This is a genomic window from Massilia sp. GER05 (genome assembly GCF_052056005.1).
GTDB lineage: Bacteria > Pseudomonadota > Gammaproteobacteria > Burkholderiales > Burkholderiaceae_D > Telluria > Telluria orientalis.
Map to the genome: position 1 here is coordinate 3,720,183 of NZ_CP178858.1, position 55,470 is coordinate 3,775,652.

At 65.4% G+C, this 55,470-nt stretch carries 55 protein-coding genes and 2 pseudogenes (2 of these 57 running past the window's edge); 43 read left to right on the forward strand and 14 right to left on the reverse strand.

Going from position 1 to position 55,470, the window contains the following annotated elements:
- A protein-coding gene (locus ACL58G_RS16710; RefSeq protein ID WP_413339911.1) for a hypothetical protein crosses the window boundary here: on the forward strand, nucleotides 1-174 show its 3' portion. It extends 147 nt beyond the left edge of the window; only the last 174 of its 321 coding nucleotides appear in the window; its start codon lies beyond the left edge, outside the window; it ends in the stop codon at nucleotides 172-174.
- Nucleotides 175-270: 96 nt separating this feature from the next.
- Here ACL58G_RS16710 and ACL58G_RS16715 read toward each other — a convergent pair whose 3' ends face one another.
- From ACL58G_RS16715 to map, 3 genes are all read right to left on the reverse strand, one after another.
- A complete protein-coding gene (locus tag ACL58G_RS16715; protein WP_440962507.1) occupies nucleotides 271-1,017 on the reverse strand; it encodes a pseudouridine synthase in 747 nt (248 codons plus the stop codon).
- Between the two features lie 168 nt (nucleotides 1,018-1,185).
- Entirely contained in the window at nucleotides 1,186-3,780 is a 2,595-nt protein-coding gene (locus ACL58G_RS16720) for a [protein-PII] uridylyltransferase (RefSeq protein ID WP_440962508.1), read from the reverse strand.
- A 9-nt stretch (nucleotides 3,781-3,789) separates the two neighbouring features.
- A complete protein-coding gene (map, locus tag ACL58G_RS16725) occupies nucleotides 3,790-4,614 on the reverse strand; it encodes a type I methionyl aminopeptidase (RefSeq protein WP_413339906.1) in 825 nt (274 codons plus the stop codon).
- Between the two features lie 254 nt (nucleotides 4,615-4,868).
- Here map and rpsB point away from each other — a divergent pair, with 254 nt between their 5' ends.
- The 17 genes from rpsB to ACL58G_RS16810 all read left to right on the forward strand — a co-directional run bounded on the left by rpsB (nucleotide 4,869) and on the right by ACL58G_RS16810 (nucleotide 21,906).
- The gene (gene rpsB / locus ACL58G_RS16730) at nucleotides 4,869-5,615 is read left to right on the forward strand and encodes a 30S ribosomal protein S2 (RefSeq protein ID WP_036228556.1); all 747 of its coding nucleotides are present in this window, start codon (nucleotides 4,869-4,871) and stop codon (nucleotides 5,613-5,615) included.
- A 146-nt stretch (nucleotides 5,616-5,761) separates the two neighbouring features.
- Complete coding sequence (gene tsf / locus ACL58G_RS16735) at nucleotides 5,762-6,670, forward strand: translation elongation factor Ts (RefSeq protein ID WP_371762385.1); 909 nt, start codon at nucleotides 5,762-5,764, stop codon at nucleotides 6,668-6,670.
- A 245-nt stretch (nucleotides 6,671-6,915) separates the two neighbouring features.
- Complete coding sequence (gene pyrH / locus ACL58G_RS16740) at nucleotides 6,916-7,632, forward strand: UMP kinase (RefSeq protein WP_036228558.1); 717 nt, start codon at nucleotides 6,916-6,918, stop codon at nucleotides 7,630-7,632.
- Nucleotides 7,633-7,660: 28 nt separating this feature from the next.
- On the forward strand, nucleotides 7,661-8,221 hold the full coding sequence (frr, locus tag ACL58G_RS16745) for a ribosome recycling factor (protein WP_036228560.1): 561 nt from the start codon (nucleotides 7,661-7,663) through the stop codon (nucleotides 8,219-8,221).
- A 108-nt stretch (nucleotides 8,222-8,329) separates the two neighbouring features.
- Nucleotides 8,330-9,088 (forward strand): polyprenyl diphosphate synthase, encoded by a 759-nt coding sequence (uppS, locus tag ACL58G_RS16750; protein ID WP_413339903.1) that lies wholly within the window; start codon nucleotides 8,330-8,332, stop codon nucleotides 9,086-9,088.
- A 6-nt stretch (nucleotides 9,089-9,094) separates the two neighbouring features.
- Entirely contained in the window at nucleotides 9,095-9,922 is an 828-nt protein-coding gene (locus ACL58G_RS16755) for a phosphatidate cytidylyltransferase (protein ID WP_440962509.1), read from the forward strand.
- A 127-nt stretch (nucleotides 9,923-10,049) separates the two neighbouring features.
- The gene (ispC, locus tag ACL58G_RS16760; protein ID WP_413385333.1) at nucleotides 10,050-11,225 is read left to right on the forward strand and encodes a 1-deoxy-D-xylulose-5-phosphate reductoisomerase; all 1,176 of its coding nucleotides are present in this window, start codon (nucleotides 10,050-10,052) and stop codon (nucleotides 11,223-11,225) included.
- A gap of 28 nt (nucleotides 11,226-11,253) precedes the next feature.
- Nucleotides 11,254-12,600: an RIP metalloprotease RseP gene (gene rseP, locus ACL58G_RS16765; RefSeq protein WP_440962510.1), complete on the forward strand. Its 1,347-nt coding sequence runs from the start codon at nucleotides 11,254-11,256 to the stop codon at nucleotides 12,598-12,600.
- A gap of 123 nt (nucleotides 12,601-12,723) precedes the next feature.
- Nucleotides 12,724-15,084, forward strand: coding sequence for an outer membrane protein assembly factor BamA (gene bamA, locus ACL58G_RS16770; protein WP_440962511.1), 2,361 nt, complete (start codon nucleotides 12,724-12,726; stop codon nucleotides 15,082-15,084).
- 35 nt (nucleotides 15,085-15,119) lie between these two features.
- Nucleotides 15,120-15,641: an OmpH family outer membrane protein gene (locus ACL58G_RS16775; protein WP_082577389.1), complete on the forward strand. Its 522-nt coding sequence runs from the start codon at nucleotides 15,120-15,122 to the stop codon at nucleotides 15,639-15,641.
- A 91-nt stretch (nucleotides 15,642-15,732) separates the two neighbouring features.
- Nucleotides 15,733-16,791: a UDP-3-O-(3-hydroxymyristoyl)glucosamine N-acyltransferase gene (lpxD, locus tag ACL58G_RS16780; protein WP_440962512.1), complete on the forward strand. Its 1,059-nt coding sequence runs from the start codon at nucleotides 15,733-15,735 to the stop codon at nucleotides 16,789-16,791.
- Nucleotides 16,788-17,273, forward strand: coding sequence for a 3-hydroxyacyl-ACP dehydratase FabZ (gene fabZ, locus ACL58G_RS16785; RefSeq protein WP_371760538.1), 486 nt, complete (start codon nucleotides 16,788-16,790; stop codon nucleotides 17,271-17,273). Before lpxD ends, fabZ begins: the two co-directional genes overlap by 4 nt.
- Nucleotides 17,273-18,061 carry an acyl-ACP--UDP-N-acetylglucosamine O-acyltransferase gene (lpxA, locus tag ACL58G_RS16790; protein ID WP_056135241.1) on the forward strand — a complete coding sequence of 263 codons (789 nt, stop codon included), beginning with the start codon at nucleotides 17,273-17,275 and terminating at the stop codon, nucleotides 18,059-18,061. Before fabZ ends, lpxA begins: the two co-directional genes overlap by 1 nt.
- The gene (gene lpxB / locus ACL58G_RS16795; protein ID WP_440962513.1) at nucleotides 18,045-19,205 is read left to right on the forward strand and encodes a lipid-A-disaccharide synthase; all 1,161 of its coding nucleotides are present in this window, start codon (nucleotides 18,045-18,047) and stop codon (nucleotides 19,203-19,205) included. The genes lpxA and lpxB overlap by 17 nt, the downstream gene beginning before the upstream one ends.
- Entirely contained in the window at nucleotides 19,202-19,867 is a 666-nt protein-coding gene (gene rnhB / locus ACL58G_RS16800) for a ribonuclease HII (RefSeq protein WP_440962514.1), read from the forward strand. Before lpxB ends, rnhB begins: the two co-directional genes overlap by 4 nt.
- Nucleotides 19,864-20,643, forward strand: a complete 780-nt coding sequence (locus ACL58G_RS16805; RefSeq protein ID WP_440962515.1) for a TrmH family RNA methyltransferase — start codon at nucleotides 19,864-19,866, stop codon at nucleotides 20,641-20,643. Before rnhB ends, ACL58G_RS16805 begins: the two co-directional genes overlap by 4 nt.
- A gap of 51 nt (nucleotides 20,644-20,694) precedes the next feature.
- Entirely contained in the window at nucleotides 20,695-21,906 is a 1,212-nt protein-coding gene (locus ACL58G_RS16810; RefSeq protein ID WP_440962516.1) for an EAL domain-containing response regulator, read from the forward strand.
- A gap of 108 nt (nucleotides 21,907-22,014) precedes the next feature.
- Here ACL58G_RS16810 and ppsR read toward each other — a convergent pair whose 3' ends face one another.
- Nucleotides 22,015-22,863, reverse strand: coding sequence for a posphoenolpyruvate synthetase regulatory kinase/phosphorylase PpsR (ppsR, locus tag ACL58G_RS16815; protein WP_056135226.1), 849 nt, complete (start codon nucleotides 22,861-22,863; stop codon nucleotides 22,015-22,017).
- Between the two features lie 370 nt (nucleotides 22,864-23,233).
- Between ppsR and ppsA the strand changes: the two genes are divergently transcribed.
- A complete protein-coding gene (gene ppsA, locus ACL58G_RS16820; protein ID WP_440968050.1) occupies nucleotides 23,234-25,591 on the forward strand; it encodes a phosphoenolpyruvate synthase in 2,358 nt (785 codons plus the stop codon).
- Nucleotides 25,592-25,751: 160 nt separating this feature from the next.
- Here ppsA and ACL58G_RS16825 read toward each other — a convergent pair whose 3' ends face one another.
- The gene (locus ACL58G_RS16825; protein ID WP_440962517.1) at nucleotides 25,752-26,705 is read right to left on the reverse strand and encodes a tetratricopeptide repeat protein; all 954 of its coding nucleotides are present in this window, start codon (nucleotides 26,703-26,705) and stop codon (nucleotides 25,752-25,754) included.
- On the opposite strand from ACL58G_RS16825, the gene ACL58G_RS16830 reads away from it, so the two are divergent.
- From ACL58G_RS16830 to ACL58G_RS16855, 6 genes are all read left to right on the forward strand, one after another.
- A complete protein-coding gene (locus ACL58G_RS16830; protein WP_440962518.1) occupies nucleotides 26,704-26,895 on the forward strand; it encodes a hypothetical protein in 192 nt (63 codons plus the stop codon). The genes ACL58G_RS16825 and ACL58G_RS16830 overlap by 2 nt on opposite strands.
- Nucleotides 26,896-26,922: 27 nt before the next feature.
- Complete coding sequence (locus ACL58G_RS16835; RefSeq protein ID WP_413385351.1) at nucleotides 26,923-27,258, forward strand: hypothetical protein; 336 nt, start codon at nucleotides 26,923-26,925, stop codon at nucleotides 27,256-27,258.
- Between the two features lie 142 nt (nucleotides 27,259-27,400).
- On the forward strand, nucleotides 27,401-27,823 hold the full coding sequence (locus tag ACL58G_RS16840; RefSeq protein ID WP_413385353.1) for an NfeD family protein: 423 nt from the start codon (nucleotides 27,401-27,403) through the stop codon (nucleotides 27,821-27,823).
- Nucleotides 27,820-28,179 (forward strand): hypothetical protein, encoded by a 360-nt coding sequence (locus ACL58G_RS16845; protein ID WP_413385355.1) that lies wholly within the window; start codon nucleotides 27,820-27,822, stop codon nucleotides 28,177-28,179. Before ACL58G_RS16840 ends, ACL58G_RS16845 begins: the two co-directional genes overlap by 4 nt.
- 28 nt (nucleotides 28,180-28,207) lie before the next feature.
- Complete coding sequence (locus tag ACL58G_RS16850) at nucleotides 28,208-29,131, forward strand: SPFH domain-containing protein (protein ID WP_440962519.1); 924 nt, start codon at nucleotides 28,208-28,210, stop codon at nucleotides 29,129-29,131.
- Nucleotides 29,132-29,221: 90 nt separating this feature from the next.
- Nucleotides 29,222-29,572 carry a hypothetical protein gene (locus tag ACL58G_RS16855; protein WP_440962520.1) on the forward strand — a complete coding sequence of 117 codons (351 nt, stop codon included), beginning with the start codon at nucleotides 29,222-29,224 and terminating at the stop codon, nucleotides 29,570-29,572.
- 82 nt (nucleotides 29,573-29,654) lie between these two features.
- On the opposite strand, the gene ACL58G_RS16860 is transcribed toward ACL58G_RS16855, so the two are convergent.
- Nucleotides 29,655-31,829 (reverse strand): TonB-dependent receptor, encoded by a 2,175-nt coding sequence (locus tag ACL58G_RS16860; protein ID WP_440962521.1) that lies wholly within the window; start codon nucleotides 31,827-31,829, stop codon nucleotides 29,655-29,657.
- Nucleotides 31,830-31,946: 117 nt separating this feature from the next.
- Here ACL58G_RS16860 and ACL58G_RS16865 point away from each other — a divergent pair, with 117 nt between their 5' ends.
- From ACL58G_RS16865 to ACL58G_RS16890, 6 genes and pseudogenes are all read left to right on the forward strand, one after another.
- Nucleotides 31,947-33,104, forward strand: a complete 1,158-nt coding sequence (locus ACL58G_RS16865) for a PepSY-associated TM helix domain-containing protein (RefSeq protein ID WP_440962522.1) — start codon at nucleotides 31,947-31,949, stop codon at nucleotides 33,102-33,104.
- Nucleotides 33,101-33,304: a hypothetical protein gene (locus ACL58G_RS16870; protein ID WP_440962523.1), complete on the forward strand. Its 204-nt coding sequence runs from the start codon at nucleotides 33,101-33,103 to the stop codon at nucleotides 33,302-33,304. The genes ACL58G_RS16865 and ACL58G_RS16870 overlap by 4 nt, the downstream gene beginning before the upstream one ends.
- A 216-nt stretch (nucleotides 33,305-33,520) precedes the next feature.
- Entirely contained in the window at nucleotides 33,521-34,207 is a 687-nt protein-coding gene (gene lepB / locus ACL58G_RS16875; RefSeq protein WP_413385367.1) for a signal peptidase I, read from the forward strand.
- 164 nt (nucleotides 34,208-34,371) lie between these two features.
- Entirely contained in the window at nucleotides 34,372-35,568 is a 1,197-nt protein-coding gene (locus ACL58G_RS16880) for a multidrug effflux MFS transporter (RefSeq protein ID WP_440962524.1), read from the forward strand.
- An 82-nt stretch (nucleotides 35,569-35,650) separates the two neighbouring features.
- Entirely contained in the window at nucleotides 35,651-36,388 is a 738-nt protein-coding gene (locus ACL58G_RS16885) for a hypothetical protein (protein ID WP_440962525.1), read from the forward strand.
- A gap of 184 nt (nucleotides 36,389-36,572) precedes the next feature.
- Nucleotides 36,573-36,737, forward strand: a pseudogene (locus ACL58G_RS16890) (DUF4440 domain-containing protein); the annotation flags it as partial.
- 6 nt (nucleotides 36,738-36,743) lie between these two features.
- Here ACL58G_RS16890 and smpB read toward each other — a convergent pair.
- Nucleotides 36,744-37,193, reverse strand: coding sequence for an SsrA-binding protein SmpB (gene smpB, locus ACL58G_RS16895; RefSeq protein ID WP_056435493.1), 450 nt, complete (start codon nucleotides 37,191-37,193; stop codon nucleotides 36,744-36,746).
- Nucleotides 37,194-37,294: 101 nt separating this feature from the next.
- Here smpB and ACL58G_RS16900 point away from each other — a divergent pair, with 101 nt between their 5' ends.
- The 5 genes and pseudogenes from ACL58G_RS16900 (at nucleotide 37,295) to ACL58G_RS16920 (ending at nucleotide 38,552) form a co-directional block, all read left to right on the forward strand.
- Entirely contained in the window at nucleotides 37,295-37,726 is a 432-nt protein-coding gene (locus tag ACL58G_RS16900) for a type II toxin-antitoxin system RatA family toxin (RefSeq protein WP_413344034.1), read from the forward strand.
- Nucleotides 37,719-38,018: an RnfH family protein gene (locus ACL58G_RS16905; RefSeq protein WP_440962526.1), complete on the forward strand. Its 300-nt coding sequence runs from the start codon at nucleotides 37,719-37,721 to the stop codon at nucleotides 38,016-38,018. Before ACL58G_RS16900 ends, ACL58G_RS16905 begins: the two co-directional genes overlap by 8 nt.
- 54 nt (nucleotides 38,019-38,072) lie before the next feature.
- Nucleotides 38,073-38,198: pseudogene (locus tag ACL58G_RS16910) on the forward strand (RnfH family protein); the annotation flags it as partial.
- Between the two features lie 60 nt (nucleotides 38,199-38,258).
- Complete coding sequence (locus tag ACL58G_RS16915) at nucleotides 38,259-38,378, forward strand: RnfH family protein (RefSeq protein WP_440962527.1); 120 nt, start codon at nucleotides 38,259-38,261, stop codon at nucleotides 38,376-38,378.
- Between the two features lie 60 nt (nucleotides 38,379-38,438).
- A complete protein-coding gene (locus tag ACL58G_RS16920; protein ID WP_440962528.1) occupies nucleotides 38,439-38,552 on the forward strand; it encodes an RnfH family protein in 114 nt (37 codons plus the stop codon).
- 15 nt (nucleotides 38,553-38,567) lie between these two features.
- Here ACL58G_RS16920 and ACL58G_RS16925 read toward each other — a convergent pair whose 3' ends face one another.
- The gene (locus tag ACL58G_RS16925) at nucleotides 38,568-39,533 is read right to left on the reverse strand and encodes an IS110 family transposase (protein ID WP_413381204.1); all 966 of its coding nucleotides are present in this window, start codon (nucleotides 39,531-39,533) and stop codon (nucleotides 38,568-38,570) included.
- Between the two features lie 262 nt (nucleotides 39,534-39,795).
- Here ACL58G_RS16925 and ACL58G_RS16930 point away from each other — a divergent pair, with 262 nt between their 5' ends.
- Entirely contained in the window at nucleotides 39,796-39,909 is a 114-nt protein-coding gene (locus ACL58G_RS16930; RefSeq protein WP_440962529.1) for an RnfH family protein, read from the forward strand.
- 72 nt (nucleotides 39,910-39,981) lie between these two features.
- Here ACL58G_RS16930 and ACL58G_RS16935 read toward each other — a convergent pair whose 3' ends face one another.
- Nucleotides 39,982-40,455 (reverse strand): DUF4124 domain-containing protein, encoded by a 474-nt coding sequence (locus ACL58G_RS16935; protein WP_440962530.1) that lies wholly within the window; start codon nucleotides 40,453-40,455, stop codon nucleotides 39,982-39,984.
- A 133-nt stretch (nucleotides 40,456-40,588) separates the two neighbouring features.
- Between ACL58G_RS16935 and guaB the strand changes: the two genes are divergently transcribed.
- The gene (gene guaB, locus ACL58G_RS16940) at nucleotides 40,589-42,049 is read left to right on the forward strand and encodes an IMP dehydrogenase (protein ID WP_413385378.1); all 1,461 of its coding nucleotides are present in this window, start codon (nucleotides 40,589-40,591) and stop codon (nucleotides 42,047-42,049) included.
- A gap of 96 nt (nucleotides 42,050-42,145) precedes the next feature.
- Nucleotides 42,146-43,756 (forward strand): glutamine-hydrolyzing GMP synthase, encoded by a 1,611-nt coding sequence (gene guaA / locus ACL58G_RS16945; RefSeq protein ID WP_440962531.1) that lies wholly within the window; start codon nucleotides 42,146-42,148, stop codon nucleotides 43,754-43,756.
- A gap of 306 nt (nucleotides 43,757-44,062) precedes the next feature.
- Here guaA and ACL58G_RS16950 read toward each other — a convergent pair whose 3' ends face one another.
- The 4 genes from ACL58G_RS16950 to ACL58G_RS16965 are packed head-to-tail and all read right to left on the reverse strand — an operon-like array spanning nucleotide 44,063 to nucleotide 50,462.
- The gene (locus ACL58G_RS16950) at nucleotides 44,063-45,538 is read right to left on the reverse strand and encodes a heavy metal sensor histidine kinase (RefSeq protein WP_413385589.1); all 1,476 of its coding nucleotides are present in this window, start codon (nucleotides 45,536-45,538) and stop codon (nucleotides 44,063-44,065) included.
- On the reverse strand, nucleotides 45,516-46,223 hold the full coding sequence (locus tag ACL58G_RS16955) for a heavy metal response regulator transcription factor (protein ID WP_440962532.1): 708 nt from the start codon (nucleotides 46,221-46,223) through the stop codon (nucleotides 45,516-45,518). Before ACL58G_RS16955 ends, ACL58G_RS16950 begins: the two co-directional genes overlap by 23 nt.
- Before the next feature lie 25 nt (nucleotides 46,224-46,248).
- Nucleotides 46,249-49,341, reverse strand: a complete 3,093-nt coding sequence (locus ACL58G_RS16960; protein ID WP_440962533.1) for an efflux RND transporter permease subunit — start codon at nucleotides 49,339-49,341, stop codon at nucleotides 46,249-46,251.
- Nucleotides 49,338-50,462, reverse strand: a complete 1,125-nt coding sequence (locus ACL58G_RS16965; RefSeq protein WP_413385592.1) for an efflux RND transporter periplasmic adaptor subunit — start codon at nucleotides 50,460-50,462, stop codon at nucleotides 49,338-49,340. The genes ACL58G_RS16960 and ACL58G_RS16965 overlap by 4 nt, the downstream gene beginning before the upstream one ends.
- Nucleotides 50,463-50,607: 145 nt before the next feature.
- Between ACL58G_RS16965 and ACL58G_RS16970 the strand changes: the two genes are divergently transcribed.
- From ACL58G_RS16970 to ACL58G_RS16985, 4 genes are all read left to right on the forward strand, one after another.
- Entirely contained in the window at nucleotides 50,608-51,258 is a 651-nt protein-coding gene (locus ACL58G_RS16970; protein WP_440962534.1) for a VTT domain-containing protein, read from the forward strand.
- 66 nt (nucleotides 51,259-51,324) lie between these two features.
- The gene (locus ACL58G_RS16975; RefSeq protein ID WP_440962535.1) at nucleotides 51,325-52,083 is read left to right on the forward strand and encodes a COG4705 family protein; all 759 of its coding nucleotides are present in this window, start codon (nucleotides 51,325-51,327) and stop codon (nucleotides 52,081-52,083) included.
- Between the two features lie 187 nt (nucleotides 52,084-52,270).
- On the forward strand, nucleotides 52,271-53,872 hold the full coding sequence (gene eptA / locus ACL58G_RS16980) for a phosphoethanolamine--lipid A transferase EptA (protein WP_440962536.1): 1,602 nt from the start codon (nucleotides 52,271-52,273) through the stop codon (nucleotides 53,870-53,872).
- On the forward strand, nucleotides 53,869-54,444 hold the full coding sequence (locus tag ACL58G_RS16985; RefSeq protein ID WP_413385596.1) for a phosphatase PAP2 family protein: 576 nt from the start codon (nucleotides 53,869-53,871) through the stop codon (nucleotides 54,442-54,444). The genes eptA and ACL58G_RS16985 overlap by 4 nt, the downstream gene beginning before the upstream one ends.
- A 500-nt stretch (nucleotides 54,445-54,944) precedes the next feature.
- Here ACL58G_RS16985 and ACL58G_RS16990 read toward each other — a convergent pair whose 3' ends face one another.
- A protein-coding gene (locus ACL58G_RS16990) for a LysR family transcriptional regulator (protein WP_413385597.1) crosses the window boundary here: on the reverse strand, nucleotides 54,945-55,470 show its 3' portion. The gene runs 362 nt beyond the window's last position; 526 of the gene's 888 nt are visible here — the last part of the coding sequence; the start codon falls outside the window, past its right edge — the gene reads right to left on this strand; its stop codon occupies nucleotides 54,945-54,947.

Below are 55,470 nucleotides of genomic sequence, written 5' to 3' on the forward strand. Positions count from 1 at the left end.
TACGATGCCGAGGATGCGTGGGTCGATTACGCCCGCGTGGACTTGCGCCGGGGCCGGTCGAAGCTGAGGCTGGAGTGGGACCAGGACAGCGGCGGCACCGTCGAGGCGCCGCGGGCCGTGCTCGCTGAACTGCGCGTGCTCGATCCGTGGATGCAGATGCGGCACGCGCATTGATGTTCGAGGAATGCTGCGTGGGCACGGGGGGCCCACCCTACGGCATCGACGGATCGTAGGGAGGGCTCCCCGAGCCCGCCAAATCGCACCGTTGACTCAAAACCTCTCGTCCGCGCCCAGATAGCGCCACTGCCCGGGCGGCAGTTCGCCGAGCTTCACGCGCCCGATGCGCACGCGCTTGAGGCCGATGACTTTCAGGCCGACCATGTCGCACATGCGGCGGATCTGGCGCTTGCGGCCTTCCCTCAGTGTGAAGCTGAGCTGGTCGTCGTTTTGCCAGCGCACCTTCGCGGGCAGCAGCGGTTTGCCGTCCATCCACAGGCCGTGGTTCAGCTTCTTGAGGTCGGCGTCCGGCAGGCGTCCCGGCTTCGTGTACTGCACGCGTACGAGGTATTCTTTTTCGATGGACGTGTCTTCGCCGATCAATTGTTTGGCGATGCGGCCGTCCTGCGTGAGCACGAGCAGGCCGACGGAATCGATGTCCAGTCGTCCGGCCGGCACGAGGGATTTCAGCTGCGAGGGGTGGAACTGCTCGGGCGACGGATCGTCCGCCCAGCGGTTTTCCGGCTTCACGAGCACGACGGCCGGCTTGTAGCCGTCTTCGGCCTGGCCGCTGACGTAGCCGACCGGCTTGTTCAGCAGCACGGTGACGCGCTTCGCCTGCTGGGCGGCGGCCTGGCGCTCGACGGTGATCTTCTGGTGCGGCAGCACTTTGCTGCCGAGCTCGGAGATCACCTGGCCGTCGACTCTCACCCATCCTTTTGCGATCCACTCGTCGGCCTCGCGGCGGGAGGAGAGGCCAAGTTCGGACATGCGTTTGGAGAGGCGTACGGGTTCGGTCATGGTGACTTCAGATAAATACGAAAACAAAAAAGCACCGTCGTTCCCGCAGAGGCGGGAACCCATGCTGAAGCGCCGAAGTCACTCCGGTGACAGGCTGCAGTCGTTTCCGAATGACAGAATTCTGTGGCTCAGTATGGATTCCCGCTTTCGCGGGAATGACGCTTTAACTTAGATTTTTACGGCATCCAGCAACTCGGTCTCGAGTTGCACCTGCACCCGCTGGTTATTGAGCGCCTGCCCATCGATGAGGAACACGTCCTCGACGCGCTCGCCCAGGGTCATGATCTTGGCGGTGTGCAGGTTGATGCGATAACGCGCCAGCACGCTCGCGATCGCGTACAGCAGCCCGTTGCGGTCGTTGGCACCGATGGACAGCACCCAGAACTGGCCGCGCTCGTCCGGGCGCATGTCCACGGTCGGCGTGATGGGGAAGTTGCGCGACATGCGCGACAGCCGGCCCCGCAGCGGCGGGCACAAGGGTTCCTGGTGCACGAGTACCTCGCACAACTCGTGCTCGATCAGGTTGATGATGTCGCGGTAGCTGTTGGCGAAATGCTCGTCCGTGATAAGGAACGTGTCGAGCGCGTAGCCATCCTTCGTCGTGTGGATCTTGGCGTCGAGGATGGAGAAATTCTTGCGGTCGAAATAGCTGCAGATGCGCGCGAACAGGTCGGGCTGGTCCTGCACGTACACCGTCACCTGCAGGCCTTCGCCGATCGGCGCCAGGCGCGATTTCACGACGGGCTTGTCGCGGCCCAGCTTGTCGATCAGGCAGCGCGTCTGCCAGGCGATGTCGGACGCGTCGTGGCGCAGGAAATACGCCATGTCGAGCTGCTTCCACAGCGCCTCGTGCGCATCGGACGGCAGGCCGAACAGGCGCAGCGTCGCCAGCGCTTCCTGCTGGCGCGCGCGCAGTTCGCGGTCGGCCGACGGCGGCTCGCCGCCCAGCACGCGCAGCGTCATCTTGTACAGGTCTTCCAGCAGCTTCGCCTTCCACGCATTCCACACCTTCGGGCTCGTGCCGCGGATGTCGGCCACCGTCAGCAGGTACAGCGCGGTCAGGTGGCGTTCGTCGCGCACGAGGCGGGCGAAGGACTGGATCACGTCCGGGTCGGACAGGTCCTGCTTTTGCGCCACCACCGACATCGTCAGGTGGTGCTCCACGAGGAACACGACCAGTTCCGTGTCTTCCTCGGACAGTGCGTGGTCGCGGCAGAATTCGCGCGCATCGACCTTGCCCAGTTCCGAGTGGTCGCCGCCGCGGCCCTTGGCGATGTCGTGGAACAGGGCGGCCACGTACAGCAGCCAGCGGTCGCGGAAATTCGCGATCAGCTGGCTGCAGAACGGGTATTCGTGCGCGTGCTCCGTCATCGTGAAGCGGCGCATGTTGCGCACGACCATCATGATGTGCTGGTCGACCGTGTACACGTGGAACAGGTCGTGCTGCATCTGGCCGATGATGCGGCGGAAGTTCGGCAGGTAGCGGCCGAGGATGCCCATGTCGTTCATGCGGCGCAGCGCGTGCACGAGGCCCACGGGCGCCTGCAGCACGCGCAGGAACAGGGCGCGGTGCTGCGGATTCGCGCGGAACGCGTCGTCGATGAGGGTGCGGGCGTGCCACAGGGCGCGCATCGTGCGTGCGGTCATGCCCTTGATGTCGGGGCGCTCCGTCATCAGCACGAAGATTTCCAGCACGGCGGAAGGCGTGGATTCGAACGTGTCGTCCGCGGCGATGTCGATGAAGCCGCCCACTTCGTTGAAGCGCGGGTTGATCGGCACCGGCTGCGACGGCGTGGGGAACAGGTAGGCTTCGATGTTCTGCAGCAGGATCGTGTTCAGCTGGGTCACCGTCTTCGCAGCCCAGTAATATCTCTGCATCAGGTATTCGCTGGCGCGGCGCGCATCGAGGCCTGCGCCGGTCGACGTGAGGCCGAACGTTTCCGCGATGGCCGTCTGGACGTCGAACACGAGGCGGTCTTCGCGCCGGTTCGTCTGCAGGTGCAGGCGGATGCGGATGTCCTTGAAGGCGCGCTCCTTTTCCATCAGCTGGCGCGCTTCCTCGCGCGTGATCAGGCCGCGGATCGCGAGCTGGCTCCAGGAATTCGCGAGGCCGGCCGCCTTGGCCACCCACAGGATCACCTGCAGGTCGCGCAGCGCGCCCGGGCTTTCCTTGACGTTCGGCTCCAGCGAGAACGGCGTGTATTCGTATTTCGCGTGACGCAGGCGCATCTCGGCCGTCTTGGCCTGGAAGAAGGCCTGCGGGTCCATCGCCTCGTCGTAGCGGCGCAGCAGCTCGTTGAACACGGCTTCATTGCCCGTCACGAGGCGGGCTTCCAGCAGGCTCGTCTGCACGGTGATGTCGGCGGCCGACTCCGTCATGCATTCGTCCACCGTGCGGATGCTGTGGCCGATCTCCAGGCCCAGGTCCCACAGCAGCTGCACGAAGTTTTCCAGCTTCGCCTGTGCGATCGCGTCGGGCGGGTTGCCCAGCAGGATCAGCAGGTCGACGTCGGAATTCGGGAACAGCTCGCCGCGGCCGTAGCCGCCCACGCCCACGAGCGCCGCGTCAGGCGGGAGACCGGCCGCGTGCCACGCATCCGCCAGCACGCCGTCGACGCTGTGGCGCAGGCCGCGCAACAGTTTTTCCGGCTTGCCGTTCTCGCGGAACTCGGCAATGACGAGCTGGCGCTCGGCTTTCAGGCGCTGTTTCAATTGCAGCGGCTGCAGGGGTTGCGGCGGCGGGGCGATGGTGGCAGTGGACATGGTGGCGGATCAGGCGGCGACGGTGTCTTTCGGCTGGATGATGGCGGGCGGCGGCGGGGTGCCGGCCGACGTCGTCAGCACTTCATAGCCCGTCTCCGTCACGAGGATCATGTGTTCCCACTGGGCCGACAGGCTGCGGTCCTTTGTCTTGATCGTCCAGCCGTCCGGCATTTCGCGGATCTCGCGGCGGCCCGCGTTGATCATCGGCTCGATCGTGAAGATCATGCCGGCTTTCAGTTCCTCGCCCGTGCCGGGGCGGCCGTAGTGCAGCACCTGCGGTTCTTCGTGGAACACCTTGCCGATGCCGTGGCCGCAGAATTCGCGCACGACGGAGTAGCCGGCGTTTTCCGCATGCTGCTGGATCACGTGGCCGATGTCGCCCAGGTGCGCGCCCGGTTTCACCTTGCTGATGCCCAGCCACATGCATTCGTAGGTGATGTCCGTCAGGCGGCGCGCCAGCTTCGACGGTTCGCCGATGAAGAACATGCGGCTGTTGTCGCCGTGGTAACCGTCCTTGGTGATGACGGTGACGTCGATGTTCACCACGTCGCCATTCTTGAGCACCTTGTCGCCCGGAATGCCGTGGCAGATCACGTCGTTGACGGAGGTGCAGACGGCTTTCGGGAACGGCGGGTAGCCCGGCGGCGCATAGTTCAGCGGGGCGGGGACGGTGCCTTGCACGTTGACCATGTATTCATGGCACAGGCGGTCCAGTTCGCCGGTGGTCACGCCCGGCTTGACGAAGGGCGTGATGTAGTCGAGCACCTCGGCGCCGAGGCGGCCGGCGATGCGCATGCCCTCGATGTCTTCCGGGGTCTTGATGGAAATTGCCATATTGATCCGTTCTGCAATAAGTTCTGTGCCGGTCATTATATGTGATTCATAACGCCGCCGGGCCGGCGGCCGCCGCCGCTGTTGAGAGCCGCATGCGTGCGCGAGCTTGAAATTCGTGACAAATCCCGCTAGAATCTCGGGTTGCTCGTGTCCATATCGAGCAATTTGTGAATGTAAATCGCGAATGCGGCCGACAAGGGTGCCCGGAAACGGGTGTACCGGCCGTCATTCAAGACCCAACCCTGGAGAATACAATGTCTGTCACTATGCGCGAAATGCTGGAAGCCGGTGTTCACTTCGGCCACCAGACCCGTTTCTGGAACCCGAAAATGGCCCCGTTCATCTTCGGTCATCGCAATAAAATCCACATCATCAACCTGGAAAAAACCATGGCGATGTACCAGGATGCGATGAAGACCATCAAGCAGATCGCCGCCAACCGCGGCACGATCCTGCTGGTGGGCACGAAGCGCCAGGCCCGCGACATCATCGCCGCCGAAGCACAGCGCGCCGGCGTGCCGTACGTCGACCAGCGCTGGCTGGGCGGCATGCTGACCAACTTCAAGACCATCAAGACCTCGATCAAGCGCCTGAAGGACATGGAAGCTGCCATCGAGTCGGGCGAAGTCGAGAAGATGAGCAAGAAAGAAGCGCTGATGTTCTCGCGCGAACTGGAAAAGCTGCAGAAGTCGATCGGCGGCATCAAGGACCTGCAGGGCGTGCCGGACGCGATCTTCGTCGTGGACGTCGGCTACCACAAGGGCGCCGTCACCGAAGCCGGCAAGCTGGGCATCCCGGTCATCGGCGTGGTCGATACCAACCACTCGCCGGAAGGCGTGTCGCACGTGATCCCGGGTAACGACGACTCGTCGAAGGCCATCACCCTGTACGCACGCGGCGTCGCCGATGCGATCCTGGAAGGCCGCGCCAACGCGACCAACGAAGTCGCCGAGATGGTCAAGTCGGCTGACGACTTCGTCGAAGTTTCCGAGCAAGCTTAATTGCCCGCGGGTCACGGCCCGCTGAGCTGTAAAGGGGGCGCCGAGCCTAAGATCGAGCGCCCCTTTTTGTAAGCAATTCCTGAACAGATTAATAATATGCAAGACGCCGAAGACGGCGGCTTGCTCCTACTTTTAGGAGAATGAACATGGCAGCGATTACTGCAGCGATGGTTGGCGAACTGCGCGCCAAGACCGACGCACCGATGATGGAATGCAAGAAGGCACTGAACGAAGCCGAAGGCGACATGGCGCGTGCCGAAGAGATCCTGCGCGTCAAGCTGGGCGGCAAGGCATCGAAAGCGGCAGCCCGTATCACCGCTGAAGGTGTCGTGACGGCTTTCGTCGCCGGCAACGTCGGCGCGCTGGTCGAAATCAATAGCGAAACCGACTTCGTCGCCAAGAACGACGAGTTCATGGCCATGGCCAACCTGGCTGCCAAGCTGGTCGCCGAGAACAACCCGGCCGACGTCGCCGCCCTGGCCGCCCTGCCGGTCGACGGCAAGACGTTCGACGACGTGCGTACGGCACTGATCGGCAAAATCGGCGAGAATATGACCGTTCGCCGCTTCCAGCGCTTCGAAACCACCGGCAAGCTGGCATCGTACCTGCACGGCAACCGCATCGGCGTGATCGTCGACTACGACGGCGCCGACGAGCAGGTCGGCAAGGACGTCGCGATGCACATCGCCGCGATGAAGCCGGTCTCCCTGTCGGCAGAGCAAGTGCCGGCCGAGCTGATCGAGAAAGAGCGTTCGGTTGCTCAGCTGAAAGCCAAGGAAGACGCCGACAAGGCCGTCGCCGAAGGCAAGCAGCCGCAATCGGCCGAGATCGTCGCCAAGCGTATCGACGGGTCGGTGCAGAAGTACCTGAAAGAAGTGTCGCTGTTCAACCAGGCTTTCGTGAAGAACGACAAGCAAAGCGTCGAGCAGATGCTGAAGGCCGCCAACACCACCGTGAAAGCATTCACGATGTACGTGGTCGGCGAAGGCATCGAGAAGAAAGTCGACGACTTCGCAGCGGAAGTGGCAGCCCAGATGGCTGCTGCCAAGCAGTAATAAAGAGAACGGGCCGCAAGGCCCGTTTTTACAACCGGTTGCAAGACGCCGGTAGGGTGGGGCAATTCAAGCCAAGTGGCGCGAATTGCGTGCCCGCGATGCGTTCACGTGACGCATGCAATGGTGGGCACGGGGTGCCCACCCTGCGTCCGCCGGGGGCGACCCCTCCGGCTGGCGCAACGCACGGGCGCATTCCCCGGGCGCTGAAACAGAATCAAACACATCTATACTTAGGAGCCCCATTCATGACAAAACCAGCCTACCAACGAGTCCTCCTCAAACTGTCTGGCGAAGCGCTGATGGGCGACGATCCGTTCGGCATCAACCGCGCCACCATCGAGCGTATGGTCGCCGACGTCGCGGAGGTGTCGAAGCTGGGTGTGGAACTGGCAGTGGTGATTGGCGGCGGCAATATCTTCCGCGGCGTCGCGCCGGGTGCGCAGGGCATGGACCGCGCGACGGCCGACTACATGGGCATGCTGGCCACCGTGATGAATGCGCTCGCGCTGGCCGACGCCATGCGCCAGCAGGGCATCACCGCCCGCGTGATGTCGGCGATCGGCATCGAGCAGGTGGTCGAGCCGTACGTGCGCCCGAAGGCGCTGCAATACCTGGAAGAGGGCAAGGTCGTCGTGTTCGCAGCCGGTACCGGCAACCCCTTCTTCACCACCGACACCGCAGCCGCACTGCGCGGTTCGGAAATCTCGGCCGAAATTGTATTGAAGGCAACCAAGGTCGATGGCGTATATACTGCCGATCCGAAGAAGGATCCGCACGCGACCCGCTACGAACAGATCTCGTTCGACGAAGCGATCGCGAAACACCTGCAGGTGATGGACGCCACCGCGTTCGCCCTGTGCCGCGACCAGAAGCTGCCGATCAAGGTGTTCTCGATCGTCAAGCCGGGCGCGCTCAAGCGCGTGATCATGGGCGAGGACGAGGGTACACTCGTACACGTTTAATCAATAGTTAGAAATACAGGAGAGCAGCATGTCCGTAGCTGACGTTAAAAAAAGTGCCCAGGACAAGATGGCGAAATCCATCGAGACCCTGAGAGGCAACCTGGCCAAGGTTCGCACCGGCCGCGCCCACACCGGCATCCTGGACCACGTGATGGTCGACTACTACGGTTCGCCGACCGCGCTGCCGATGGTCGCCAACCTGACCCTGATCGATGCCCGCACGATCGGCGTCCAGCCGTATGAGAAGAAAATGCTGAACGTCATCGAAAAGGCGATCCGCGAGTCCGACCTGGGCCTGAACCCGTCGACGTTCGGCGAGCTCGTCCGCGTGCCGACCCCGGCGCTGACCGAAGAGCGCCGCAAGGAAATGGTCAAGCTGTGCAAGTCGGAAGCGGAAGACGCGAAGATCGCCGTCCGCAACGTGCGCCGCGACGCCAACGAACAGCTGAAGAAGCTGGTCAAGGACAAGGCGATCTCGGAAGACGACGAGCGCCGCGCCCAGGACGATGTCCAGAAGATGACCGACAAGGCCGTCGTCGACATCGACAAGCTGGTTGCCGAGAAAGAAAAAGAAGTGATGACGGTGTGATCCGTATTGCGGCATGATATGCCGCATATCGTCGTGGACGTCGGACCGGCAGGCCAGGCTTGACCGGTCCGTTCCGCCTTTTGTTGTAGCCGCCATTTGGCCAGATTTATGATTTTCAAAAGTTCGACCACCGCAGTCCCCGAAGCGCCGACGGTGCCGCGCCATATCGCCATCATCATGGACGGCAACGGCCGCTGGGCGACCAAACGCCTGCTGCCCCGCGTGGCCGGCCACGTCAAGGGCGTGGACGCCGTGCGCAAGATCGTCGAAGCCTGCGTGGATCGTGGCGTGGAATACCTGACGCTGTTCGCGTTTTCGTCGGAAAACTGGCGCCGTCCGGCCGACGAAGTGTCCTACCTGATGGGCCTGTTCGTCACCGCGCTCGAACGCGAAGTGTCGAAGATGCATGCGAATAACATCCGCCTGAAGGTCGTGGGCGACCTGTCGCGCTTCGATGCGAAGCTGCAGGACATGATCGCCAACGCCGAGCGCCGCACCGCCAACAATACCCGCCTGACCGTCACCATCTGCGCCAACTACGGCGGCCGCTGGGACATCATGCAGGCGACGGGCAAGATGGTTGCGGCCAACCCGGGCGTGACCGAGTACACCGAAGAGATGCTGGCCGAGCACCTGGCGATGGCCTATGCGCCGGAGCCGGACCTGTTCATCCGCACCGGAGGCGAAGAGCGCATCTCGAACTTCCTCCTGTGGCAGCTCGCGTATTCGGAGCTGTACTTCACCGACACCTTCTGGCCGGACTTTTCGCGCGACTCGCTCGATACGGCGATCGCGTCCTACCAGAGCCGGGAACGCCGCTTCGGCCGCACCGGCGAACAGGTCGCCAACAAGGCTAAACAAGGCTAACCGCTGATGCTCAGAACCCGCGTCATTACCGCCGTCGTGCTGCTGGCAATTTTGCTGCCAGTCCTTTACTTCAACAACTACACGGCGTTCGCGGTCGTGGCGACGGTGTTCTTCGGCGCCGCCATCTGGGAATGCTTTCGGCTGTTCAATCCGGAAACGCACAACGCCCACGTGATCGCGCTCGTGTGGGCCGCCGTATTCGCGATCTCCGTGTTCACGGGGCACACGAATCTGTCGTTCTGGGCCGCGCTGAGCGTGGCCTTGTGGATCGCCCGGTTCGCGCCGTCGCTGAAGATCGGCCTGCCGCCGCTGGGCACGCCCGCGAACACGGTGCTGTCGCTCGTCTACGCGTTCGCCGTGGTCGGCTGCTTTGCCGCCATCGTCGACCTGTATTCGCACTCGCCGCTGTTCCTGCTGTCCGTGCTCGCGATCGTGTGGGTGGCCGACATCGGCGCCTACTTTTCCGGCAAGGCGTTCGGCAAGCACAAGCTGGCTCCATCGATTTCGCCGGGTAAATCGTGGGAAGGCGCGATCGGCGGCGGCATCGCCGTGCTCGTGCTGGGCGGCCTGTCGGTCCAGTTCGGCGGCGACGCCTTCGCGAACACCTTCGCCGTGCGCGTCCAGCACACGTACGGCTGGCCCGTGCTTGCCGTCGTGCTCGTACTGATGACGGCCGCCAGCATCGTCGGCGACCTGTTCGAGTCCCAGCTCAAGCGGCGCGCCGGCATGAAGGACAGCAGCAACCTGCTGCCCGGCCATGGCGGCGTGCTGGACCGCATCGACGCACTGATCCCCGTGCTGCCCCTCGCCGCGCTGATCGGCTCGCGGCTGTAAGACACAGGCCGTTCCAACGCGGGCGGCGCGCCGCCTTCGCGCGCGCCGTGCCAGAATGACTCGGCGCTGGCGGTGGTCTGCAACCCGCCCCGCCCATGTTGGAACGACCTTGAAAATGGAACGCAACATGCAAAGCATCACTATCCTTGGCGCCACCGGTTCGATCGGCGTCTCGACCCTCGACGTGCTGGCACGTCATCCCGACAAATACCGTGTGTACGCGCTGTCCGCGCACGAGCGCGTGGATGCGCTCGCCGCGCAATGCCGCGTGTTCCGTCCGCAGCGTGCCGTCGTCGGTTCGGCGGAAAGCGCGGCGCGCCTGCGCGACCTGCTGGCCGGCCTCCCGATCGACGTGGCCCACGGCGAAGCGGCCTTGTGCGAGATCGCATCGAGCCCGGACACGGACACGGTGATGGCCGCCATCGTCGGCGCCGCCGGCCTCGCGCCCACGCTCGCGGCCGCGCGCGCGGGCAAGAAGATCCTGCTGGCGAACAAGGAAGCGCTCGTGATGTCCGGCCAGCTGTTCATGGACGCCGTCAAGGAACACAAGGCGACCCTGCTGCCCATCGACTCCGAGCACAACGCCATCTTCCAGTCGCTGCCCGGGACGTATGCACGTTCGCCGGACGTGGCCGGTGTCGCCAGGATCCTGCTGACGGCGTCCGGCGGCCCGTTCCTGCAGCGTGCCGTCGAGACGCTGGAACATGTCACGCCAGAAGAAGCCTGCAAGCATCCGAACTGGTCGATGGGCCGCAAGATCTCCGTCGATTCCGCCACGATGATGAACAAGGGCCTCGAAGTGATCGAGGCGCACTGGCTGTTCGGCGCGCCGGCCGACAGGATCGAAGTCGTGATCCACCCGCAAAGCGTGATCCACTCGATGGTGTCGTACGTGGACGGCTCCGTGCTGGCCCAGCTCGGCAACCCGGACATGCGCACGCCGATCGCGCACGCGCTCGCGTACCCGGAACGCATCGCGTCGGGCGTCGACCAGCTCGACCTGACGACGTTCGCCGCGCTGCAATTCCACAAGCCGGACTTCGACCGCTTCCCGTGCCTCGCGCTCGCCTTCGACGCCTTGCGCGCGGGCGGTACCGCGCCCGCCTTGCTGAACGCGGCGAACGAAATCGCGGTCCAAGCCTTCCTGGAGCGCCGCATCGGCTTCCGCGACATCGACCGCGTCGTACGCCGCGTGATGGACGAGAACCCGCATGGCGCGGCGACCAGCATCGAGGCCGTGATGGCCCAGGACGCGCGTGCCCGCGACGCGGCCGGATGCATCGTGCATGCGCTGCGCACTTGAACAACGCGGGCCTTGACGGGAGAGTGTCATGAACCTGATCCACACCGTGCTGGCATTCCTGCTGGCCCTGGGGCCGCTGATCGTCTTTCACGAACTGGGCCACTACGTCGTCGCGCGCCTGTGCGGCGTGAAGGTGCTGCGCTTCTCGATCGGCATGGGGCGCATCGTCTGGTCGCGCCGCTTCGGTCCGGACCAGACGGAATGGGCGATCTCGGCGCTGCCCATCGGCGGCTACGTGAAGATGCTCGACGCGCGCGATCCCTCGACCGCGCCGACCAATGACGCGGACCTGCCGCGCGAATTCACGCGCCAGAACGTGTGGAAGCGCATCGCCATCGTGGCGGCGGGCCCCATCGCCAACTTCATCCTTGCCATCGTCGTGATGGGCGCGCTGTTCATGCACGGGAAAGAGGAGCCGGGCACGCGCCTGCGCGCGATGCCGGAGGCGTCGGCCGTGTACAAGGCGGGCGTGCGCGGCGGCGACGTCGTCACGGCCGTCAACGGCAAGCCCGTGCAGTCGTGGACGGAGCTGCGCTGGGAGATCGTGCGCGCCGCCATCGACAAGCATGCGGCCGAACTGACCTTGCGCGGGCCGAGTCCGAACTCGGCGCCGTACCGCGCCGTGCTGCCCGCGGACCGCATGGCCAGCCTGGACGTCGACAGCGACGTGCTGGGTGTCCTCGGCATGCAGCTGTGGCGCCCGCGGCCCAGCGTCGACAAGGTGCTGCCGGACGGCGCCGCCGCGCGCGCGGGCCTGCGCCAGGGCGACCTCGTGACCTCGATCGACGGCAAGAACATCGTCGACGGCATCGCCTTCATCGAAGCCGTGCGCGGCGCCCCCGGCAAGACCCTCCAGGTGGGCGTGCAGCGTGGCGGCCAGTCGCTCGTGCTGCCCGTCACGCCGGACCGCGATCCGCAGTCGGGCAGGGGCCTGGTGAAGCTGATGATCGCGCAGGCGCCCGAGATGGTGACCGTGAAGGCGGGGCCGCTGGAGGCGCTCGCGAAGGGCGCGCAGCGCACGTGGGAGACGAGCGCGATGACCGTCAAGATGATCGCGAAGATGATCGTGGGCGAGGTCTCGCTGAAAAATGTAACCGGCCCGATCACGATCGCGGACGTGGCCGGACAGACCGCCCGCTCTGGCCTGGAGCCGTTCCTGGAGTTCATCGCCTTCATCTCCATCAGCCTGGGTGTAATGAATCTGTTACCAATTCCCGTTCTGGACGGTGGCCATTTGCTGTATTATTCGCTGGAAGTTTTGACCGGGCGCCCCTTGCCCGCGCGGATCGGCGAGATCGCGCAGCGTGCCGGGGTCGGCCTGCTGTTCATGCTGATGGCGCTTGCCGTCTTCAACGACCTGGTGCGACTGCTCTGAACACACGGCACTCCGAACTGTGCGCCGCGCCTGCGGCGGGCATCGGAGTGTTCGGCCCAGGCAGGACAAGCCCCGGCGAAGAACACGTAACGTTGTCCAATGACTGACCCATTGATCTAACCGATGAATTTACAACCCGAACGTTTTGCCCAGCCGCGTTTTGCCTTGCCCTCCCGTCGCAGCATGATCGGCGCAGCCGTGCTGGCCCTGTGTGCCGGTCACGCCGCCGCCGTCGCTCCCTTCGTCGTGAAGGACATCCGGGTCGAAGGCATCCAGCGGACCGAGGCAGGCACGGTGTTCAGCTACCTGCCGGTGCGCGTGGGCGAGACCTTCGACGACGAAAAAGGCACGGCGGCGATCAAGGCGCTGTATGCCACCGGCTTCTTCAAGGACATCCGCCTGGAAGAAGAAAACGGCGTGCTCGTGGTCCTGGTCGAGGAACGTCCGGCCATCGCCTCCGTCGACTTCACCGGCACCAAGGAATTCGAAAAGGACATGCTCGTCAAGGCGCTGAAGGACATCGGCGTCGGCGAGACCAAGATTTTCGACAAGGCCTCCGTCGACCGCGCCGAGCAGGAGCTCAAGCGCCAGTACCTGTCGCACGGCCTGTACGGCGTCAAGATCACGACGACCGTCACCCCGATCGAACGTAACCGCGTGAACGTCATGTTCAACGTGGACGAGGGCGACGTCGCCAAGATCAAGCAGATCAACATCGTCGGCAACAAGGCGTTCTCCGACAAGGAACTGCGCCAGCTGCTGCAGCTGAACACCTCCGGCTGGTTCACGTGGTATTCCAAGGCCGACCAGTACTCGAAGCAGAAGCTGACGGGCGACCTGGAGACCATCAAGTCGTGGTACCTGAATCACGGCTACCTGGAAGTGAACGTCGAGTCCACGCAGGTCTCGATCACCCCGGACAAGAAGGACATCTACCTCACCATCAACATCACGGAAGGCGAGAAGTACACCGTCTCTGGCGTCAAGATGGATGGCGAACTGTTCGGCCGCGGGGAAGAACTCAAGAACCTGATCCTGCTGAAGCCGGGCCAGACGTATTCCGGCGACCTGCAGGAAGCGTCGAACAAGCGCATCGCCGACCGTCTCGCGAGCTTCGGCTACGCGTTCGCGAACGTCACCGCGAACCCGGAGATCAACCGCGAGAAGCGCGAAGTCGCCTTCACGTTCTTCGTCGATCCGGGCAAGCGCGCGTACGTGCGCCACATGACCATCTCGGGCAACACGATCACCCGCGACGAAGTGATCCGCCGCGAATTCCGCCAGTTCGAGAGCTCGTGGTACGACCCGACCCGGGTGAAGCTGTCGCGCGACCGCGTCGACCGCATGGGTTATTTCAAGGACGTGACGGTCGAGACGCCGGAAGCGCAGGGCACCAACGACGCCGTGGACGTGAACATCGCCGTCGTCGAAAAGCCGACCGGTAACTTCATGGTCGGTGGCGCGTTCTCGCAGGCGGAGAAATTCACCTTCACCGCGTCCGTCACGCAGGCCAACTTCGCCGGCAGCGGCAACACGGTCGGCATCGAACTGAACACGAGCCGCTACAACCGCACGATCTCGTTCGCGCAGACGAACCCGTACTTCACCGACGACGGCATCTCGCGCGCGTTCCAGCTGTACCTGCGCACGTCGCGTCCGCCGGCGCTGAACATCGGCTCGTACACCGTGCGCCAGCAGGGCGGCAACCTCACGTTCGGCGTGCCGTTCTCGGAAATCGACACCGTCTACTTCGGCGCCGGCCTGGAAAAGACCCGCCTCGAGACGGACGAGAGCTCGCCGACGCTGTACCAGCAGTTCGTGATGCAGAACTCGAAGGACCCGGTCGCGAAGGCGACGGGCGTGGGCGAGGCGACGACGAATGCGATCCCGCTGACCGTGGCCTGGGGCCGCGATTCGCGCGACTCCGCCATCACGCCGACGCGCGGCCGCTACCAGCGCGCCAACCTGGAAGTCGACGTCCTCGGCGACTCCAAGTACTACCGCGTGGTGTACGAACACCAGTGGTACCGCCCGATCACGCGCTGGATGACCCTCGCGCTGAAGGGTGAGCTGGACTACGGCGCGGGCCTCGGCGGTCACGCGTACCCGGTCTTCAAGAACTTCTACGGCGGCGGCATCGGTTCGGTGCGCGGCTACGAGAGCTCGTCGCTCGGCATCGTCGACCCGCGCACGTACGACGCCCTGGGCGGCGCCAAGCGCGTGATCGGCAACGCCGAGCTGCAGTTCCCGTTCCCGGGCAGCGGCCAGGATCGCTCGCTGCGCTGGTTCACCTTTGCCGACGGCGGCCAGATCTACCAGGAGCACGAACCGATCCGCACGTCGCAGCTGCGCTACTCGGCGGGTATCGGCCTGTCGTGGATTTCCCCGGTGGGTCCGCTCAAGTTGAGTTATGCTAAGCCCTTGAACGCGAAGGAGGGCGACCGCCTTGAGCGCTTCCAGTTCCAGATGGGTACCGGTTTCTGACCGGGTCCGTCGTCGAAACAAGGATTGCGAAGAATATGTTGAAAAAATCGTTAGCCGCGCTGCCGCGTAGCCTGGTGCTGGCGCTGCTGTGCGCCGGTGCGATGGCGCAGGCGTCCGCGCAGAGCGGGATGAGCCGCATCGGCTTCGTCTACACCGAGCGCCTGATGACCGAGTCCAAGCTGGCCAAGGCGGCGGACGCGAAGCTGCAGTCGGAATTCTCCAAGCGCCAGAAACAGCTCGACGACGCAGTGCAGAAGTACAAGGTGAGCCGCGAGAAATTCGACGACGAAGCGCCGAAACTGTCGGACGTCGACCGCACCAAGCGCACGCGCGAACTGCTCGACATGGAGAAGGACGTGCAGCGCATGCAGCGCGAGTACAACGAGGACCTGTTCCAGCGCAAGAACGAGGAGCGCGCCGCCATCGCGCAGAAAGCCTATAAACTGATCGAACAGGTGGCCGAGCAGGAACACCTCGACGTCGTGCTGCAGGAAGCCATCTGGACCAGTCCGCGCATCGACATCACCGACCGGATCCTCAAGCTGCTCGACAAGTAAGCATGTGAGCATGTGAGCCAACACGCTTCCCTGACGCCGGCCGGCTTGATGAGCGGCCGGCAGTTTTCACTTCTTTTACGGAACGACCACGATGGGCACTCGACTGGGTGATTTGGTCGAACGCTTCGGTGGCCAGCTGGTAGGTGACCCGGACCTCGAGGTCCAGGGCATCGCACCGCTCGACAGCGCCGGCGCTTCGCACATCAGCTTTCTCAGCAACAGCAAACTGCGCGCGCTGGCCGCGCAAAGCGGCGCCGCGGCGCTGATCGTCTCGCCGCTGGACGACGCCACCGTCGCCACGACCTATGCCGGCGCACGCATCGTCACCACCAACCCGTACGCCTATTTCGCCCGCGTCGCGCAGTACTTCGTGGCGCTCGAAGAGATCGTGCCGCCGCCCGGCATCCACCCCAGCGCCGTCGTGCACGAGACGGCGCGCGTCGCCCCGACCGCGCACATCGGCCCGAACGTGACGATCGAAGAAGGCGCCGTCATCGAGGCGGGCGTCCGCATCGACGCCGGCTGCTTCGTCGGCCGCGAGGCGGAGATCGGGGCGGACACGCATCTGTTCGCGAACGTGACCTTCCATGCGCGCTGCAGGATCGGCAAGCGCGGCATCCTGCACTCGGGCGCCGTGATCGGCACCGACGGCTTCGGCTTCGCGCGCGAGAACGGCGTGTACATCAAGATCCCGCAGACGGGCCGCGTGCTGCTGGGCGACGACGTCGACGTCGGCGCCAACACGACCATCGACCGCGGCGCGCTGGACGACACGATCATCGAAGACGGCGTGAAGCTCGACAACCAGATCCAGATCGGCCATAACTGCCGCATCGGGGCGAATACGGCCATGGCGGGCTGCGTGGGGGTAGCCGGCAGCGCGCAGATCGGCAAGAATTGCACGTTCGGCGGCGCGGCGATGGTGCTGGGGCACCTGGAAATCGCGGACAACGTCCATATCTCCTCGGGCAGCATGGTGTCGCGCTCCGTGCTCGAGCCGGGGCAGTACACGGGCTTCTATCCGCTCGCCAAGAACGCCGAATGGGAAAAGAGCGCCGCCATCGTGCGCAACCTGTCCTCGCTGCGCGAGAAGATGCGCAGCCTCGAAAAACAGATCAAACAATTGACCGAACCATCAGAACAAAAATGACGACTGAAGCCACCACCGCGACCAACAAGACCCTGGGGATCAACGAGATCAAGGAATACCTGCCGCACCGCTACCCGCTGCTGCTGGTGGACCGCGTGGTCGACTATGAGCTGGGCAAGACCATCACCGCCATCAAGAACGTGACCGTCAACGAAGAATTCTTCAACGGCCACTTCCCGCACAAGCCCGTGATGCCGGGCGTGCTGATGATCGAGGCGCTGGCGCAGACCGCCGCGATCCTGTCGTTCATGACCATGAACGTCAAGCCGGACGAGAACTCCGTCGTGTACTTCGTCGGCATCGACAACGCGCGCTTCAAGCGTCCGGTCGAGCCGGGCGACCAGCTCAAGATGGACATCGAGATCCTGCGCACCTCGCGCGGCATCTGGAAGTACAAGGCTGTCGCCAGCGTCGACGGCAAGGTCGCCGTCGAAGCTGAGCTGATGTGCACCATCCGCGCGAACGAGAAGGCGGGACAGTGATGAGCAAGGTCCACCCGAGCGCGATCGTCGATCCGAAGGCGGAGCTGGATTCCACCGTCGAAGTCGGCCCGTATTCGATCATCGGGCCGGACGTGCGCATCGGCGCGGGCACCGTCGTGGGTCCGCACGTCGTCATCGAAGGCCACACGACGATCGGCCGCGACAACCGCATCTTCCAGTTCGCGTCGCTGGGCGCCGCCCCGCAGGACAAGAAGTGGGCCGGCGAACCGACTCGCCTGGAGATCGGCGACCGCAACACGATCCGCGAATTCTGCACGTTCAACCTCGGCACCGTGCAGGATGCCGGCGTGACGCGCCTGGGCGACGACAACTGGATGTCCGCGTACACGCACCTGGCGCACGACTGCCAGGTGGGCAGCAACACGATCTTCTCGAACAATGCGCAGCTCGCGGGCCACGTGCACGTGGGCGACTGGGCGATCCTGTCGGGCTACTGCGGCGTGCACCAGTTCTGCAAGATCGGCGCGCATGCCTTCATCGGCATGTACACGAGCCTCACGCAGGACGTGCCGCCATTCGTCCTCGTCTCCGGCAACCCGGCCGAGGCGCACGGCGTGAACATCGAAGGCCTCAAGCGCCGCGGCTTCACGCGCGAGCAGATCAACGCGATCCGCACCGCGTACAAGACCATCTACCGTTCCGGCCTGACGCTGGAAGAAGCCAAGGCCAGGCTGGCGGAAGAGGAAGCCGCCGCCGGCGACGCCGCACAGCACATCCGCGCGCTGCGCGACTTCCTCGACAACGCGAGCCGTGGCATCGTCCGCTGAATCCGTGAAGCTCGCGCTGGTCGCGGGCGAAGTGTCCGGCGACCTGCTCGCGGCGCGCCTGATGGCGGGGCTGAAGCCGCGCCTGCCGGGCGTGGCCTTTTCCGGCATCGGCGGTCCGCGCATGCTGGAGCAGGGCCTTGCGTCGGACGTCCCGATGGACACGCTCACCGTGCGCGGCCTGCTGCCCGTGCTGCTGCGCTACCGCGAACTGAAGGGCATCCAGAACCGCCTGCGCGACCGCCTGCTGGCCGAGCGCCCGGCCGCGTTCATCGGCGCCGACTACCCCGGCTTCAACCTGGGCCTGGAAGAGCAGCTGCGCGCGGCGGGCATCCCGACCGTGCACTTCGTCGGCCCGCAGATCTGGGCGTGGCGCGGCGGGCGCATCAAGAAGATCCAGCGCGCCGTCTCGCACATGCTCGTGATCTTCCCGTTCGAGGAAGAGATCTATCGAAAGGCCGGCGTCCCCGTCACGTACATCGGCCATCCGCTGGCGGAGACGATCCCGCTGGTGCCCGACGTGCTTGCCGCGCGCCGCCAGCTCGGCCTGCCGGAGAACGCGCGCGTCGTGACCGTCATGCCGGGCAGCCGCATGTCGGAAATCAAGTACCTGACTGAGCCCTACGTCCGGACAGTCCAACTGCTGGCGGCGCGGGATCCGTCCGTGCGCTTCATCGCGCCGATGGCGGGCGAGCGGCAAAGAGCGTATTTTATGGAGCTGCTGGCGAAGGCCGGTTTGCAGGACGTGCCGCTCCAGCTCGTCGACGGCGAATCGCATGCGTGCATCGCGGCGGCCGACGCCGTGCTGGCCGCGTCGGGCACCGCGACGCTGGAAGTGGCGCTGTACAAGAAGCCGATGGTAATCGCCTACAAGGTCTTGCAGGCCGAGTGGCTGCTCATCCGGAACATGGGCTACCTGCCGTGGATCGGACTGCCGAACATCCTGGCGCGCGACTTCGTCGTGCCGGAATTCCTGCAGCACGCCGCGACGCCGGAAGCGCTGGCGGACGCCGTCTGGTTCCAGCTGACGGACGAGAACAACCGGGTGAGGCTGCAGGAGCGCTTCACCGAAATGCATCACAGCCTGCTGCGCGACAGCGCGCGCGAAAGCGCCCGCGCCGTGCTCGAGGTGATAGGCAAAGCATGAGAAAAACGAGAACGAAGGCGGTCGATTTCTACCCGGGCCTCCCGCCGAAGAACCGGCCGTTCACGCTGGACGACATCGTCTGCGGCGTGGACGAGGCCGGGCGCGGCCCGCTGGCCGGCCCCGTGTTCGCGGCCGCCGTGATCCTCGATCCGGCCCGTCCGATCGAGGGCCTGCGCGACTCGAAAAAGCTGACGGAAGCGCGGCGCGACGAGTTGGCCCCGCTGATCAGGGAGCACGCGCTGGCGTGGGCCATCGCCGAGTGCTCGCATGCGGAAATCGACACGCTGAACATCCTGCAGGCGACGATGCTGGCGATGCGCCGCGCCGTCGAACAGCTGGCGACCGTGCCGACCATCGCCCTCATCGACGGCAACCGCTGCCCGCAGTTCGCGCCGCACATCCGCGCGCATGCGGTGGTGGAGGGCGACGACAAGGTGCACGCGATTTCCGCCGCGTCGATCCTCGCGAAGACGGCGCGCGATGCGGCGCTCGTCGCGCTGCATGACACGTATCCGCAGTATGCGTTCGACCAGCACAAGGGCTATTCGACGGCGCTGCACCTCGCGCGCCTGCGCGAGCACGGTCCGAGCCCCGTGCACCGGCGCAGCTTCGCGCCCGTGCGCGCGCAGCTCGAACCCGACCTGTTCGGGGAGCTGGCATGAAGAGCATCACGTCGCGCGACAACCCGTTTTACAAGGAACTGAAACACCTCGCGGGCAGCAGCCAGGCCCTGCGCAAGGCCGGCCGTTCGCTGCTGGACGGCGTGCACCTGTGCCAGGCGTACCTGGACCTCGTCGGACAGCCCGTGCACTGCATCGTCTCCGAAGGCGCGCTGGCGAATCCCGAAGTGGCCGCCATCGTCGACCGCGTGACGGCGCCGGCCACGTCGCTGCCGGACGCGCTGTTCGGCGCGCTGTCCCAGGTCGAACACGGCATCCATCTGCTGTTCCTCGTCGAGACGCCGCGGCCTGTTCGTCCGGACGCCCTGGTGCAATCGGCCGTGCTGCTGGACGGCGTGCAGGACCCGGGCAATGCCGGCTCCATCCTCAGGAGTGCGGGCGCGGCGGGCATCAGGCAGGTGTATTGCAGCCCCGGCACCGCCTCGATCTGGTCGCCGAAGGTGCTGCGCGCCGCGATGGGCGCCCATTTCGTGCTGGAGATCTTCGAGAACGTCGACCTGGCGGACCTGATCCGGAAGGCAGAGGTGCCCGTGCTGGCGACGAGCGGCTATGCCAGCGAGCGGATCTACGACGTGGACCTGTCCCGCCCCGTCGCCTGGCTGCTGGGCCATGAAGGGCAGGGCGTGTCGGATGCGCTGCTGAACCTGGCCACGCACCGCGTCGTCATCCCGCACGCGGGCGCCGTGGAATCGTTGAACGTGGCCGCGTGCGCGGCCGTGTGTTTCTTCGAACAGCTGCGCCAACAACAGCAGGCGTAGACGCGATAAGCCCGTTCGGTTACGCTTCGTGCACGTTATGACGGAGTCGAGATGGACATGGGGCAAACGCAGTTGCACTCTTTGCACTTCCTGGTCGCGGAAGCGGACCCGGTGCAGCGCCGCGCGCTGATCGAGGCGCTCGGCCAGGTGGGCGCCACGCGCGTTACCGACGTGCCGGACGGCCCGATGGCGCTGCGCACCCTGCAGGCGGGTTTCACCCCGAAGATCGACGTCGCCGTCATCGACCTCGACCTGGGCGGCATGGATGGCCTGGAACTGCTGCGCGCGATCGCCGCGCTGAAGTCGGACGCGCGGCTGATCGTCGTCGGCGCCCAGCCGGCAAGCGTGCTGTTCTCCGTCGAGAGCCTCGCGCAGGCGCATGGCGTCGACCTGCTGGGCACTGTCGCCAAGCCCGTCACGAGCACGAAACTCAAGGTTTTGCTGGACAATTACCAGGCGCCGCGGCGCGCGCCGGCGGCGGCGCCCGGCCCCAGCTTCACGTTCGCCGAAGTGGGCGTGGGCCTGCAGAAGCGCCAGTTCGAGCCGTTCTTCCAGCCCAAGATCGAACTGGCGACGGGCCAGGTGAAAGGCCTGGAGACGTTCGCCCGCTGGCGCCATCCCGAGCACGGCGTGCTGGGTCCCTCCGCCTTCATCGGCGCGCTGGAAGCGAACAACCGCATCGACTTCCTCGACTGGACGATGCTGGAAATGTCGGTGGAGCGGTGCCGCCACTACCACGACCAGGGCATCCCGATCTCCATCTCGCTGAACCTGGCGCCGGAGACGCTGGCGCATCCGAACTTCATCCGCCAGGTGACGTCGACGATGCAGCGCCACGGCGTGCTGCCGGACTACCTGACGTTCGAGATGACGGAATCCTCGATCCTCAGCTTCGACGCCGACTTCATCGAACGCCTCGTGCGCTTGCGCATGCTGGGCTTCGGCCTCGCGATCGACGACTACGGCACGGGGCGCTCGAACCTGCAGATCCTGGCGCGCATCCCGTTCTCGGAACTCAAGATCGACCGTTCGTTCGTGGACGGCGCGTCGAAGAAGCGCCAGCTGGGCACCGTGCTGAAATCGTGCCTCGGGCTGGCGCACAGCCTCGATCGCATGTCCGTCGCCGTCGGCGTGGAGACGCGGCAGGACTGGGATTTCCTGCAGGGGCTCGGGTGCACGTATGCGCAGGGGTACCACATCGCCAATCCGATGCCGGCCGACGAATTTCCCGGCTGGCTCGAGGATTGGCGCCATTTCTTCTAGAGGGGTCAGAGCCCGGTGTTGCTGGTTGGGCTCTGACCCCGGTGGTCAATTGCGCCGCGGATTAGCACCGGGGTCAGAGCCCCTAAAAGAAGAACCGGGCTCTGACCCCTAGTATTCACGCCGGTCCGGCTTGATCTCCTGGAGGATGGTCGTCGCGATCTCCTCGATCGACTTGGTGGTCGACGACAGCCACCGGATCCCCTCGCGCCGCATCAGCTGCTCGGCCTCGTTCACCTCGTAGCGGCAGTTCTCCAGCGACGCATACTTGCTGCCCGCGCGCCGCTCGTTGCGGATCTCGGACAGGCGTTCCGGCGTGATCGTCAGGCCGAAGATCTTGTGCTTGAACTGCGGCAGCGCCGACGGCAGCTTGTTGCGCTCGAAATCGTCCGGGATCAGCGGGTAGTTCGCCGCCTTGATCCCGTACTGCATCGCGAGGTACAGGCTCGTCGGCGTCTTGCCCGAGCGCGACACGCCCACGAGGATCACGTCCGCATCCGCCAGGTTCTTGTGCGACTGGCCGTCGTCGTGTGCCAGCGAGAAGTTGATGGCCTCGATGCGGTTCTTGTATTCCTCCGTGTCGACGACGTTGTGGATGCGGCCGATCGTGTGCGTCGACTTCACCCGCAATTCCTGCTCGAGCGGGGCAACGAAGGTCTGGAACAGATCCATGTGCATGCCCTGCGCGGCGCGGATCACGGCCGACAGGTCGTGTTTCACCAGAGTCGAGAACACGATCGGGCGCTGGTTGTCGGCGATCGCGGCGTCGTTGATGCGGCGGGCGGCCGCGTAGGCTTTGTCGATCGTGTCGATGAACGGCAGGCGGATCTGCCGGAAGCGCATCTCGAACTGGCTCAGCACCGCGTGGCCGAAGGTTTCCGCCGTGATGCCCGTGCCGTCGGAAACGAAGAAAACGGTGCGCGCGGCGCCCGGACTGCCTGGGGTGTTAGCGAAAGACATGATGTTTTTTAGACAGATAATGACAAAGTTGCAGCTGGTTGGGCTGTGAAACCCGGGCGCGCGCGGTAAAATGCTCGGGAACGGGTTGTTGGATTGTGCTTTACGACGCCAAGAATAACAAGAAATCCCCCGGAAACTCGACCAGCCTGCCGCGCGAAGCCCGCCTTGAGCAACGATTGCTCGGCGCGCCGCCGCTGCCTAGCCAGGCTCGTCCGTCATCCGGCCGTCGGCGCATCCGCCGTACAGATTTCCATCATCAAAAAGGTGTTTTATCATGACTAACCTGTCGAATGCAGTATTGAAGGCGCCCGATCCCACGGCGGCCGGCGCGAGCGAAGCGGTCTACGTCGCCTCGTTCGAAACCCTGCGCATGACCGACGTCGAGTCGGTCGGCGGCAAGAACGCGTCGCTCGGCGAGATGATCAGCCAGCTGGCCGAGGCCGGCGTGCGCGTGCCGGGCGGCTTCGCCACCACGGCCCAGGCCTTCCGCGACTTCCTGAACCACTCGGTCGACGGCGGTCCCTCTCTCGGTGACCGCATTGCCCGGCGCCTGGAAGGCCTGGACATCGACGACGTACGTTCACTGGCCACCGCGGGTGCAGAGATCCGCCAGTGGATCATCGACACCCCGTTCCAGCCGCGCCTGCAGGCCGAAATCGAAGCCTTCTACGACCGCCTCGTGGCCGATTCGGACACGGAAGTGTCGTTCGCCGTGCGCTCGTCCGCCACCGCGGAAGACCTGCCGGACGCCTCGTTCGCGGGCCAGCAGGAGACGTTCCTGAACGTCGTCGGCATCGACAACGTGCTGGAAGCGATGAAGCACGTGTTCGCGTCGCTGTACAACGACCGCGCGATCTCGTACCGCGTCCATAAAGGCTTCACCCACGCCGAAGTCGCGCTGTCGGCCGGCGTGCAGCGCATGGTCCGTTCCGACACGGGCGCCGCCGGCGTCATGTTCACGATCGACACGGAATCCGGCTTCAAGGACGTCGTGTTCGTCACGTCGAGCTACGGCCTGGGCGAGACCGTCGTGCAGGGCGCCGTCAACCCGGACGAGTTCTACGTGCACAAGCCGATGCTCGAACAGGGCAAGAAGCCCGTCATCCGCAAGAACATCGGCTCCAAGCTGATCAAGATGGAATTCACGAAGGAAGCCAAGGCCGGCCGCTCCGTGCAGACCGTCGACGTGCCGATCGAGCAGCGCAACCGCTATTCGCTGACGGACGAGGAAGTCGTCGAGCTGGCCAGGTATGCCGTCATCATCGAGAAGCACTATGGCCGCCCGATGGACATCGAGTGGGGCAAGGACGGCCGCGACGGCAAGCTGTACATCCTGCAGGCCCGTCCGGAAACCGTGAAGTCGCAGCAGAAGGCGACGGATTCCCAGCAGCGCTTCAAGCTGAAGGGCACGGGCACCGTGCTGACCTCGGGCCGCGCCATCGGCCAGAAGATCGGCGCCGGTCCGGTCCGCGTCATCAACGATCCGTCCGAAATGGAACGTGTGCAGCCGGGGGACGTGCTGGTCGCCGACATGACCGACCCGAACTGGGAACCCGTGATGAAGCGCGCATCGGCCATCGTGACGAACCGCGGCGGCCGCACGTGCCACGCGGCGATCATCGCCCGTGAACTGGGCGTTCCGGCCGTCGTCGGCTGCGGCGACGCGACGGAAACGCTGAAGGACGGCACGTTCGTGACCGTGTCCTGCGCCGAAGGCGACGAGGGCCGGATCTACGACGGCCTGCTGGAAACGGAAGTGACGGAATCGGCGCGCGGCGACCTGCCGGCCATCCCGACCAAGATCATGATGAACGTCGGTAACCCGCAGCTCGCGTTCGATTTCCAGTCGATCCCGAACGGCGGCGTGGGCCTGGCCCGCCTGGAGTTCATCATCAACAACAACATCGGCGTGCACCCGAAGGCGATCCTCGAGTACCCGAACATCGACAACGACCTGAAAAAGGCCGTCGAGTCGGTCGCCCGCGGCCATGCGTCGCCGCGCGCGTTCTACGTCGACAAGCTGGCCGAAGGCGTCGCGACGATCGCCGCCGCGTTCTGGCCGAAGCCCGTCATCGTGCGCCTGTCCGACTTCAAGTCGAACGAGTACAAGAAGCTGATCGGCGGTTCGCGCTACGAGCCGGACGAGGAAAACCCGATGCTGGGCTTCCGCGGCGCCGCGCGCTACCTGGCCGAGGACTTCGCCGAATCGTTCGAGATGGAATGCATGGCGATGAAGCGCGTGCGCGACGAGATGGGCCTCACCAACGTCGAGATCATGATCCCGTTCGTGCGTACCTTGGGCCAGGCCGAGAAGGTCATCGCGCTGCTGGCGAAATATGGCCTGAAGCGCGGCGAGAACGGCCTGCGCGTCATCATGATGTGCGAAGTGCCGTCGAACGCCATCCTGGCCGAGCAGTTCCTGGAGTACTTCGACGGCTTCTCGATCGGTTCGAACGACCTCACGCAGCTCACGCTGGGCCTGGACCGCGACTCCGGCATGGAACTGCTGGCCAAGGACTTCGACGAGCGCGACCCGGCCGTGAAAGCCATGCTGACCCTGGCGATCAAGGCCTGCCGCGCGAAGGGCAAGTACGTGGGCATCTGCGGCCAGGGGCCGTCGGACAACCCGGACTTCGCCGTGTGGCTGATGGAGCAGGGCATCGAATCGATGTCGCTGAACCCGGACTCGGTGATCGATACGTGGCAGAAGCTGGCGTCGATGCAATAAGCCGTTGAGCTTCCAATCAAAGACCGCTGCCTCGGCAGCGGTTTTTTTTTGCACATGTGACGTCTCGGCGTTGCGCGTGGGCTCGGGGAGCCCACCCTACAGCAATGCAACCGTAGGGTGGGCACACCGTGCCCACGCGGACATGTGCAACAAGTTGACGTCAAGCGTGAACCACGGTTCGGTGCAACCGATCGAACGCCCGCTGGAACTCGTCGAGATGGCGTGTAAAAGGCGGCGCCGAAACGGCCCGTAGGCGCCCCAGCAGCGCCTCGCCTTCGGCCACGCGCTCCGTTTCCAGGCAGGCGCGCAGCAGGTGGAAAGCGGCCTGCGGACCGTGCCGGGTGGGGTCGTAGATGGGTCCGACGAGCGTGACGATCAGGCCGGTGTGGCCATATTGCCCGAGGTCGGCCGCCAAAGTCATCAGGGCGCTGCCGTCCACGTCCTCCTCGGCCAGCACGGCCGTGTACTGCTCGCGCGCCGCCGGGAGGTCGCCGGCGGCGAGATGGTGCCGGGCCAGCAGGAGCCGCGCGCGCCAGCTGCGGGGGAGGGCGCACGCTTCCTGCAGCGCCTGCAGGAAGCCCGCTTCGCCCGCGCGCGCGCGCTCGACGGCCAGCCAGCCGTTCAACCCATGCTCGAAGTTCGGGTCGAGCCGGATGGCGCGCCGCAACAGGTCGGACGCGCCGGCCGAGTCTTCCCGGTCGTGCTTCACCTTGGCGAGGTTGGTGAGCAGCGCGGCCGTCTCGCCGCAGGTCCGGATGCCGGCCTGCAGCACGGCCTCGGCCTCGTCGTGCCTGCCGCTTTCCAGCAGCACGATGCCGTGCGTGACATGGCTGCGTTCCGGCAGGCCGTCGATCTCGACGAGGCGTGCGGCCGCCGTCAGCAACTCGGGCGCGAAGCCGTCGGACAGCGCGGTAAGGATGGTGCCGTACAAGGCGTCCGCCGTGTCCCAGTGCTGCTTGAGTTGCGGATGCAGCACCTTGTCGCGCCATTCCTCCCGCGCCATGACCACCTGGCGGCCGTGTTCGTCACAGGCCGTGATGACATCGTCGATGGCGGGCGCCGGGGCGGCGGCGGTCGTGCGGGTGCGGAAGGCGGCGAGCAGACGTTTGAACATGGCGGATCTCCAGAAGGCGATGCACCGCATTATTGGCGTTGATTTCCGCATGGCAATTGATCTGCCGCGGCAAGCGGGTCACGGCGCGATATGCATCAACGCGGGCACGATGTTGAGCCTGAAGCAACAAGTTGTTGACTTGGTACGGAAAAACGTTACACTTTGGCAAATAGTTTTGTCGAGGATGTGAATGAAGCGCCTGGCCTGGTTGACAATCATGATGGGAGCACTGTGGGCAAGCGCGGGTCATGCCGCCGATGCAAGCCTGTGCAAGTCGATGTGCAGCGCCGAGAAGCGCGAATGCCGGGGGAATGCGGAGGGGCTGGCGCGGGAAGACGGCGGCTCGCTGCTCGACCTGCCCGAGAAAAATCCGATGGCGCGCGCGGCACAGGAGCAGGTGCCTTCGGAGGCGGCGCGGGCGCTCGGCAATGCGGGCACGCAAGCGCGCCGGATCGGCAAGGCGGGCAAATGCGACGACGCCTACCTGCGCTGCACCCGCGCCTGCGCCGCGCCGGCCGACGCCGTACTCGTCAGGCCGAAGCAGGACCGTTGACTCCGCGCACAGACGCGCTAGACTGGCGATAACGATTTGATCACCGACACGATCATTGAACCCGATATCAATTACGCGACCCTCGTCACCCGTAGCGGGCGGCGGGGGTTTTTTATCTTTCGATCCGACCACGGAGGAAACCATGGCTGACTGGATGGGCTGGCTGGTAGCGGCCGGCGTGCTCGTGATCCTGGAGCTGTTCACCGGGACGTTTTACCTGCTGATGATCGCCATCGGTCTCGCGGCCGGCGGCATCGTCGCGCTCGCCGGCGCCGGCGGGCCCGGGCAGGCGATCGCCGCCGCCGCGGTCGGCGTGCTCGCGACGTGGCTGCTGCACCGCTCGCGCTTCGGCCATCCGGCGCGGGCGGATGCCCAGCGCGACCGCAACGTCAACCTGGACATCGGCCAGCGCGTGACCGTGCCCGCCTGGGACAACGGCCGCGCGCGCGTCATGTACCGCGGCGCGCTGTGGGACGTGGAGCTCGGGCAGGGCGTCGCGCCGCATGCGGGCGAATTCCGCATCGTCGAAGTGCACGGCAGCCGGCTCGTGGTGGGCAATCCATGACCAAGAAGCACGTCCTGACCCTGCTGGTGGCGTTGACCCTCGTGTTCGGCGTCGTCGACGCGCGCGAGATGGCACTGGGTGTCCAGTCGAACGGCTGGGCCGTCCTGTCGACGGTGCTGTTCAGCTTCCTGAGCTTTTGCTGGTACCGCCTCGACAGCGACGCCTACCACTACCGCCGCACGGCCCTGCTCAACGTGGGCATCGTGATGTTCGCGGTCCTCGCCGTGCCGTATTACCTCGTACGCAGCCGTCCGTCCGGCCAGAAGGGCCGCGCCCTGCTGCGCCTGGCCGGCTTCTGCCTCGTGCTTGTCGTCGCGGCGGGGCTCGGCAGCGTCGCCTACGAACTGCTCGCCTGACCATCACCTTTTTCAAGGAAGGAAACCCATGGAATTCACGTTCGGAACCGTCGCGCTGGTGATCTTCATCGTCGCCATCGTGTTCGTCATCAAGACCATCAACGTCGTGCCGCAGCAGCACGCATGGGTGGTGGAGCGGCTCGGCAAGTACCACGCTACCCTGGCGCCGGGCCTGAACATCGTCGTGCCCTTCGTCGACCGCATCGCCTATAAACACAGCCTGAAGGAGATCCCGCTCGACGTGCCGCCGCAGGTTTGCATCACGAAGGACAACACGCAGCTGCAGGTCGACGGCATCCTGTATTTCCAGGTGACGGACGCCATGCGCGCGTCGTATGGCGCGTCGAACTACATCCAGGCCATCACCCAGCTGGCGCAGACGACCTTGCGCTCCGTGATCGGCCGCATGGAACTGGACAAGACGTTCGAGGAGCGCGACCACATCAACACGACGATCGTCAACGCGATCGACGAATCGGCCGCCAACTGGGGCGTCAAGGTGCTGCGCTACGAGATCAAGGATCTCACGCCACCGGCCGAGATCCTGCACTCGATGCAGCGCCAGATCACGGCCGAGCGCGAGAAGCGCGCGTTGATCGCCGCGTCGGAGGGCCGGCGCCAGGAAGCGATCAACATCGCGAGCGGCGAGCGCGAAGCGGCCATCGCCCGCTCGGAAGGCGAGAAGCAGGCCGCCATCAACCGTGCGCAGGGCGAGGCCGCGGCCATCATCGCGCTGGCCGAGGCCAGCGCCAGCGCGCTGCGCCAGGTGGGCGAGGCGATCCGCTCGCCGGGCGGCATCGATGCCGTCAACCTGCGCGTGGCCGAAGAGTACGTGCACGCCTTCGGCAACCTGGCCAAGACGAACAACTCGGTCATCGTTCCGGCCGACATGAGCGACATGAGCGGCCTGATCGCGTCGGCGCTGACGATCGTGAAGTCGCAGAAGGCGTGATGATGATCAACGGCAACTCCAGCCGATTCCGTAAGCTGTCCGACGTCATCAAATCGCGCTGACGGATTCGCCGCGGCGCAAGGAGCCGCGATGAGTCACCAGCGTGTCGTGTTGTGGATCATGGTCCTGATGGCCGGCACGGGCCTGCTCGATGCCGGCCATGCCGACGCGGCAGCGCAACTGCACTTCGTCGTCGGCGTCGCCGTCAGCTACCTGGGTTTTTTATGGTACCGCGGCGACAGCGATGCGCGCGGGTTCCGCAGGTCGCGCTGGCTCAGCGTGGCGGTCGTGGCGCTCACGGTCGCCACGATTCCGTACTATCTCGTACGCAGCCGCGATGAAGCGGAGCGCGGGCGTGCCCTGGTGGCGTACGCCGCCTGCCTCGCGGCGGCGGCATTCGCCGTGTGGGTAGGTATGGCTATCCACATCGGCCTGACGTGATGACGCCGGCGATTGGTGGGCACGGGGTGCCCACCCTACGATATCGGCTGTAGGATGGGCACCCCGTGCCCATGCGTGAACGTCAGAAGTCGACCGTCGCCGACACCGTGAACGTGCGCGGCGCGCCGAGCACCAGATAGCCGTAGCCCGGATAGCCGCCCGCCGACGCCCAGTAATTCCGCCCGAACGCATTGTCCACGCGCGCCCGCACGGTCACGTCGCGGTCGAGCACGCGCGTCGCATACGTGGCGCCGAGGTCGAGGCGCGTCCACGACGGCAACTGCTGCGTATTCGCCGCATCCGCGTACTGGTGCGACGTGGTGATGGCGCGCGCGTTCAGCGACAGGCCCGCCACCTGCGGCACGTCCCAGTCGGCGCCGAGATTCAGCTGCGTGCGGGGCACGCCGATCGCATCGTTGCCGTCGTTGATGCCGCCGGCCGTGCGGCGCTGTTCGGCGTCCAGCAGCGTGAGGCCGCCGAGCACGCGCAGGCCGTGCATCGGCAGGCCGAACACGGACAGTTCCAGGCCCTGGTTGCGCTGTTCGCCGAATACGCCGAACACGCCGTTCTCGATATGGCCCAGCGGCTGCGCCGTCGAAAACAGCGCGGCGCTCATGCCCAGCTTGCCGCTGTCGTACTTCACGCCCACTTCCTTCTGGCGCGACGTGTACGGCGCGAAGATCTGGCCCTGGTTGATGACGTTGACGCCCGAAGCGGTGGGCCCCTGCTGCAGCGCCTCGATGTAGTTCGCATAGATCGACACGTTTTTCACAGGCTTGTAGACGACGCCCGCGACCGGCGTGTTGGCGCTTTCGTCGTACGCGCTGTTCTGCGCGCCCGTGTTGTAGTCGTAGCCGTAGGACTTGATGCGCTGGTGGCGCACGCCGGCCGTCACGCGCACGGTGTCGTCCAGGAACGACAGCGTGTCCGCCACCGCATAGCTGGACAGGATGCTCTTCGCCGTCAGCAGCGGATTCGCGAGCGAGCCGCCGGTGAAGGCATTGGCGCCAGGTGCCGCGACGTCGACGGGCCGGACCAGGTTCGAGCGCCAGCCGGCGAAGTCGCCGAACGCATAGGCATTGTCCGATTTCGATTCGAAGGCAGATGCGGTGGCGCTGACCGTGTGTTTCACGGAGCCGGCCGCGAAGTCGCCGCGCACGCCGATCTCGCCCGTGCGCACATTGTCCTTGCGCTCGTTGTCGAAGCGCGTCATCACGGTGCCGCCGTCGTTGTCGGTCGTCGTCGGCGAGGAGATCACGTTCGATTCGCGGCCTTCGCGTGCGCCCAGTGCCGCCCACGCGACGACGTGCGGCGCCAGGTCGACTTCGCCCCGCAGGGTGCCGAACGTGTCGCGCTCGTTCGAATGTGTCCACGGCTGGGCGAAGTTGCTGTCGGCATCCGGTGCGGCCGGGATCGCGAGGCCGGACCCCACGGTCACGCTGGGGCGGCCGTTGCGCAGCTGATGGTCCTGGTAGCCGACGTCCGCCGACACGCGGTAGTGGTCGCCGCGGTAGTCCAGGCCCACGGAAAACACGGACAGCTCGCGCTGTTCGCGGTCGACCGCCGTGTCGCCGTCGCGGCGGACGGCGTTCACGCGGATGCCGGCGCGGTTGTCCGGGCCGAAGCGGCGCGCCACGTCGGCCGCGACGTAGGCCTGGCCGCCCGATTCGACGCCGGCCGTCACTTCGTTCAGGGGCGCGTTCGGCGCGCGCTTGGGCAGCAGGTTGATCATGCCGCCGATGCCGCCGCCGCCCGGCGCCGCACCGTTGATGAAGCTGTTCGCGCCGCGCAGCACTTCCACGCGTTCCAGCAGCTCGCTGGCCACGAACTGGCGCGGCAGCAAACCGTATAAACCGTTATACGCGAGGTCGTCCGAGTTCACCGCGAAGCCGCGGATCACGTACAGCTCCTGGTAGTTGCCGAAGCCGCGCGCCACGCGCACCGACGGATCGTTCTGCACGACGTCCGCGACGCTCCTGGCCTGCTGGTCCTGGATCAGCGCGTGCGTGTAATTGGTGGCGTTGAACGGCGCGTCCATGATGTCCACGTTCCCCAGCAGGCCGAGACGCCCGCCGCGCGCCACCTGGCCGCCGGCATAGGCGGACGGCAGGCCCTGCGCCGACGCGTCGGCGGACGCGGTGACCACGACGGTGGCGATGCCGTCGTCGGTCGTCTGGGCCGAGGCCGAGGCGGAGAGGAGGAGGGCTCCGACGGCGATCGGCGTGAGGATGGTGCGGGGAAACGGCGCGGACTTCATGGTAACGTTGTTTGTTTAATGAGAATAATTCTCATTATACGGAGCGTTCTTGCGTTCGTAAATGAGAACTATTATTATTTGGCCTCAGCCGCAACAATCCCGCCCCGTTTCCCGCTCATGTCTCCCGCACACCTCCGCCGCTGGTCCTGGATCCATACCTGGAGCAGCCTCATTTGCACCGTCTTCATGCTGCTGCTGTGCCTGACGGGCCTGCCGCTGATCTATCACCACGAGATCGGCCACCTGCTCGGCAACGACATCGAGGCGCCGCAGTTGTCGGCGCCGCAGGCGCCGGCGCGCCTCGACCGCGTGATTGCCGCCGGCCAGGCGCGCTATCCCGACAAGGTCATGATGTACATGTCGCAGGAGCCGGACGAACCGTCGCTGTGGTTCCTGACGATGGGCGCCCACGCGAACGACCCGGATTTCAAGAGCATCGCCGTCGATGCACGCACCGCGCAATTCGTCGGCGAGCCGCCGATCGAGGGCGGCGGCGTGATGCAATTCCTCTTCCACCTGCACGTCGACCTGTTCGCAGGCGTGTGGGGCAAGCTGTTCCTCGGCTTCATGGGATTGCTGCTGCTCGTGGCCATCGTGTCCGGCGTCGTGCTGTACGCGCCGTTCATGCGCAAGCTGGAATTCGGCACGGTGCGCCAGGGCCGCACGGCGCGCCTGAAATGGCTCGACCTGCACAACCTGCTGGGCATCGTCACGCTCGCGTGGGCGCTCGTCGTGGGCGCGACGGGTGTCGTGAACACGCTGGCCGACGTGCTGCTGAAGGTGTGGCAAGTGACGGAGATCGCCGAGATGACGAAGCCTTACGCGGGCCAGGCCGCGCCCGTGACGCTCGCGTCGATGGAGGTGACGGTGCGCCATGCGGAAGCGGCGGCGCCCGGCATGCGCGTCGGCTTCATCGCGTTCCCCGGCACGCCGTTCGCGACCCCGCACCACTACGGCGTGTACATGCATGGCGACGCGGCGCTGACGTCGCGCCTGTACCAGCCGGTGCTGGTCGACGCGCAGACGGCCGCCGTGACGGACCGCCGGGAGCTGCCGTGGTACCTCAAGACCCTGCTGCTGTCGCAGCCGCTGCATTTCGGCGACTACGGCGGCGCCGGCATGAAATTCGTGTGGGCGCTGCTGGACGTGGCGACGATCGTCGTGCTGGGCAGCGGCCTGTACCTGTGGCTGCGGCGCCGGCGCGCGGCGGCGCGGACCGCGCGCGCACAGGCGGACGCCGCGCCCGCGTTCGCACGTGAAGGAGAGGTGCGATGACGGCGCCGTTGCGCCGCGTGTGGGGCATGCCGCTGCTGCTGGGCGCGGCGACCGTGTTCGGGCTCGTCGCGGGGCTGCTGGAAGACGGCGTGTGGGACGTGATCGCCGCGGCCGCGCTGGCGCTGCCCGTGCTGGTCGGGGCCTGGTACGCGCTCAGGCCCGCGCTCAGGCCCGCGCGACCTGTCGATCCGGCGAGGTGACGGCCGCGGCGGCCGGTGCGACCATCGCCATTCCGATTCGACGAGGAGGTGGCAGATGGCAGGTTCGATTCCACGGCTGGCGAGGCGTGGCGCTTCTTCCGCACGAAATCCAGGTGACGCGGCGCGCATGCATACGGGCGGCTTAATTCTCGGTTAAGGCAAGCCGCGTATAACATCGGCAGAGCGACAAGAACATTCCACGAGCGGGAGACATGAATGAAGAACTGGGCGCGCAACAACAAAGGCTTTCTGGCGTTTCTCGTCCTGTTCGGCGTGTTCCGCACGGCGGTCGCGGACTGGAATCCGATCCCGTCCGCGTCGATGCATCCGAACCTGCTGGAAGGCGACGTCGTGCTCGTGAACCGCCTCGCGTTCGACCTCAAGGTGCCGCTCACGAACGTCGTGCTCGCGCACCTGGGCGAGCCGCAGCGCGGCGACATCGTCACGTTCCGCTCCCCGCGCGACAACACCCTCTTGATCAAGCGCGTCGTCGCGCTGCCGGGCGACGTCGTCGAGATGCGCAACGAACGTTTGTACATCAACGGGAAGGGTGCCGACTACCGCGTCGTCGAACACTCGCTCGATTCCGTCGGCGGCACCGCGATGCGCGCGCTGCAGCTGGCCGAGACGTGGGGCGACAAGCCCGCGCGCGGGCCGCGCCACATCCAGATCATGCCGGACGTGCTGGCGCCGCGCACCTTCGGCCCGGTCACGGTGCCGCAGGGCGAATACCTGATGCTGGGCGATAACCGCGACAACAGCGCCGACTCGCGCGTGATCGGCCTCGTGCCGCGCAAGCTGCTCGTGGGCCGCGCCGAACGCGTGCTCGTCTCCGCCGACTACCAGGGCAACTGGATGCCGCGCACGGAGCGTTTCGGCATGTCGCTGTACCATCCCGACTGATCGCGTGCGCGCAGGCGGCACTGGCTGCGCCTGCGTGCCCTCGGTGTTCCGGCGCGCCGCCTTATGAACGGCGGCGCGCTGCACGGTTGATCCAAATCCCGCTACAATTTCGTCCTTCGGACGCTCGCATCCTGCAGAGCCGATGTTTTATTCAAGGCATGCATATGCAAAGACTCCTCACCGTCATCCTCGCCTGCCTCGGCATGGTCGGCGCGCTCGCCATCGACACCTATCTGCCGTCGATTCCCGCCATCGGCCGGGCATTCGACGTCGGCCCCGTGGCCGTGCAGCAGACGCTGTCGGTCTTCCTCTTCATGTTCGCGTTCATGATGCTGTTCTACGGGACGCTGTCCGATTCGTTCGGCCGCCGTCCCGTGATCATGGTCGCGCTGACGGTCTACACGCTGGCCTCGGCCGGCGCCGCGCTCGCGCCCACGTTCGGCTGGCTGCTGCTGTTCCGCGCGCTGCAGGGCATGTCGGCGGGGGCCGGCTCCGTCATCGGCCAGGCCATCGTGCAGGACCGCTTCACGGGCGCGGACGCCCAGCGCATCATGTCGCACATCATGATGGTGTTCGGCCTCGCGCCCGCGATCGCGCCGGTGCTGGGCGGCTGGCTGCACGTGACGTTCGGCTGGCGCGCGACGTTCGTGTTCCTTGCGCTGTTCGGCACCGTGATGCTGCTCGCGACCTGGAAGCTGCTGCCGGAAAGCCTGCCGCGCGAGAAGCGCCACGCGTTCCACGGCGTGGCCATCGCGCGCAACTACCTGAAGGTGCTGGGGCATCCGCAATTCGTGCTGCTGTCGCTGTCCGTGGGCCTCGCGTTCGGCGGGCTGTCGCTGTACATCGGCTCCGCCGCGAACTTCGTGATGGAGATCCTGCACCTGCCCGAGACGGCGTTCGCGTGGATGTTCATCCCGCTGATCAGCGGCATGGTGATCGGCTCCGCGTGGGGCGGCAAGCGCGCCGCGCGCATCCCGGCGCCGCGCATGCGCGCCATCGGCTTCGGCACGATGCTCCTCGCGTGCGTGCTGAACGTCGGCTACACGGCGGCCGCCGGCGACGCGGTGACGATCCCGTGGGCCGTGCTGCCGCTGATGGTCTACACGTTCGGCCTCGCCGTCGCGATGCCCGCGATCCAGGTGAGCGCGCTGGGCCTGTTCCCCGACAACCGCGGCCTCGCGTCGTCGATGCTGGCGTTCATCCAGATGATGTCGTTCGCACTCGTCTCCGGCCTCGTCGCGCCGCTGCTGTTCGACAGCGCCTTCAAGCTTGCGTGCGGCGTGGCGGTGGGGCTGGCGGCCAGCTTCTGCGCGTGCCAGCTGGGCAATGCGATGGCGCGGGAGCGGGTGGCGGCGGCCTGACGAACCTTACGAATCCGTAAGTGGTCAGGCCGGGATCATCCCGGCAATAATTCCTCATTCACTTCCGTGGAATGGGGAAACGATGCATCGAACGATACTGGCGGGTCTGGTTGCGGCGGCGCTGTTGAGCGCTTGCGGGGGCGGAGGAAGCAGCGGCGGCGCCCCGGCGCAGGCGGCGGCAACGGTCACTTACCGTTTCGTGCCGCCGAAAGCGGGCGCGCATCTCGTCTATGCCGACCAGCAGGCCGACACCCTGAACAACACGTTACACCGCACGGCGGACGACGACGTCACGGCGGTCAATGCCGATGGCACGTTCGCCGTGCACGAAGAAGATCCCTCGCACAACCGCGTCGTGTCCGGCGCGGTCGACCAGACCCTGTACCCGACGGACTTCCAGTACGACGCGGCCGGGCAGGTGGCCGCGATGACGATCGATAAGGGCACGGTCGTCACGCACTGCACGTACCAGGGCAGCCAGGGGGCACCGGCAACGCTGGCCGTCGGCGCCGGCTGGGCCACGCAATACACCGAGACCTGCAACGGCGGCGCCGGCGTGACTTACACGCAGAACGGCACGCTGTCCGGCATCGAGACGATCACGATCGCCGCGGGCACGTTCAGCGCCTACAAGTTCGACTCGACGACGACCTGGACCGTCAACGGCATCACGCGGACGGAAAGCGCCACGCGCTGGCGCGATGCGTCCGGCGGCGACACGCGCACCCTCAAGATGGTGCGGGCGATCGCCTACAGCGGCGGTACGCCGGCCGCGGGCTCGCTGGTGACGGGATCGCGGGAATTGCAGAGTTATCGGTAAAGCCCTGCGCGGGGCGCGGAACGGATCGGCCTCGGTGCTGTCCAACGGTTGTCATGAACCGGCATGGTCGCCGAAAGGAGCATCCAATGCGTGTCTCCGGACGCCAGGCGCTTGCGTCCAGGGTCTTGGGCCTGGGCATCCCACCCGCGGTCTGTTGCATGCTGGCGGGCTGCGCTTCGTCGACATCGCCTGCGTCACGGCGGTGGACGCCGGCCTGTACACGTTCACGTTCGGCGCGACGGGGCAGGTGGTCCATGCCCGCTACACGTTCACGTATCGGTGGGAAGGCGGGAAATGGCTGATCACGAGCCACCATTCGTCGGCCATGCCGGAGCCACAGCCGCAATGATCGGCATCAGCGGCGATGCTGCTTCATCGCCTTGTCGACCTCGCGCTTGGCGTCGCGGTCTCTCTCGGTATCGCGCTTGTCGTGCTGTTTCTTGCCCTTGGCAAGGCCGACTTCGCATTTCACGCGGCCCCCCTTGAAGTGCAGGTTGAGAGGGACGAGCGTGTAGCCGGAGCGCTCGACCTTGCCGACCAGTTTGTCGATCTCGGCCTTGTGCAGCAGCAGCTTGCGCGTGCGCAGGGCTTCCGGATGGCTCCAGGCGGAGGCGGTCGTGAGGGCGCTGATGTGCGCGCCGAACAGGTACAGTTCGCCGTTGCGCACGACGACGTACGCTTCCTTGATCTGCACGCGGCCGTCGCGGATCGCCTTCACTTCCCACCCTTCCAGCACGAGGCCGGCCTCGTAGCGGTCCTCGATGAAGTAGTCGAAAAAGGCTTTTTTATTGTCAATAATACTCATGAAATCGCTAATTTCCGCGCGTCGGTTAAACTACCGTCGTCGCGCTTCTGAAATGCCGAGCGCGACGCAACGTAACCAACATCATAACAAACGGTTGACCAATGGCAGTAGTGCACAAATCAGTTTTCCTCGGGTACAGCGCGGAACAGATGTTCGATCTGGTCGCAAAAGTCGAGGACTATCCGAAATTCCTTCCCTGGTGCAGCGGCGTCAAAGTGCTCGAACGCAGCGATGAGAAGCTGGTGGCCTGCCTGCAAATCAACTTCCACGGGGTCAAGCAGAGCTTCACCACATCGAATCACAACCAGCGTCCAGGCCAGATGAAGATGCACCTCGTCGACGGCCCTTTCAAGATGCTGGAGGCCACGTGGAACTTCAAGTCCCTGCGCGCCGACGCCTGCAAGATCGACTTCGACATGCAGTACGAGTTCTCGAGCATTATCCTCGAGCAGCTCGTCGGACCCGTGTTCGGCATGATCGCCAACACGATGGTCGATTCGTTCTGCAAGCGTGCCGAGGTGATCTATGGCTGAGCAGGCGGAATTGCAAGTCTACGTCATGTACGCGTTGCCGCAGAACGAGTTCATCCGGCCGCTGCGTGTCGCACCCGGCACGACGGTCGGGCAGGCGATCGAGCAGAGCGGCGTGCTGGCCGCGTTCCCGGACATCAATCTCGTGACCCAGCCGGTAGGGATCTACGGGAAAAAAAGGACGCTGGAGACCGCGCTGCGCGACCGCGACCGCGTGGAAATCTATCGCCCGCTCGTGGCCGACCCGAAAGATTCGCGGCGCAAGCGCGCGGCCAAGAAGCAGACCGCCGCGTAGGGTGGGCACCCCTGTGCCCACGCGCAACGCCAACACACCGCATACGTCACGCGTGGGCACGTGGTGCCCACCCTACCGGGACTGCGCGACAGCGACCGCGTGGAAATCTATCGCCCGCTCGTGGCCGACCCGAAGGATTCGCGGCGCAAGCGCGCGGCCAGGAAGCAGACCGCCGCGTAGGGTGGGCACCCCTGTGCCCACGCGCAACGCCAACACACCGCATACGTCACGCGTGGGCACGTGGTGCCCACCCTACCGGGACTGCGCGACAGCGACCGCGTGGAAATCTATCGCCCGCTCGTGGCCGACCGGGAGGATTCGCGGCGCAAGCGCGCGGCCAGGAAGCAGACCGCCGCGTAGGGTGGACACCCCTGTGCCCACGCGCAACGCCACCACACCGCATACGTCACGCGTGGGCACGTGGTGCCCACCCTACCGGGACTGCGCGACCGCGTGGAAATCTATCGCCCCCTCGTGGCCGACCCGAAGGATTCGCGGCGCAAGCGCGCGGCCAGGAAGCAGACCGCCGCGTAGATACTGTTATCCCGGTCAAGCGGCGTGCAGGTCTGGATTGAACTTTTGTCCGGACTTCAGCACGCCGAAGGCGACATGAAGCAGCTTTCTCATCATGGCGACGATAATGACCATGGGCTTTTTTCCAGCGCTGGACAAACGAGCGAGGAAGCGCTTTCCCCAGTTCGTTCGATACAACGTGACCATAGCCGGCATGTACAAGCCTTTCCGGATCAGATTGTGACCGACCCTGGAGATGCGTGTCTTTCCTTGAACGCTGCTGCCTGACTCATGATGCCGCGGATCGAGCCCGGCATAGGCAGTCACCTGTCGGGCGTTCGCGAACCGGCCTGGAGCGAGCGAAAAAGCCAGCAGCAATGCGATCGTACGTTCACCGACGCCAGGAATGCTGTCCAGCAGCGCTTTCCGGTCCTTCAAATCGGGATCGCTGTCGATGTGATCGCGAATTTTCTTGCTGAGATGCGCGATTTCCTCGTCAAGCCAGACGATATGGGATGTAATGCCGTCCTTGACGGCTTCACGCGCCACTTCGAGACGATTACTTTCCTGAGTCCGGATCTCCTGAAGAGCGTCCAGGCGCAGCACCATGGCCCGTAACTCTTGTTCTTGCAAAGACGGGGCCTTCCACGGTTCCGGCCGACTCTCCTTGCAGAAATCAGCGATCAACTTCGCGTCGACCTTGTCAGTCTTGGTCCTGACAAGACGCGACGCACCAAACGCTTTGATCTGCACCGGATTGACGATACTGACCACGTACTGATGGTTCGCCAGATACTCGGCGACGGCTTCCCAGTACACCCCGGTAGCCTCCATGCAGACGTGAAGCTGGGGCACGTCAAAGCTGCAAATCCATTGTTGTAACTCTTTAAATCCGTTGGGCGTATTGTCGAAAACCTTATGCTTGTGCTTGCCGTCCGGTTGGCGCAGCGCGCAGTCGAGCTTTTTCTTGGCAACGTCAATTCCCAGGTACCACTCTTGCATCGATATCCTCTTCTGATCCACCTTGCGAAATACGGGCTCACGGCTAGCCGGGCCAAAGATACTGTCCGATCTTCGAACGAGGGAGAGCAGCTGGTGCGAAATCTACGAAACTGGCTCGTGCCAAAGGGTGGGCTCGGCATCCAGCTGCTCAGAACCTGAGGTGCCCCTCAGGTAAGCAAATTGCTCAGAAGGATAATACAAGGGTGGGCACCCCTGTGCCCACGCGCAACGCCACCACACCGCATACGTCACGCGTGGGCACGTGGTGCCCACCCTACCGGGACTGCGCGACCGCGTGGAAATCTATCGCCCGCTCGTGGCCGACCCGAAAGATTCGCGGCGCAAGCGCGCGGCCAAGAAGCAGACCGCCGCGTAGGGTGGGCACCCCTGTGCCCACGCGCAACGCCAACACACCGCATACGTCACGCGTGGGCACGTGGTGCCCACCCTACCGGGACGGACAGTCCGCCAGCACGCGCCGGGCCTGAACCAGCCGACGCGCCTTTTCTTCGTCCGTCACGAAGACGCGCTCGCCCTTGTCATCCATCTCCGCGATGCGCACGCCCGACGTCAGCACGGCCTCGCTGCGGCGGGCCGCGGCGCATTGCGCGGCGCCGTCGGCCTTGCGCTGCGCGTCCTCCGTGGCCTTGCGTTCGTCCGCATCGCGCTCGGCCGCGCGCTTGCGGAAGTCGGCGTCGCGGTCGGCCAGGGTGGGGGCCGCGGGCCTGGTGGACTCGGCTGGCGTGGCCTCGGTCGACGCCACGCCGCGCGGCGTTTTCAGGATGCGCGACGGCGGCGTGCCGGGCGGCGGCGGGCGGTCCGAAAACACGCGGGTGCCGTGGTCGTCGATCCAGGAGTACTGGGCGAGGGCGGGCGCGGACACGGCGACGGCCGCCAGCAGCAGGAGAGAGTAACGGTTCATGGTCCGATTTCGCCATGCCGGACGGCCACTGTCAATCGCCGCCCATGGGTGATTTCAGTCGTTTTTTGCCAAGCTTGCGACGTTTTCCTGGAGTTTCTGTATAATTCGCTTTTGCGCCTATAGGAAATAAACTATGCGTCTCCTCCAGAAAGCACTCACGTTCGATGACGTGCTGCTCGTCCCGGCCTACTCCAACGTCCTCCCGGCCAACACGTCACTGCGCACCAAGCTGACCCGGAATATCTCGCTGAACATTCCGCTGCTGTCCGCCGCCATGGACACCGTGACCGAAGCCCGCCTCGCGATCGCGATGGCCCAGGAAGGTGGTATCGGCATCATCCACAAGAACCTCCGTCCGGCCGACCAGGCGCGCGAAGTGGCGCGCGTGAAGCGTTTCGAAGCCGGCGTGCTGCGCGATCCGATCACGATTCCGCCGACGATGAAGATCCGCGAAGTCCTGGCCCTGGCCCAGCAGCATGGCATCAGCGGGTTCCCGGTGGTGGAGGGCAAGCAGGTGGTGGGCATCATCACCAACCGTGACCTGCGTTTCGAAGAGGACCTGGACGCCGAGGCGCGCGCCAAGATGACCCCGCGCGACAAGCTCGTGTACGTCAAGGAAGACGCCGGTACGGAAGAGGCCAAGCGCCTGATGAACAAGTTCCGCCTGGAGCGCGTGCTGGTCGTCAACGACGAGTTCGAACTGCGCGGCCTCATCACCGTCAAGGACATCCTGAAGTCGCACGAACACCCGAACGCGTCGAAGGATGCGCAGGGCAAGCTGATCGTCGGCGCGGCCGTCGGCGTGGGCGACAAGGACAAGGAACGCGTGGACCTGCTGGTGAAAGCCGGCGTCGACGTGCTGGTGGTCGACACGGCGCACGGCCACTCGCAAGGCATCCTCGACCGCGTGAAATGGATCAAGACGACGTACCCGCACGTGGACGTCATCGGCGGCAACATCGCGACGGCCGCCGCCGCACGCGCGCTGGTGGAAGCGGGCGCCGACGCAGTGAAAGTCGGCATCGGCCCGGGCTCCATCTGTACGACGCGTATCGTGGCCGGCGTGGGCGTGCCGCAGATCACCGCGATCTCGAACGTGTCCGAAGCGCTGGCCGGCACAGGCGTCCCATGCATCGCCGACGGCGGCATCCGCTACTCGGGCGACATCTCGAAGGCGCTGGCCGCCGGCGCGCACACCGTCATGATGGGTTCGATGTTCGCCGGCACGGAAGAAGCGCCGGGCGAAGTGATCCTGTACCAGGGCCGCAGCTACAAGGGCTACCGCGGCATGGGTTCGCTGGGCGCGATGGCCGAAGGTTCCGCCGACCGCTACTTCCAGGAAGCGTCGAGCAAGGCCGACAAGTTCGTCCCGGAAGGCATCGAAGGCCGCGTCGCCTACAAGGGCAGCGTGCTGGCGATCATTTATCAGCTGGTCGGTGGCGTGCGCCAGTCGATGGGCTACTGCGGTTGCGCGACGATCGAAGAACTGCGCGAGAAGGCGGAGTTCGTCGAGATTACGTCGGCCGGCATGCGTGAATCGCACGTGCACGACGTGCAGATCACCAAAGAAGCGCCGAACTACCGCACCGAATAAACGCGCTGCGGCCTGGTGGGCACGGGGTGCCCACCCTACCAATACCGTCCGACGTAGGGTGGGCACCCCGTGCCCACCATTCACATCACCATATACATGCACTCCAAGATCCTCATCCTCGACTTCGGTTCCCAGGTTACCCAACTGATCGCCCGCCGCGTGCGCGACGCCGGCGTGTTCTCCGAGGTCTATCCCTACGACATCGGCGACGAGTTCGTCCGCAACTACGGCGCCTCGGGCGTGATCCTGTCCGGCAGCCACAACTCCACGCTGGAAGGCGATTCGCCGCGCGCGCCGCAGGCCGTGTTCGAACTGGGCGTGCCCGTGCTGGGCATCTGCTACGGCATGCAGACGATGGCCGCGCAACTGGGCGGCAAGGTCGAGAACGGTAAAGTCCGCGAATTCGGCTACGCCGAGGTGCGCGCCCGCGGCCATACGAAACTGCTGAACGGCATCAACGACTTCGTCACGGACGAGGGTCATGGCATGCTGAAGGTGTGGATGAGCCACGGCGACAAGGTCCTCGACATGCCGCAGGGCTTCAAGCTGATGGGCTCGACGCCGAGCTGCCCGATCGCCGCGATGGCCGACGAAGAGCGCGGCTTCTACGCGCTGCAATTCCACCCGGAAGTGACGCACACGACGCAGGGCGAAGCCATCATCGGCCGCTTCGTGCACGAGATCTGTGGCTGCAAGAGCGACTGGAACATGCCGGACTACATCAGCGAAGCCGTCGAGAAGATCCGCGCGCAAGTCGGCAGCGATGAAGTGATCCTGGGCCTGTCGGGCGGCGTCGACTCGAGCGTGGCCGCCGCACTGATCCACCGCGCCATCGGCGACCAGCTGACCTGCGTCTTCGTCGACCACGGCCTGCTCCGCAAGGACGAAGGCAAGATGGTCATGGACATGTTCTCGAAGAACCTCGGCGTGAAGGTGCTGCGCATCGACGCGTCCGACCAGTTCATGGGCCACCTGGCCGGCGTCAACGACCCGGAGCAGAAGCGCAAGATCATCGGCCGCGAATTCGTCGAAGTGTTCCAGGAGCAGGCCAAGCAGCTGACGGCGGCCCGCTGGCTGGCGCAAGGCACGATCTACCCGGACGTGATCGAATCGGCCGGCAAGGGCAAGAAGGGCCAGACGATCAAGAGCCACCACAACGTGGGCGGCCTGCCGGAAACGCTGAACCTGAAGCTGCTGGAACCGCTGCGCGAACTGTTCAAGGACGAAGTGCGCAAGCTGGGCGTCGCCCTGGGCCTGCCGCACGACATGGTCTACCGCCACCCGTTCCCGGGCCCGGGCCTGGGCGTGCGCATCCTCGGCGAAGTGAAGCGCGAGTACGCCGACCTGCTGCGCGAAGCGGACGCGATCTTCATCGAAGAACTGCGCAAGACGCCATTCGAAGTGCCGCACGTGCCGGGCATCGACGCGGGCAAGGCGCCGACCAATTGGTACGAGGCGACGTCGCAGGCGTTCGCCGTGTTCCTGCCGGTGAAGTCCGTCGGCGTGATGGGCGATGGCCGCACCTACGAATACGTCGTCGCGCTGCGTGCGGTGCAGACGCTGGACTTCATGACGGCGCAGTGGGCGCATCTGCCGCATGAGTTGATGGGCAAGGTCTCCAACCGGATCATCAACGAAGTGCGCGGGATTAACCGTGTCGTGTATGACATTTCGGGGAAACCGCCGGCGACGATCGAGTGGGAGTGAGGTTTCCTTCTGGAAACATCGCTCTTATAGTTTAAAAAGGCTCGCTTCGGCGAGCTTTTTTGTGCGATATGAATCTCCGGCTCAGAACTACTTTAAACGTGCTCAAGGCCCGCAGTCTGTCGCTGTATTGCGGCGATGAAGCAGTTATGCACCGGACTGCAAAGCCCTTTAGGCCGGTTCGATTCCCATCCCCTCCTCGAGCATATCTGTAGATCAGCGCTTTTGCGCTGATGTATGCCATTTTCATTTCTGGTTGTCGTGGTCGCGCACATTAACAATTTTTCGCGCGACACACGCCTACCGAACTCATGACAATTCATTGCGCATGGTCTGCCTGGCCGGCAAACGCAGCGTAAACGTACTGCCTTTGCCGGGTGTGCTAATGACCTCGGCTGTCCCGCCATGAAGTTCGGCGATCGAGCGCACCACCGCCAGGCCCAGACCCGTGCTGTCGGCCGAACTGCGTGCGGCGTCGGCACGGTAGAAGCGGTCGAATAGAAAGGGCAGGTGTTCGGCGGCGATACCGTCGCCGTCGTCGCTGACCGCGATCACGACAGCGTCGTGCTCCCAAGCGGCCGACAGCCTCACCGTGCCGCCACGGGGGGTGTAGCGCAAGGCATTGGTCAGCAGGTTCGACAGGGCGCGGCGCAGCAGTACGGGGTCGGCATCCAGTTCGGCCTCGCCGTGGATCGCCAAGGTGATGCCCTGTTCTTCCGCCGCGATGTCGTAGAAGTCGGCCAGCTTGCGAAATTCGACGGCCAGCGCCACCCGTTCCAGGTGCAGGTGCTGACCGGCGTTGTCGGCGCGCGCGAGGAACAGCATGCTCGACACCATGCGCGAGAGCCGCTGGCCTTCCTCGACCACGATGCCGAGGGTGTTCTGGTATTCTGCCGGCGCGCGCGCGCGCGCCAGCGTGACGCTGGCAGCGGCGACCAGGTTGTTGATCGGCGACCGGAACTCGTGCGCGAGGTCGGAGGAAAAGCGGGTCAGCTGTTCGAACGACTGCTCCAGTCGGGCCAGCATGTCGTCGAAGGCGCTGGCCAACACTCCCAGGTCGGATGGCCAGGCCTCGCTCGCCATACGGGCATGCAGTTTCTCGGCGTTGATGCGGCCGATTTCCCGGCTGATTGCCCGCACCGGAGCCAAGCCACGCCGGGCGAGCAGCCAGCCGGCGCCTGCGGACAGTACGATTGCCAGGGCGATCACACCTGCCAGCTTGGCGCGGTAGGCGCTCAGCACGTGCTGATCCTGCGAGACATCCAGCACGCCGCGCAGGAGCGTGCCGCGAGGACCGAGTGAAGGACCCCGCAATTTCGCCGCTTCGCGGCCGGGCAGATCCGCCGCAACGTCGAGTACAAGGTAATAACGCACCGGCTGGCGCGACCGGTCGGCCCACCTCACGAAGCCCGACCGCATACCGGCATGCGCGAGCGCGGCGCCAAATAGCGCCGTGTTCGATGATGCAGCCAGGACAAGTCGGTCCGGCGCCACCAGTTGCCAGGCAAATTTCTGGTAATCCTCCTGGTATTCACCCCACTCGTGCTGCCATTGGCTGGGGACCTGCCTGCGCGCCAGGTGTTCGAGCACGTCGCGCTGGATCTGGAGGTCGTCGCGCAGCTCGGTTTCCTCCTTGTCGCGCAGCTGCTCCACCAGCTCGGAATACATCATGACCGAGACGCCGATCACGATCACTGCGGTCGCCGTGCCGAAGAACAGGCTCAGGCGCGCCGTCAGCGACCAGCGCCCGGCATCGAACAGCTTAATTGCGGACTTCGAGAACATAGCCGACACCGCGTACCGTATGCAGGAGCTTGACGGAATAGGGGTCGTCCAGCTTCGTGCGCAGGCGCCGGATCGCCACCTCGACGATGTTCGTGTCGGACTCGAAATTCATGTCCCAGACCAGGTCGGCGATCACGGTGCGCGACTGTACTTCGCCACTGCGTCGAACCAACAGCGACAGTAGCGCGAATTCCTTGGGAGTCAGTTCGAGCCGGTCGGTGCCACGTGTGGCCCGATGCTTGAGCAGGTCGACCCTGAGATCACCCAGTTCGAACACGGTTGGCTCACTCGTCGCGGGCGAACGCTCATTGCGGCGCAGGATAACGCGCACCCTTGCCAGCAGCTCGCTGAACGCGAACGGCTTGACCAGATAGTCCTCGGCCCCCAGTTCGAGGCCGCGGACGCGGTCGTCGATGGCATCGCGCGCAGTGACGAACAGCACCGGCGTCTGGCGCTGCGCACGGCGTGCGGTTTCCAGGATGGTCCAGCCGTCGAGGCCCGGCAGCATGACGTCCAGGATCGCCAGATCGTATTGCACGGTCAGCAGCAGGTGCAGGCCATCGGGCCCGTCGTGGGCGACGTCGACCACCATGCCTTCTTCCTTGAGGCCCTTGGACAGGTAGGCGGCGGCGGTAGGCTGGTCTTCCACCAGCAGAATCTTGGTCACGTTCTCGATCGCTTTCAAACCGTTTATTATCCCTGGCGCGGGCTCATTCCACCGTCGCCTCAATCGGCGCAGCGACACGCCGCGGAGACGTGCGGCGCGGTGCGGCGAGCCGGTCGAACCACACATACAGCACCGGCGTGATGAACAGGGTGATCAGCTGCGACAGCAACAGGCCACCGACGATCGCGACGCCAAGCGGCTGGCGCAGTTCGGCGCCGCTGCCCAGGCCCAAAGCGATCGGCAGGGCCCCCATGATAGCGCACAGTGTGGTCATCATGATCGGGCGGAAGCGCAGCAGGCAGGCCTGGCGCACCGCGGCGTCCGGCGCCAGCCCCAGGCGGCGCTGGGCGTCGAGCGCGAAGTCGATGATCATGATCGCGTTTTTCTTGACCACCCCGACCAGCAGCAGGATCCCGATCATGGCGACGAAGCTCAGGTCGAGGCCGGTCATGCGCAGGGCCAGCAGGGCGCCCACCGCGGCCGACGGGATGCCCAGCAAAATCGTCACCGGATGGATCCAGCTTTCGTACAGCATGCCGAGGATGACGTAGATGACGGCGACGGCGATCGCGATCAGCCACAATTGGCTGCTTTGCGATTGCTGGAACAGCGCAGCCTGCCCGGCGAAGGCGCCGAAGACGGTCGCCGGCAGCGCGATCGCGTGGCGCGCCGCGTCGATGGCGGCGCCGGCGTCGGACAGCGACTTGCCGGGTGCCAGGTCGAATGTGATGGTCACCGCCGGCAACTGGCCCTGGTGGTTGACCGCCATCGTGCCGGGGCCGCGTCCGACCCGTGCGAACGCGCTCAGCGGAACCAGGGCGCCCTGGCTGCTGCGGACGTGGATTTTTTCCAGGCTCGTTTCGTCGCGCCGGAAGCGGTCTTCCAGCTCCATGATGACCTGGTAACTGTCCTCGGGCGCATAGATGGTCGACACCTGGCGCGTGCCGAACGCCGCATACACGGTCGCGCGCACGGTGGCCAGGTCGACGCCGAGCTGCGCGGCCTTGTCGCGGTCGACCTCGAGGCGCGCTTCCAGGCCGTCGCGCTGGGAGTCGGTGGCCAGGCCGACGAACACCGGCGACCTGCCCAGCTCCTCGACGAGGCGGGCGGCCCAGGTCTCGATCGAGGCGGGACTGACGGCCTGCAGCGTGTACTGGTAGGTGCTTTTCGAGCCACGTCCGCCGATCCGGAGGTTCTGCACCGGGCTGAAGAACACCTTGACGTTCGGCAGGAAGGCGGTCTCCGCGCGCAGCTGCCTGAGCACTTCGGCCAGCGGTGGGCGCGCGCCGCGGGGCTTCAGGGTGAGATAGAGATTGGTGGTGTCGTGGTCGACCTTCGAGGCGACGTCGCTGACGCCGGGGTCCTTCATCAACACCGCTTCGATCCGCTTGAGCACCGCGAGGCGACCTTCGTACGACATGTCCTGCGGGGCGTCGACGTTGACCGTCACCTGGCCGGTGTCTTCCTGCGGGAAGAAGCTTTTCGGCGCCGCCAGGTACAGCCAGGCGGTCAGGAGGCAGGTGGCCAGTGCCGCCAGCAGGACGGCGGCGCGGCGCGCCAGCGCCAGGTCGAGGGCGCGGCCGTACAGCGCCAGCAGGCGCGCGAAGCCGCGTTCGAAGGCGGCGCTCCAGGCCGGCGCCGGCCACGGCGCATGCGCGTCGTGCGCCATGAACATCGGCACCAGCAGGGGGATCAGGGTCAGCGAGGCCGCCGCCGACACCAGCACCGCCAGCGCCACCACCAGCGCGAACTCGTGGAACAACAGGCCGATCGTGCCCGGCATGAACAGCACCGGGATGAACACCGCCACCAGCGACACCGAGATCGACACCACCGTGAACGCCACTTCGCCGGTGCCCTTGATGGCGGCCTCGTGGGGCGCCATCCCATCCTCGACGTGGCGCATGATGTTTTCGAGGACGACGATGGCGTCGTCCACCACCAGTCCGACCGCGATGGTGAGACCTATCAGGGAGATGTTATTCAGGCTCATGCCGAACGCGAACATCAGGCCGAAGGTGCCGATCAGCGACACCGGCAGGCTGATCGATGGGATCAGCGTGGCCGCCAGGCGCCGCAGGAACAGCAGGATCACGAGTACGACGAGCGCGATCGTCAGCAGCATCGTCAGGTTGACGTCATGCACCGCATCGCGAATCGATATCGAGCGGTCGTTCAGCACCGTCACCTTGACCGAACCGGGAAGCTGGGCGACCAGCTTCGGCAGGGCGGCGCGGATCGCGTCGACGGTCGCCACCGTGTTCGCACCAGGCTGGCGCTGGATCTGCAGCAGGATCGAACTGGCGCCATTGATGCCGCTGGTATTCTGGTTGTTCTCGACGCTGTCCAGCACCTGCGCCACGTCGCTCAGCCGCACCGGGCGCCCGTCTACGGTGGCGACGACGACGCGGGCGAAGTCGGCGGCCTTCATCAGTCCTGTCGCCATCTGGATGCTCATCATCTGGCGGCGCGTGTCGAGCTGGCCCAACGGCGCATTCGAATTGGCGGCCTTCAGCGCCGCGGCGACGTCCGGCAGCGCCAGGCCGAGCGCGTTCAGGCGGTCGGGATCGACCTGGACGCGCACCGCATAGCCGCTCTGCCCCGACACGTTGACCTGCGCCACCCCGCTCAGGGTCGAGAGCGCGGGCACCATCAGGTTGTCGGAAAAGGCATTCAGGTCGCTCAGGCGCAGGGAAGGGGAGCTCAGGCCGATCAGGAGGATCGGCGCGTCGGCCGGGTTCACCTTGCGGTAGGAGGGCGGCGTCGTCATCTCGGCCGGCAGCGAGCGCGATGCGCGGAACAGGGCGGCCTGCACGTCGGCGGCGGCGGCATCGATGTTGCGGCTGGCGTCGAATTCCAGGGTGATCTGGGTCTCGCCCTGGATGCTGCTCGAGGTCGTGGCGAGCAGGCCGGGGATGGCGGAGAACTGCTTTTCGAGCGGCGTCGCCACCGAGGTCGACATCGTTTCCGGACTGGCGCCGGGCAGGCGCGCGCCGACCTGGATGGTGGGCATGTCGTAGACCGGCAGGGCGGCCACCGGCAACTGCAGCCAGCAGGCGAAGCCGGCCACGATGACGCTCAGCCACAGCAGCAGGACGGCGATCGGCCGTTGCAGGCAGAAGCGGGCCAGGTTCATGGCGTCTCCGGCGCGGCGATGCGCACGCGCATGCCCGGCCGCAGGTTCTGGCCGCCTTCCTGCACGACGCGCACGCCCCCTTCGACGCCGGCGACCACCGCCAGTTCGTCCTGGATGCGCAGCAGCCGCACTGGCCGGGGCGCCACCTTGCCGTCGGCCCCGACCAGGTAGACGAAGCGTCCGTCCGGACCTTCCTGGACCGCTTGCGGCGGCAGGACCACCGCGCCGTGGCTCGTCCCGGCATGCACGACCACCCGCACGAAGCCGCCGGGCCACAGCATCTGCTTCGGATTCGGGAAGCTCGCCTTCAGGGCGATGGTCGCGCTGCCGCGGTCGATGGCACTATCGACGAACGCCAGCCGGCCTTCGGCGCTGGCGCCGGCCGCGTCGGTGACCGACACCGCCACCGGACCGGCCGCGCGCGCCGCCAGCAGGGCCGGCAGTTCGTGTTCCGGCAGGTTGAAGTCGACACCGACCGGCGAAAACTGCGAGATCGTGACCAGCGGCGCGGGCGCTCCGGCCTGGACCAGGCTGCCCGGATGCACGACCACGGCGCCGGCGCGGCCCGCGAGCGGCGCCATGATCCGGGTGCGCGACAGGGTGGTGCGGGCGGCCGCGGCTTCGGCCTGTGCCGCGCGCAGTTGCGCCGCCAGGGCGTCGACCTTGCTGGCGGCGGTATCGACCGCGCTCGGGGCGATGAACCTGGAGGCGGCCAGCGCCTGCGCCCGCTGCTGCTCGCGCCGCGCGTCGGCCAGCTGGGCCTGCACCAGGCCGACCTGGGCCTCGGCCCTGGCGAGTGCGGCGCGGGCATCGCTGTCGTCCAGCGTGAACAGCAGCTGGCCACGGGCAACCGCATCGCCTTCATGGAAATGGACGGCCAGCAGCGTGCCGTTGAGTTGCGGCCTGACGTCGACGAAATCGAGTGGCACGACGTGGCCCTGCGCCGCCAGGTCGACCGGAATGTCGACGGCGCGCGCAGCGGTCACGCTCACGAGGGGCTCCCTGGCGGGCGCCGGTGTGCTCGTCGCGCCTGCCTGCCCGTGCAGCGCCGCCGCCGCGAGGGCCGCGCCGATGGCCAGCGCACCGGCCGCGACGATCATCTTCTTGCGTACGGAAGCCATGACGGGAAGAAAGTTGGAGGAGGCGTTATTGTGGCCGCACGCGAATGACGGAATGCGGACGCTGCGATTACATTTTTGTCAGGTTCGGCGTGCGCATGGCACGGTTCGCTATCCTGTCGCTTCGATACGCTATCCGAATGCCTGGATGATGAGCTCATTGATCGACTGGATCCTGCACCTCGACACCCACCTTGCCGCGCTCGCGTCCAGCCACGCGGTCCTGGTCTACGTCGTGCTGTTCGCGGTGATCTTCATCGAGACCGGGGTCGTGATCCTGCCCTTCCTGCCGGGCGACTCGCTGCTGTTCGTGGCGGGAGCGATGGCCGCCCAGGGCACGTTCGGCCTGCCCGTCCTGGTGCCGCTGCTGGCCCTGGCGGCCATCCTCGGCGACAGCATGAACTATGCGATCGGCGGCCAGTTGCGCGCGCGGATGCTGGACAAGCAGCGGATCCGCTTCATCAAGCCGGAGCACCTGGAGCGTACCCACGATTTCTTCGACCGGCATGGGCGCAAGACCATCGTGCTGGCCCGTTTCGTACCGGTCGTGCGCACGTTCGCCCCCTTCGTGGCGGCGCTCGGGCATATGGCTTACAAGACTTTCCTGGCTTACAACATCGCGGGCGGCCTGTTGTGGGTGGGCGCGCTGGTCGGCGCCGGGGTTGCATTCGGTAACCTGCCATGGGTCTCCGAGCACCTGACCGTGGTGATCCTCGGCATCGTCGCTGTCTCGCTGCTGCCGGGCCTGATCGGCTGGCTCTCGGGAAAAAAACAGGGGGAAGCGAGCACGAGTCGCTGACAAGCTATGTCTCGGCTCGGTTTCGTCTGGACCGTCATGCCGACCAGGACAAGGAGGATTGACCACATGGAAAAAACCAAAGAACATCATTTAGCTAAAGTTCCCGAAGTCACGCTGGGCTTCTGGATCATCAAGATCGCCGCCACCACGCTGGGAGAAACCGGCGGCGACGCGGTGTCGATGTCGATGAACCTCGGCTACCTGATCGGCACGGCCATCTTCGCCGTGGTATTCCTGGCGGCTGTCATTGCACAGATCAAGGCCAGGCACTTTCATCCCTTGCTGTACTGGGTCACCATCATCGCCACCACGACGGTCGGCACGACGCTGGCGGACTTTGCCGATCGCTCGCTCGGCATCGGCTACGCCGGCGGCTCGGCCTTGCTGCTGCTCTTGCTGTCTGGTTCGCTTTTCATCTGGCATCGCAGCCTCGGCTCCGTGTCGGTGAGCACCGTGAGCTCGCCCAGGGCCGAAGCGTTCTATTGGGTCACGATCATGTTCTCGCAGACCCTGGGCACGGCACTGGGCGATTGGACCGCCGATAGCGCGGGTATGGGCTATTCCGGCGCCGCCGTCGTGTTCGGCGGCTCGCTCGCCCTGATCGCGGCCGTGTATTACTGGACCCAGGTGTCACGCACCATCCTGTTCTGGGCCGCGTTCATCCTGACCCGTCCGCTGGGGGCCGTGGTCGGCGACTTCCTGGACAAGCCCCTGGACCACGGCGGCCTGGCATTGAGCCGGTATTCCGCGTCGGCCGTGCTGTTTGGGTTCATCCTGACCAGCCTGCTGTTGTTCCGGCAACGGGCGGCCCGCGCCGCACACTGAACGCGGAAGGTGGATGTTCCGATGTGGAGAAGCGGACCGGCTTGAGCGTACGGGTCATCCTGCGCGACCTGACAAAATTGTAATCTCCAGGTCGGATTGCTGTCATGTCCGGTCGGCCATAATGAGCGGCTGCCCTGCGCGAGCGTCATGGGCCAGCTGACGATCCACGGACATGAGAACAAGCTTGTTGACAACCTGGCTCCGCCCTTCTACGGGCAGCCGCGAAGCCGGCGCAGTACGCTTCATCCTTGCGCTGGCGCTCGCCAACACGGCGTTGTTCCAGTGGCCGTTGTATGCCCTGGCGGCGTCCACCCGCGCAAGCTTCGACTGGAGCAGCGCGCTGGCGATCGGCACCCTGTTCGTATTCCAGCTGACGATTTCGCTGGGGGTGCTGGGCTTGTGCGCCCTCGTTTCGATCCGGCTTCTCAAACTGGCGTGCGCCGTGTTCGCCATCGGTAACGCCGCCGCCCTGTATTTCATCGTCCAATACAAGATCGTCATCGATGCGACGATGGTGGGAAACATCGTCAACACGAATGTGAAGGAAGCTTCGGAACTGGCGCATCCGAAGCTGCTCCTGTACGTGATTGCCCTGGGGCTCGTGCCGGCCGCGCTCATCCTGCGCCAGCGCGTCGCCGCTGCGCACCGTGTGCGCAGCGCCATGGTGCTCGTGCTCGCGCTGGTGCTGGGTTCCGCCTGGCTGTACGCGAATGCGCAGAGCTGGCTATGGATCGACAAGAACGCGAAGGCATTCGGCGGCCTGATACTGCCGTGGTCCTATGTGATCAACGCGGCGCGGTACTACAAGTCGGAGGCGGAGCGCCATCGCGTTGTGGAGCCGCTGCCGCCGATCACCGCCGGGCGGCCCGGCGGCATGGTGTTCGTGCTCGTGATCGGCGAGGCCGCGCGCGCGCAGAATTTTTCCCTGTTCGGCTATGGCCGCGAAACGAACCCCCGGTTGCGGCAGGACGGCGTGCTGGCCTACCCGGGGGCGCACGCCTGCGCGACGTACACGACCGCGTCGCTGCGCTGCATGCTTTCGCATCGCGGTGTGGACGGAATCTCCGGCAACGACGAACCCTTGCCGAGCTATCTCCATCGCCACGGCGTCGAGGTGATCTGGCGTACGAATAATTTCGGCGAACCGCCGCTTCAGACGAGCCGTTACGACACCGCCGACCAGATCCGGAAAGCGTGCACGCAGGATTGCGCGCGCCTCGACTACGACGAAGTGCTCCTGCACGGCCTCGATGCGATTCTGCACGACGGGAAGCCCGACACCAAGACCCTCGTCGTCCTGCACCTGGGCGGGAGCCACGGACCGCAGTACGCCAAGAAATATCCGCCCGAATTCGAGCGGTTCAAGCCGGCCTGCCAGAGCGTCGACCTGCAGAAATGCAGCCCCAGCGAACTGGTGAATGCCTACGACAACACGATCGTGTACACGGATGAGGTCCTGCACCGCGTCATCCAGCTGTTGAAGTCGGCGACGGCCAGGCCGAGTGCGATGCTCTACATGTCCGACCACGGCGAATCGCTGGGGGAGGGCGGCCTGTACCTGCACGGGGTGCCGATGGCCATCGCACCGGAGGTGCAGTACACGGTCCCGCTGCTGGCATGGACGTCCGACGAATTCGTACGGCGCGGTGGCACCCTGAAGACGCCGCAGCGTTTCCGCAAGCCGCCCTCCCACGACGTCATCTTCCACAGCGTCATGGGAGCGATGGGCTTGCGCAGCGCAGTCTATGTCCCGGAAAACGACCTGTTCCAATTTATCACCCAGCCATGAACGACCGATCGATATTCCGTCTCGCCTATACCGAAGTCCGGCGCCCGCTCGCGCTCGTCGCCATCCTGCTCGTCGGGATCGTCCTGAGCGCGGCGTTTCCGAGCAAGTTGGCGAGCTATCCGGTGTTGCCGGCAGGCACCAGCGTTCCCACGGAGGTCAGGCTGACCGAGAACTATGTGCGCTTCGTCCCGACCGCCGTACAGATCGTATTGCCGCTCGTGCTGGGCGATAAAGTCGGGCTCGTCCAGCTGCTTTACGTGGGCGTGTCGACCACCGTCCTGACGCACGGATTGAAGCATTTTCTCGATGACAGATGGGTGGATCACACCCGGCTGGGCCAGCGGCCGAATGGCGGATCGATCAACATGCCGTCCGGACATTCGTCGATGGCGTCGTGCGCGGTGTATTTCATTGGCAGGCGCTACAGCCTTTGGCTCGGACTGTTGCTCTCGGTAATCGTTGCGATGACCATGTATGCGCGGGTCATGCTAAATGCGCATACCATTTCCGCGGTGATCGCCGGGGCCCTCGTGGGATGCCTGACCACGGCATGGTTTACCTCGCAAAGGTAGTGGCTGTGCGAGCAGCGCGGCCAGGACGAACCTCCCCGAGTTTCGCATGCTCGTCAGGGCGGCTCTCGGCGTACAACTGTGGCCGACAGGCACGTGACTGGCGGGCATGCACCGAACTCATCTCGTATGCAGGGTTCGCGGGCCGTCGGCAGATCCCATTCACGTTACCATGTCCGTAATGGCCCAGAGCGCGATGGCGAGCACGATCGGGAATATCGATTGGCTGATGCCGGTTATTGCCAGTCGCGTATCAATGAATTCCGCGTGGTATCCCGGATGGTACTAAGCCGCACGTGCCGTAAAAATGCTAGTCGATTCATGGGCTTAGTCCAGCCATTTATGACCGAGTGGGAGTGAAGAGTCGTCGTAACTAATTTCTAAGTAAGATTTGGCGAGCCGTTGATCGTTCAGGTTGGATGATCAACGGCTTTTCTATTTCTTCACGAGATAAGGCGCGGTCGCGACCATGCGGCTTGCGACCCGGTGCGATGCCGGAGTCGTCAACACCGCGTCGAAGCGCGGTACTCACGCGCTATGCTGAGCAGCCATTGCTTGAACGGCTGAAGCGAAGGGGCGTTCTCCTTCGATTCGGGATAGACAAGGTAGTAGCCCTTGTCGTTGAGCAGTGACATCTCGTTGGGCACGATCAGTTCTTTGCTTGCCAGCTCGGCCAGGACGAAGAAGCGGGGCACCAGCGCTACCCCGAGTCCTGCACGCGCGGCCTCCACCAGCATGGAAAATAATTCGTAGCGTTGGCCGCTCATGCAGTCGACATCGTGCACGCGCGCCTGGGCCAGCCACTGGCGCCAGGCATCCGGGCGGGCCGATTGATGCAGAAGCGGCAGCCGTGCCAGCGCCGGCGGCGCCAGGGACCCTGACCCGTTCAGCAGTTCCGGACTGCATACCGGAACCATTTCTTCGCCAAACAAATGCTGGGTGATGGCACCTGGCCATACGGGATTGCCGAAGTGGATGGCCGCGCTGAACGGCGTATCCGTGAACAGGAACGGTTCGGAGCGGGTCGTG

What these genes read in the sequence shown, in the direction of transcription:
- ACL58G_RS16715 (WP_440962507.1), bottom strand. Translation starts at nt 1,017, where the DNA reads ATGACCGAACCCGTACGCCTCTCCAAACGCATGTCCGAACTTGGCCTC.
- ACL58G_RS16720 (WP_440962508.1), bottom strand. Translation starts at nt 3,780, where the DNA reads ATGTCCACTGCCACCATCGCCCCGCCGCCGCAACCCCTGCAGCCGCTG.
- map (WP_413339906.1), bottom strand. Translation starts at nt 4,614, where the DNA reads ATGGCAATTTCCATCAAGACCCCGGAAGACATCGAGGGCATGCGCATC.
- rpsB (WP_036228556.1), top strand. Translation starts at nt 4,869, where the DNA reads ATGTCTGTCACTATGCGCGAAATGCTGGAAGCCGGTGTTCACTTCGGC.
- tsf (WP_371762385.1), top strand. Translation starts at nt 5,762, where the DNA reads ATGGCAGCGATTACTGCAGCGATGGTTGGCGAACTGCGCGCCAAGACC.
- pyrH (WP_036228558.1), top strand. Translation starts at nt 6,916, where the DNA reads ATGACAAAACCAGCCTACCAACGAGTCCTCCTCAAACTGTCTGGCGAA.
- frr (WP_036228560.1), top strand. Translation starts at nt 7,661, where the DNA reads ATGTCCGTAGCTGACGTTAAAAAAAGTGCCCAGGACAAGATGGCGAAA.
- uppS (WP_413339903.1), top strand. Translation starts at nt 8,330, where the DNA reads ATGATTTTCAAAAGTTCGACCACCGCAGTCCCCGAAGCGCCGACGGTG.
- ACL58G_RS16755 (WP_440962509.1), top strand. Translation starts at nt 9,095, where the DNA reads ATGCTCAGAACCCGCGTCATTACCGCCGTCGTGCTGCTGGCAATTTTG.
- ispC (WP_413385333.1), top strand. Translation starts at nt 10,050, where the DNA reads ATGCAAAGCATCACTATCCTTGGCGCCACCGGTTCGATCGGCGTCTCG.
- rseP (WP_440962510.1), top strand. Translation starts at nt 11,254, where the DNA reads ATGAACCTGATCCACACCGTGCTGGCATTCCTGCTGGCCCTGGGGCCG.
- bamA (WP_440962511.1), top strand. Translation starts at nt 12,724, where the DNA reads ATGAATTTACAACCCGAACGTTTTGCCCAGCCGCGTTTTGCCTTGCCC.
- ACL58G_RS16775 (WP_082577389.1), top strand. Translation starts at nt 15,120, where the DNA reads ATGTTGAAAAAATCGTTAGCCGCGCTGCCGCGTAGCCTGGTGCTGGCG.
- lpxD (WP_440962512.1), top strand. Translation starts at nt 15,733, where the DNA reads ATGGGCACTCGACTGGGTGATTTGGTCGAACGCTTCGGTGGCCAGCTG.
- fabZ (WP_371760538.1), top strand. Translation starts at nt 16,788, where the DNA reads ATGACGACTGAAGCCACCACCGCGACCAACAAGACCCTGGGGATCAAC.
- lpxA (WP_056135241.1), top strand. Translation starts at nt 17,273, where the DNA reads ATGAGCAAGGTCCACCCGAGCGCGATCGTCGATCCGAAGGCGGAGCTG.
- rnhB (WP_440962514.1), top strand. Translation starts at nt 19,202, where the DNA reads ATGAGAAAAACGAGAACGAAGGCGGTCGATTTCTACCCGGGCCTCCCG.
- ACL58G_RS16805 (WP_440962515.1), top strand. Translation starts at nt 19,864, where the DNA reads ATGAAGAGCATCACGTCGCGCGACAACCCGTTTTACAAGGAACTGAAA.
- ACL58G_RS16810 (WP_440962516.1), top strand. Translation starts at nt 20,695, where the DNA reads ATGGACATGGGGCAAACGCAGTTGCACTCTTTGCACTTCCTGGTCGCG.
- ppsR (WP_056135226.1), bottom strand. Translation starts at nt 22,863, where the DNA reads ATGTCTTTCGCTAACACCCCAGGCAGTCCGGGCGCCGCGCGCACCGTT.
- ppsA (WP_440968050.1), top strand. Translation starts at nt 23,234, where the DNA reads ATGACCGACGTCGAGTCGGTCGGCGGCAAGAACGCGTCGCTCGGCGAG.
- ACL58G_RS16830 (WP_440962518.1), top strand. Translation starts at nt 26,704, where the DNA reads ATGGCGGATCTCCAGAAGGCGATGCACCGCATTATTGGCGTTGATTTC.
- ACL58G_RS16825 (WP_440962517.1), bottom strand. Translation starts at nt 26,705, where the DNA reads ATGTTCAAACGTCTGCTCGCCGCCTTCCGCACCCGCACGACCGCCGCC.
- ACL58G_RS16835 (WP_413385351.1), top strand. Translation starts at nt 26,923, where the DNA reads ATGATGGGAGCACTGTGGGCAAGCGCGGGTCATGCCGCCGATGCAAGC.
- ACL58G_RS16840 (WP_413385353.1), top strand. Translation starts at nt 27,401, where the DNA reads ATGGCTGACTGGATGGGCTGGCTGGTAGCGGCCGGCGTGCTCGTGATC.
- ACL58G_RS16845 (WP_413385355.1), top strand. Translation starts at nt 27,820, where the DNA reads ATGACCAAGAAGCACGTCCTGACCCTGCTGGTGGCGTTGACCCTCGTG.
- ACL58G_RS16850 (WP_440962519.1), top strand. Translation starts at nt 28,208, where the DNA reads ATGGAATTCACGTTCGGAACCGTCGCGCTGGTGATCTTCATCGTCGCC.
- ACL58G_RS16855 (WP_440962520.1), top strand. Translation starts at nt 29,222, where the DNA reads ATGAGTCACCAGCGTGTCGTGTTGTGGATCATGGTCCTGATGGCCGGC.
- ACL58G_RS16860 (WP_440962521.1), bottom strand. Translation starts at nt 31,829, where the DNA reads ATGAAGTCCGCGCCGTTTCCCCGCACCATCCTCACGCCGATCGCCGTC.
- ACL58G_RS16865 (WP_440962522.1), top strand. Translation starts at nt 31,947, where the DNA reads ATGTCTCCCGCACACCTCCGCCGCTGGTCCTGGATCCATACCTGGAGC.
- ACL58G_RS16870 (WP_440962523.1), top strand. Translation starts at nt 33,101, where the DNA reads ATGACGGCGCCGTTGCGCCGCGTGTGGGGCATGCCGCTGCTGCTGGGC.
- lepB (WP_413385367.1), top strand. Translation starts at nt 33,521, where the DNA reads ATGAAGAACTGGGCGCGCAACAACAAAGGCTTTCTGGCGTTTCTCGTC.
- ACL58G_RS16880 (WP_440962524.1), top strand. Translation starts at nt 34,372, where the DNA reads ATGCAAAGACTCCTCACCGTCATCCTCGCCTGCCTCGGCATGGTCGGC.
- ACL58G_RS16885 (WP_440962525.1), top strand. Translation starts at nt 35,651, where the DNA reads ATGCATCGAACGATACTGGCGGGTCTGGTTGCGGCGGCGCTGTTGAGC.
- smpB (WP_056435493.1), bottom strand. Translation starts at nt 37,193, where the DNA reads ATGAGTATTATTGACAATAAAAAAGCCTTTTTCGACTACTTCATCGAG.
- ACL58G_RS16900 (WP_413344034.1), top strand. Translation starts at nt 37,295, where the DNA reads ATGGCAGTAGTGCACAAATCAGTTTTCCTCGGGTACAGCGCGGAACAG.
- ACL58G_RS16905 (WP_440962526.1), top strand. Translation starts at nt 37,719, where the DNA reads ATGGCTGAGCAGGCGGAATTGCAAGTCTACGTCATGTACGCGTTGCCG.
- ACL58G_RS16925 (WP_413381204.1), bottom strand. Translation starts at nt 39,533, where the DNA reads ATGCAAGAGTGGTACCTGGGAATTGACGTTGCCAAGAAAAAGCTCGAC.
- ACL58G_RS16935 (WP_440962530.1), bottom strand. Translation starts at nt 40,455, where the DNA reads ATGAACCGTTACTCTCTCCTGCTGCTGGCGGCCGTCGCCGTGTCCGCG.
- guaB (WP_413385378.1), top strand. Translation starts at nt 40,589, where the DNA reads ATGCGTCTCCTCCAGAAAGCACTCACGTTCGATGACGTGCTGCTCGTC.
- guaA (WP_440962531.1), top strand. Translation starts at nt 42,146, where the DNA reads ATGCACTCCAAGATCCTCATCCTCGACTTCGGTTCCCAGGTTACCCAA.
- ACL58G_RS16950 (WP_413385589.1), bottom strand. Translation starts at nt 45,538, where the DNA reads ATGTTCTCGAAGTCCGCAATTAAGCTGTTCGATGCCGGGCGCTGGTCG.
- ACL58G_RS16960 (WP_440962533.1), bottom strand. Translation starts at nt 49,341, where the DNA reads ATGAACCTGGCCCGCTTCTGCCTGCAACGGCCGATCGCCGTCCTGCTG.
- ACL58G_RS16965 (WP_413385592.1), bottom strand. Translation starts at nt 50,462, where the DNA reads ATGGCTTCCGTACGCAAGAAGATGATCGTCGCGGCCGGTGCGCTGGCC.
- ACL58G_RS16970 (WP_440962534.1), top strand. Translation starts at nt 50,608, where the DNA reads ATGATGAGCTCATTGATCGACTGGATCCTGCACCTCGACACCCACCTT.
- ACL58G_RS16975 (WP_440962535.1), top strand. Translation starts at nt 51,325, where the DNA reads ATGGAAAAAACCAAAGAACATCATTTAGCTAAAGTTCCCGAAGTCACG.
- ACL58G_RS16985 (WP_413385596.1), top strand. Translation starts at nt 53,869, where the DNA reads ATGAACGACCGATCGATATTCCGTCTCGCCTATACCGAAGTCCGGCGC.